At 71.5% G+C, this 50,467-nt stretch carries 50 protein-coding genes and 1 pseudogene; 30 read left to right on the top strand and 21 right to left on the bottom strand.

What is annotated here, in order from left to right:
- Nucleotides 1-184: 184 nt before the first annotated feature.
- Nucleotides 185-1,021 carry an alpha/beta fold hydrolase gene (locus ACH4LD_RS41170; RefSeq protein WP_398059258.1) on the bottom strand — a complete coding sequence of 279 codons (837 nt, stop codon included), beginning with the start codon at nucleotides 1,019-1,021 and terminating at the stop codon, nucleotides 185-187.
- 123 nt (nucleotides 1,022-1,144) lie between these two features.
- The gene (locus ACH4LD_RS41165) at nucleotides 1,145-2,164 is read right to left on the bottom strand and encodes an alcohol dehydrogenase catalytic domain-containing protein (protein ID WP_398059259.1); all 1,020 of its coding nucleotides are present in this window, start codon (nucleotides 2,162-2,164) and stop codon (nucleotides 1,145-1,147) included.
- 637 nt (nucleotides 2,165-2,801) lie between these two features.
- On the opposite strand from ACH4LD_RS41165, the gene ACH4LD_RS41160 reads away from it, so the two are divergent.
- Nucleotides 2,802-3,371: a TetR/AcrR family transcriptional regulator gene (locus tag ACH4LD_RS41160; RefSeq protein WP_398059260.1), complete on the top strand. Its 570-nt coding sequence runs from the start codon at nucleotides 2,802-2,804 to the stop codon at nucleotides 3,369-3,371.
- Nucleotides 3,372-3,633: 262 nt separating this feature from the next.
- Here the strand turns inward: ACH4LD_RS41160 and ACH4LD_RS41155 are convergent, their stop codons facing one another.
- Nucleotides 3,634-4,206 carry a TetR/AcrR family transcriptional regulator gene (locus ACH4LD_RS41155; protein ID WP_398059261.1) on the bottom strand — a complete coding sequence of 191 codons (573 nt, stop codon included), beginning with the start codon at nucleotides 4,204-4,206 and terminating at the stop codon, nucleotides 3,634-3,636.
- A gap of 166 nt (nucleotides 4,207-4,372) precedes the next feature.
- Between ACH4LD_RS41155 and ACH4LD_RS41150 the strand changes: the two genes are divergently transcribed.
- The 13 genes from ACH4LD_RS41150 (at nucleotide 4,373) to ACH4LD_RS41090 (ending at nucleotide 16,886) form a co-directional block, all read left to right on the top strand.
- A complete protein-coding gene (locus ACH4LD_RS41150; protein ID WP_398059262.1) occupies nucleotides 4,373-4,873 on the top strand; it encodes a cupin domain-containing protein in 501 nt (166 codons plus the stop codon).
- A 146-nt stretch (nucleotides 4,874-5,019) separates the two neighbouring features.
- Nucleotides 5,020-5,454, top strand: a complete 435-nt coding sequence (locus tag ACH4LD_RS41145) for a universal stress protein (protein WP_398059263.1) — start codon at nucleotides 5,020-5,022, stop codon at nucleotides 5,452-5,454.
- A 115-nt stretch (nucleotides 5,455-5,569) separates the two neighbouring features.
- Nucleotides 5,570-6,019 carry an SsgA family sporulation/cell division regulator gene (locus ACH4LD_RS41140; protein WP_398059264.1) on the top strand — a complete coding sequence of 150 codons (450 nt, stop codon included), beginning with the start codon at nucleotides 5,570-5,572 and terminating at the stop codon, nucleotides 6,017-6,019.
- Nucleotides 6,020-6,186: 167 nt separating this feature from the next.
- Nucleotides 6,187-6,702 carry a BlaI/MecI/CopY family transcriptional regulator gene (locus ACH4LD_RS41135; RefSeq protein ID WP_398059298.1) on the top strand — a complete coding sequence of 172 codons (516 nt, stop codon included), beginning with the start codon at nucleotides 6,187-6,189 and terminating at the stop codon, nucleotides 6,700-6,702.
- Nucleotides 6,703-6,940: 238 nt separating this feature from the next.
- On the top strand, nucleotides 6,941-7,807 hold the full coding sequence (locus ACH4LD_RS41130) for an alpha/beta fold hydrolase (RefSeq protein ID WP_398059265.1): 867 nt from the start codon (nucleotides 6,941-6,943) through the stop codon (nucleotides 7,805-7,807).
- 162 nt (nucleotides 7,808-7,969) lie between these two features.
- On the top strand, nucleotides 7,970-8,671 hold the full coding sequence (locus ACH4LD_RS41125) for an SDR family oxidoreductase (RefSeq protein WP_398059266.1): 702 nt from the start codon (nucleotides 7,970-7,972) through the stop codon (nucleotides 8,669-8,671).
- Nucleotides 8,672-8,806: 135 nt separating this feature from the next.
- Nucleotides 8,807-10,096 (top strand): FAD-binding oxidoreductase, encoded by a 1,290-nt coding sequence (locus ACH4LD_RS41120; protein ID WP_398059267.1) that lies wholly within the window; start codon nucleotides 8,807-8,809, stop codon nucleotides 10,094-10,096.
- A gap of 154 nt (nucleotides 10,097-10,250) precedes the next feature.
- On the top strand, nucleotides 10,251-11,099 hold the full coding sequence (locus tag ACH4LD_RS41115; protein WP_398059268.1) for an alpha/beta fold hydrolase: 849 nt from the start codon (nucleotides 10,251-10,253) through the stop codon (nucleotides 11,097-11,099).
- 220 nt (nucleotides 11,100-11,319) lie between these two features.
- Nucleotides 11,320-12,660 (top strand): MFS transporter, encoded by a 1,341-nt coding sequence (locus ACH4LD_RS41110; protein ID WP_398059269.1) that lies wholly within the window; start codon nucleotides 11,320-11,322, stop codon nucleotides 12,658-12,660.
- 63 nt (nucleotides 12,661-12,723) lie between these two features.
- Complete coding sequence (locus ACH4LD_RS41105; RefSeq protein WP_398059270.1) at nucleotides 12,724-13,305, top strand: TetR/AcrR family transcriptional regulator; 582 nt, start codon at nucleotides 12,724-12,726, stop codon at nucleotides 13,303-13,305.
- A gap of 143 nt (nucleotides 13,306-13,448) precedes the next feature.
- On the top strand, nucleotides 13,449-14,135 hold the full coding sequence (locus ACH4LD_RS41100; protein ID WP_398059271.1) for a hypothetical protein: 687 nt from the start codon (nucleotides 13,449-13,451) through the stop codon (nucleotides 14,133-14,135).
- 290 nt (nucleotides 14,136-14,425) lie between these two features.
- On the top strand, nucleotides 14,426-15,043 hold the full coding sequence (locus ACH4LD_RS41095; RefSeq protein ID WP_398059272.1) for a TetR/AcrR family transcriptional regulator: 618 nt from the start codon (nucleotides 14,426-14,428) through the stop codon (nucleotides 15,041-15,043).
- Nucleotides 15,044-15,422: 379 nt separating this feature from the next.
- On the top strand, nucleotides 15,423-16,886 hold the full coding sequence (locus ACH4LD_RS41090; RefSeq protein WP_398059273.1) for a dihydrolipoyl dehydrogenase family protein: 1,464 nt from the start codon (nucleotides 15,423-15,425) through the stop codon (nucleotides 16,884-16,886).
- A gap of 144 nt (nucleotides 16,887-17,030) precedes the next feature.
- Here the strand turns inward: ACH4LD_RS41090 and msrA are convergent, their stop codons facing one another.
- On the bottom strand, nucleotides 17,031-17,546 hold the full coding sequence (gene msrA, locus ACH4LD_RS41085) for a peptide-methionine (S)-S-oxide reductase MsrA (protein WP_132792078.1): 516 nt from the start codon (nucleotides 17,544-17,546) through the stop codon (nucleotides 17,031-17,033).
- A gap of 258 nt (nucleotides 17,547-17,804) precedes the next feature.
- Between msrA and ACH4LD_RS41080 the strand changes: the two genes are divergently transcribed.
- The gene (locus ACH4LD_RS41080) at nucleotides 17,805-18,857 is read left to right on the top strand and encodes an alpha/beta fold hydrolase (RefSeq protein WP_398059274.1); all 1,053 of its coding nucleotides are present in this window, start codon (nucleotides 17,805-17,807) and stop codon (nucleotides 18,855-18,857) included.
- Between the two features lie 172 nt (nucleotides 18,858-19,029).
- Here the strand turns inward: ACH4LD_RS41080 and ACH4LD_RS41075 are convergent, their stop codons facing one another.
- The 3 genes from ACH4LD_RS41075 to wrbA are packed head-to-tail and all read right to left on the bottom strand — an operon-like array spanning nucleotide 19,030 to nucleotide 20,396.
- The gene (locus ACH4LD_RS41075) at nucleotides 19,030-19,401 is read right to left on the bottom strand and encodes an SgcJ/EcaC family oxidoreductase (RefSeq protein ID WP_398059275.1); all 372 of its coding nucleotides are present in this window, start codon (nucleotides 19,399-19,401) and stop codon (nucleotides 19,030-19,032) included.
- Nucleotides 19,402-19,453: 52 nt separating this feature from the next.
- Nucleotides 19,454-19,756 carry a muconolactone Delta-isomerase family protein gene (locus tag ACH4LD_RS41070; protein WP_398059276.1) on the bottom strand — a complete coding sequence of 101 codons (303 nt, stop codon included), beginning with the start codon at nucleotides 19,754-19,756 and terminating at the stop codon, nucleotides 19,454-19,456.
- Between the two features lie 28 nt (nucleotides 19,757-19,784).
- On the bottom strand, nucleotides 19,785-20,396 hold the full coding sequence (wrbA, locus tag ACH4LD_RS41065) for an NAD(P)H:quinone oxidoreductase type IV (protein ID WP_132792090.1): 612 nt from the start codon (nucleotides 20,394-20,396) through the stop codon (nucleotides 19,785-19,787).
- A 240-nt stretch (nucleotides 20,397-20,636) separates the two neighbouring features.
- On the opposite strand from wrbA, the gene ACH4LD_RS41060 reads away from it, so the two are divergent.
- The 3 genes from ACH4LD_RS41060 to ACH4LD_RS41050 all read left to right on the top strand — a co-directional run bounded on the left by ACH4LD_RS41060 (nucleotide 20,637) and on the right by ACH4LD_RS41050 (nucleotide 23,931).
- Nucleotides 20,637-21,134: a hypothetical protein gene (locus ACH4LD_RS41060; protein WP_398059277.1), complete on the top strand. Its 498-nt coding sequence runs from the start codon at nucleotides 20,637-20,639 to the stop codon at nucleotides 21,132-21,134.
- 102 nt (nucleotides 21,135-21,236) lie between these two features.
- The gene (locus tag ACH4LD_RS41055) at nucleotides 21,237-21,989 is read left to right on the top strand and encodes a TetR/AcrR family transcriptional regulator (protein WP_132792096.1); all 753 of its coding nucleotides are present in this window, start codon (nucleotides 21,237-21,239) and stop codon (nucleotides 21,987-21,989) included.
- Between the two features lie 418 nt (nucleotides 21,990-22,407).
- Nucleotides 22,408-23,931, top strand: coding sequence for a phage/plasmid primase, P4 family (locus tag ACH4LD_RS41050; RefSeq protein WP_398059278.1), 1,524 nt, complete (start codon nucleotides 22,408-22,410; stop codon nucleotides 23,929-23,931).
- A 31-nt stretch (nucleotides 23,932-23,962) separates the two neighbouring features.
- On the opposite strand, the gene ACH4LD_RS41045 is transcribed toward ACH4LD_RS41050, so the two are convergent.
- Entirely contained in the window at nucleotides 23,963-24,877 is a 915-nt protein-coding gene (locus ACH4LD_RS41045) for a LysR family transcriptional regulator (RefSeq protein WP_398059279.1), read from the bottom strand.
- A 234-nt stretch (nucleotides 24,878-25,111) separates the two neighbouring features.
- Between ACH4LD_RS41045 and ACH4LD_RS41040 the strand changes: the two genes are divergently transcribed.
- Entirely contained in the window at nucleotides 25,112-25,825 is a 714-nt protein-coding gene (locus ACH4LD_RS41040; protein ID WP_398059280.1) for an SDR family NAD(P)-dependent oxidoreductase, read from the top strand.
- A 186-nt stretch (nucleotides 25,826-26,011) separates the two neighbouring features.
- Here ACH4LD_RS41040 and ACH4LD_RS41035 read toward each other — a convergent pair whose 3' ends face one another.
- On the bottom strand, nucleotides 26,012-26,563 hold the full coding sequence (locus tag ACH4LD_RS41035) for a CGNR zinc finger domain-containing protein (RefSeq protein ID WP_398059281.1): 552 nt from the start codon (nucleotides 26,561-26,563) through the stop codon (nucleotides 26,012-26,014).
- 184 nt (nucleotides 26,564-26,747) lie between these two features.
- On the opposite strand from ACH4LD_RS41035, the gene ACH4LD_RS41030 reads away from it, so the two are divergent.
- Entirely contained in the window at nucleotides 26,748-27,377 is a 630-nt protein-coding gene (locus tag ACH4LD_RS41030) for a TetR/AcrR family transcriptional regulator (RefSeq protein ID WP_398059282.1), read from the top strand.
- 203 nt (nucleotides 27,378-27,580) lie between these two features.
- Here the strand turns inward: ACH4LD_RS41030 and ACH4LD_RS41025 are convergent, their stop codons facing one another.
- On the bottom strand, nucleotides 27,581-28,153 hold the full coding sequence (locus tag ACH4LD_RS41025) for an ester cyclase (protein WP_132792114.1): 573 nt from the start codon (nucleotides 28,151-28,153) through the stop codon (nucleotides 27,581-27,583).
- A 252-nt stretch (nucleotides 28,154-28,405) separates the two neighbouring features.
- Between ACH4LD_RS41025 and ACH4LD_RS41020 the strand changes: the two genes are divergently transcribed.
- Entirely contained in the window at nucleotides 28,406-31,378 is a 2,973-nt protein-coding gene (locus ACH4LD_RS41020) for a GH92 family glycosyl hydrolase (protein ID WP_398059299.1), read from the top strand.
- A 191-nt stretch (nucleotides 31,379-31,569) separates the two neighbouring features.
- Here ACH4LD_RS41020 and ACH4LD_RS41015 read toward each other — a convergent pair whose 3' ends face one another.
- A complete protein-coding gene (locus ACH4LD_RS41015) occupies nucleotides 31,570-32,265 on the bottom strand; it encodes a type 1 glutamine amidotransferase domain-containing protein (protein WP_398059283.1) in 696 nt (231 codons plus the stop codon).
- A 393-nt stretch (nucleotides 32,266-32,658) separates the two neighbouring features.
- Here ACH4LD_RS41015 and ACH4LD_RS41010 point away from each other — a divergent pair, with 393 nt between their 5' ends.
- Complete coding sequence (locus ACH4LD_RS41010; RefSeq protein ID WP_398059284.1) at nucleotides 32,659-33,771, top strand: aminotransferase class V-fold PLP-dependent enzyme; 1,113 nt, start codon at nucleotides 32,659-32,661, stop codon at nucleotides 33,769-33,771.
- A gap of 189 nt (nucleotides 33,772-33,960) precedes the next feature.
- Here the strand turns inward: ACH4LD_RS41010 and ACH4LD_RS41005 are convergent, their stop codons facing one another.
- Nucleotides 33,961-35,118 (bottom strand): YbfB/YjiJ family MFS transporter, encoded by a 1,158-nt coding sequence (locus tag ACH4LD_RS41005; protein ID WP_398059300.1) that lies wholly within the window; start codon nucleotides 35,116-35,118, stop codon nucleotides 33,961-33,963.
- Between the two features lie 331 nt (nucleotides 35,119-35,449).
- On the bottom strand, nucleotides 35,450-35,644 hold the full coding sequence (locus tag ACH4LD_RS41000; RefSeq protein WP_132792128.1) for a hypothetical protein: 195 nt from the start codon (nucleotides 35,642-35,644) through the stop codon (nucleotides 35,450-35,452).
- Between the two features lie 148 nt (nucleotides 35,645-35,792).
- On the opposite strand from ACH4LD_RS41000, the gene ACH4LD_RS40995 reads away from it, so the two are divergent.
- The 3 genes from ACH4LD_RS40995 (at nucleotide 35,793) to ACH4LD_RS40985 (ending at nucleotide 37,227) form a co-directional block, all read left to right on the top strand.
- Nucleotides 35,793-36,503, top strand: a complete 711-nt coding sequence (locus ACH4LD_RS40995) for a hypothetical protein (RefSeq protein WP_398059285.1) — start codon at nucleotides 35,793-35,795, stop codon at nucleotides 36,501-36,503.
- A 168-nt stretch (nucleotides 36,504-36,671) separates the two neighbouring features.
- Nucleotides 36,672-36,932: a hypothetical protein gene (locus ACH4LD_RS40990; RefSeq protein ID WP_398059286.1), complete on the top strand. Its 261-nt coding sequence runs from the start codon at nucleotides 36,672-36,674 to the stop codon at nucleotides 36,930-36,932.
- An 88-nt stretch (nucleotides 36,933-37,020) separates the two neighbouring features.
- On the top strand, nucleotides 37,021-37,227 hold the full coding sequence (locus ACH4LD_RS40985) for an acetyl-CoA synthetase (protein WP_398059287.1): 207 nt from the start codon (nucleotides 37,021-37,023) through the stop codon (nucleotides 37,225-37,227).
- 46 nt (nucleotides 37,228-37,273) lie between these two features.
- Here ACH4LD_RS40985 and ACH4LD_RS40980 read toward each other — a convergent pair whose 3' ends face one another.
- Both ACH4LD_RS40980 and ACH4LD_RS40975 read right to left on the bottom strand, forming a co-directional pair.
- Nucleotides 37,274-39,913, bottom strand: coding sequence for a glycosyl hydrolase (locus ACH4LD_RS40980; RefSeq protein ID WP_398059288.1), 2,640 nt, complete (start codon nucleotides 39,911-39,913; stop codon nucleotides 37,274-37,276).
- Between the two features lie 290 nt (nucleotides 39,914-40,203).
- Nucleotides 40,204-41,616, bottom strand: a complete 1,413-nt coding sequence (locus tag ACH4LD_RS40975) for a DHA2 family efflux MFS transporter permease subunit (RefSeq protein WP_398059301.1) — start codon at nucleotides 41,614-41,616, stop codon at nucleotides 40,204-40,206.
- Nucleotides 41,617-41,770: 154 nt separating this feature from the next.
- On the opposite strand from ACH4LD_RS40975, the gene ACH4LD_RS40970 reads away from it, so the two are divergent.
- A complete protein-coding gene (locus tag ACH4LD_RS40970; protein ID WP_398059289.1) occupies nucleotides 41,771-42,202 on the top strand; it encodes a MarR family winged helix-turn-helix transcriptional regulator in 432 nt (143 codons plus the stop codon).
- A 103-nt stretch (nucleotides 42,203-42,305) separates the two neighbouring features.
- Here the strand turns inward: ACH4LD_RS40970 and ACH4LD_RS40965 are convergent, their stop codons facing one another.
- Nucleotides 42,306-43,061 (bottom strand): helix-turn-helix domain-containing protein, encoded by a 756-nt coding sequence (locus ACH4LD_RS40965; RefSeq protein WP_398059290.1) that lies wholly within the window; start codon nucleotides 43,059-43,061, stop codon nucleotides 42,306-42,308.
- A 232-nt stretch (nucleotides 43,062-43,293) separates the two neighbouring features.
- Between ACH4LD_RS40965 and ACH4LD_RS40960 the strand changes: the two genes are divergently transcribed.
- Both ACH4LD_RS40960 and ACH4LD_RS40955 read left to right on the top strand, forming a co-directional pair.
- Nucleotides 43,294-43,959 (top strand): DUF4097 family beta strand repeat-containing protein, encoded by a 666-nt coding sequence (locus tag ACH4LD_RS40960; protein ID WP_398059291.1) that lies wholly within the window; start codon nucleotides 43,294-43,296, stop codon nucleotides 43,957-43,959.
- Nucleotides 43,960-44,201: 242 nt separating this feature from the next.
- Complete coding sequence (locus ACH4LD_RS40955) at nucleotides 44,202-44,675, top strand: hypothetical protein (protein ID WP_398059292.1); 474 nt, start codon at nucleotides 44,202-44,204, stop codon at nucleotides 44,673-44,675.
- Between the two features lie 122 nt (nucleotides 44,676-44,797).
- Here the strand turns inward: ACH4LD_RS40955 and ACH4LD_RS40950 are convergent, their stop codons facing one another.
- Both ACH4LD_RS40950 and ACH4LD_RS40945 read right to left on the bottom strand, forming a co-directional pair.
- A complete protein-coding gene (locus tag ACH4LD_RS40950) occupies nucleotides 44,798-45,328 on the bottom strand; it encodes a DinB family protein (RefSeq protein ID WP_398059293.1) in 531 nt (176 codons plus the stop codon).
- Nucleotides 45,329-45,553: 225 nt separating this feature from the next.
- Nucleotides 45,554-46,111 (bottom strand): hypothetical protein, encoded by a 558-nt coding sequence (locus ACH4LD_RS40945; RefSeq protein WP_398057842.1) that lies wholly within the window; start codon nucleotides 46,109-46,111, stop codon nucleotides 45,554-45,556.
- Nucleotides 46,112-46,598: 487 nt separating this feature from the next.
- Between ACH4LD_RS40945 and ACH4LD_RS40940 the strand changes: the two genes are divergently transcribed.
- Nucleotides 46,599-47,279: a hypothetical protein gene (locus tag ACH4LD_RS40940; protein WP_398059294.1), complete on the top strand. Its 681-nt coding sequence runs from the start codon at nucleotides 46,599-46,601 to the stop codon at nucleotides 47,277-47,279.
- Nucleotides 47,280-47,306: 27 nt separating this feature from the next.
- Here the strand turns inward: ACH4LD_RS40940 and map are convergent, their stop codons facing one another.
- The gene (map, locus tag ACH4LD_RS40935; RefSeq protein ID WP_398059295.1) at nucleotides 47,307-48,074 is read right to left on the bottom strand and encodes a type I methionyl aminopeptidase; all 768 of its coding nucleotides are present in this window, start codon (nucleotides 48,072-48,074) and stop codon (nucleotides 47,307-47,309) included.
- 73 nt (nucleotides 48,075-48,147) lie between these two features.
- Nucleotides 48,148-48,951 carry an alpha/beta fold hydrolase gene (locus ACH4LD_RS40930; protein WP_398059296.1) on the bottom strand — a complete coding sequence of 268 codons (804 nt, stop codon included), beginning with the start codon at nucleotides 48,949-48,951 and terminating at the stop codon, nucleotides 48,148-48,150.
- 160 nt (nucleotides 48,952-49,111) lie between these two features.
- Here ACH4LD_RS40930 and ACH4LD_RS40925 point away from each other — a divergent pair, with 160 nt between their 5' ends.
- Nucleotides 49,112-50,002, top strand: a complete 891-nt coding sequence (locus ACH4LD_RS40925; protein WP_398059297.1) for a helix-turn-helix domain-containing protein — start codon at nucleotides 49,112-49,114, stop codon at nucleotides 50,000-50,002.
- 162 nt (nucleotides 50,003-50,164) lie between these two features.
- Here ACH4LD_RS40925 and ACH4LD_RS40920 read toward each other — a convergent pair.
- Nucleotides 50,165-50,467, bottom strand: a pseudogene (locus ACH4LD_RS40920) (hypothetical protein); the annotation flags it as partial.

Raw genomic sequence — 50,467 nt, 5'->3', positions numbered from 1 at the left:
CCCGCCGCCCGCGGGCCCCGCGGGGCCGGCCGGGCGGCGCCCGGGGGGGCCCGGGGGGGCCCCCCCCCCCGGGGGGGGCGGGGGGCCCCCCCGGGGGGGGGGGGGGGGGGCCCCCCCCCCCCCGCGGGGGCGGGGCCGGCGCGACGCACGGCAGGGCGGGCCAGGCGCGTCGCGGCAGTGCGGCTCAGGCGGACAGGAAGCGGTTGATCTCGTGGGCGAAGTCGTCGGGGTGCTGGAAGAGGAAACCGTGCCCGGCGTCGCTGTAGAGGACCACCTTGGCGTGGGGGAGCTTCTGCGACATCGCGTAGGTGGCGTAGGCGTGGATCATGACGTCGTGGGCGCCGTTGGCGACCAGGACCGGCAGGGTCAGTTCCTCCTGCCGGTGCCAGTAGCCCTTGAAGGAGCCGATGGCACCGAGCTGGCCGCGCACCGCCTCCGGGCCGACGACCGCCCCGGAGTCCTTCAGCCGGTGCTCCAGACGCTGGAGGGACGCCCGGCCCGCGGCCGTCGCCTCCTCCGTCTCCGGGTAGAACAGGGCGAGGAAGTCCTCGGCCACGTTCACCGGCTTCGCCATGATCTGCCGGATGCGGTCCGAGGGCGGCGGCAGGTCCGGCACACCGCCCGCCGAGCTGCCCGCCACCACCAGGTGACGGACGATCTCCGGGGCCGCCAGCGCCACGCCCTGGGCGACCATGCCGCCCATGGACCAGCCCAGGACGTCGATGTCGGTCAGGCCGAGCGCCTGGATGAAGGAGAGCGAGCCCTCCACCATGTCCTCGATGGAGGCCGGCGCGTCGCCGGTGGACAGGTTGATGCCCCGGTTGTCGAAGACGATGACCTCCCGTTCGGCGGCCAGCGGCTCCAGGAAGGCGGGGTCCCAGTGGTCGATCGTGCCACGGAACCGCATGTGCATCACCAGCGGACGGCCGCCCGCCCGGCCGAACCTGCGGTAGGCGAAACGCTCTCCCGAAGGTGCTTCGACGTAACGGGTCTCGGCCGCATCGGCCACATAAGCAGACATGCTCAGGACTCCTGTTCAGAGGTTCAGGTGTTCAGGTGCAGGTGTTGAGGTGTTCAGGAAAGACGACGCCCCTGTTGGGGGCACCCTTCAAACCGGGGCGAGGCGCAAGCGCGTACGCCGCCGTCAGATGCCGATGACCATGCGGAATCGTGCCTCGCCGCTCAGCATCCGGTCGTAGGCCGCCTGCACGTCGGTCAGCGGTGTGTGCTCCACCATCGGCGCCACGTCGTGTGCCTGGGCGAAGGCAAGGTTCTGCTCGTTCTCCGCCGAGGTTCCGGTGAGGGAACCGGACACCTGCACGGCGTCGAAGATCAGTTGGCGCGGCGCGACACGCACCGGCTCCGGCGACACCCCCACCAGGACCAGCCGGCCCCGGCGGGCCAGGCCGGCCAGCAGCGGGCTCACGTCCCCGCCCGCCGCCGTGCCCAGCACCATCCGGGCACCCCCGAGCTTGGTCAGCTCCTCGGCGGCGTCCGAGGCCCTGCTGTCGACGTAGTGGTGCGCGCCGAGCCCGAGGGCCAGTTCCTCCTTGTCGGCCCCGCGCGCGATCGCGACCACGCGCAGCGCCAGGGCACGCGCGTACTGCAGGGCCAGGTGCCCCAGGCCGCCGATGCCCTGCACGGCCACAAGATCACCGGCCACCAGGCCGCCCGGCTGCCGGACGTTGTCGACCAGGGCGTTGTACACGGTGAACCCCGCGCACAGCAGCGGCGCCACCCGGGCGGCGCTCATCTCCTCCGGCACGGCCACCAGGCCGGTCTGCCGGGCGTACATGTACTCGGCGTAGCCGCCGTCGACATGCACACCCGTGTACGGCTGGTCGGTGCAGCCGACGAAGTCGCCCAGCCGGCACGCCGCGCACACCCCGCAGTGCCCGCCGAGGAAGCCCACACCCACCCGGTCGCCCACGCTCCACCCCGTGACGCCCTCACCCAGGGCGTCGATGCGGCCGACGGCCTCGTGTCCGGGCACCCGGCCGGTCTCCCCCTCGTCATGCGGATGCACGACGATCGAGTCGCTGTGGCAGATGCCGCACGCCTCCACCCGGATGCGCACCTGGCCCCGACCCGGCGGGATCAGCTCCCGCTCGGTGGGACGCAGGCTCCCGTCGGGGGCGACCTCGACTGCGCGATACGTGACCATGAGCGACTCCATGTAGGGAAAGCGAGTGTGCGCGGAAGGCGCATGGTCCGTGTGTGTCCCACGGCCATCGGTCCCAGCATCGTGGGCGGTAGTGGAATGTTTGTGGCCCCACTCTTGACCGCCGGGCGGGCGGGACGGCGCGGCCGACGCGGAGGGGCTGACTTGACTTTCCCAAGACGACCGGACACATTCATGGCGGGAGGGTAAAGGACCAGACCACGAGACCGTCCGGAGCGGGGAGCGCGGCCCAGGACGAAGGGGGAGGAGACATGTCCGGTGACACGTCGGCGTGTCCCGCCCCACCACTCCCCGTCGCTCCGGCCGCAGCCGGCCGGACCTCCTGGCGGAAGCCGTACGACGCACAGCCGGCGGTAGCCGAGCGCCATGCCCCGTGGCGCCCCGCTGAACCGTTGCGCCACACCCACCGGCGCCGGCCACACCCTGACTGTCACGAGGACGCCCGCCGGTTCGGCGCCCGTCGCCGGTGCGGTGACCGGTGACGTCGGACCAGGTGTGTCGCGTGCACGCCCATGACGGTGTCTCACGGCACCGCCGCCGGGCCTGCCGCGACCGCCGCCCAGTCCCCTGCTTCGCGGGCGCCAGCCGTCCCGCCACGTACCGCCGAGGAGCGGAGAACATGCCACAGGTCAGTGTCCGGGAACGACTGGTCGACAACGCCGAGGACGTCTTCCGCCGCAAGGGGTTCACCGGTGCGAGCATTCAGGACGTCACCGAGGCGGCAGGTGTGCCGAAGGGGTCCTTCTACAACCACTTCAGCAGCAAACAGGACCTCGCCGTGGAGATCGTCCTGCGCTACGCGCGTGCCACCGACCACTCGGGCCTGGAAGGTCACGGCCCCGCACTGGAGCGTCTGCGGAGCTACCTGACCGCGCAGGTCGAACGTATCCGCGGCTCCGGAGTCGAGTACGGATGTCTGCTCGGCACGTTGGCCAGTGACGGTGTCAACGCCGGCGAGAAGGTCCGGGAGGCGGTCCGGGAGGCCCTGGACGGCTGGACCGATGCGATGACCGCCACGATCGCGGAGGGTCAGGCGTCAGGCGAGATCACCACTGCCTGGTCGGCCGCCGCCCTGGCCGCCTTCCTGCTCGACCTTTTCGAGGGCGCCGCGCTGCGGGCCAAGACCTCGGCCGATCACGCGCACATGGCCGAGGAGATGAGCATCGCACTGGAAGCGCTGCGCCCCTGACGGCCGGGAGGGCGCCGGTGCGTTCCTGGGGCGGGGCCACCGGGTGGCCCCCCTCGCACGTGAACCGCACACGGGACGACGACACGCGCTCGTACCGGGGAACACGGTACGGCGACGTGTGCGCGGCGAGACGCAAGTGGGAACGGGGACGAACGGCGGGGCCGATCGCGCCGTTTCCCGGGAGGAACCACCCGCGTGACCGGAAGGATCGCCCCCGCTCAACCGGAAGAGATCGCCCTGCTCGACAGGGAGAACGCGGCTGTCACGCCTTGATGGCGTTGAGGGCAAGGTTGAGGGAGCGCATGGCCGCGTCCCCGTCCCTGGTGGCCTTGCCGCGCAGGCCCGCGCCCTCGAATGCGTCGATGAGGAAGGCGGCGAGGTCACTCGCGGGTTCCTGGGAGGTGATCTCCCCCGACCGCTGACCCTCCTCGATCACCGGGGTCAGTACACCGACCCACGCGGCGAGGCTGCGGCGAACGACCGTCCCGACCTCGTCGCCGACCGTGGGTCCCTCGCTCGCCATGGTCATCAGCAGGCATCCGTACTCGACGCCGGTGGAATGGGTACGCGAGTCCTGGGCGGCGAAGTGTGCGCGCAGCCGGTCCATCGCGGAGAGGCTGTCCGTGGCGAGCATGCTCACATCCGTGCCGCGGCTGTAGCGGCGGACGATCTCGGCGGCGAGTTCCTGCTTGCTCTTGAAGTGGTTGTAGAAGGACCCCTTCGGCACACCCGCGGCATTGGTGATGTCCGCGACGCTGGCGCCATTGAAGCCCTGACGACGGAACACGGTCTCCGCGTGTTCGATCAGCTTTCCTCTGACGCTCACCTGAGGCATGGCATCAATATGGCCGGTCTGCTTGGGATTGTCAAAAACCTGAAGTGCCCGCGCGGGCGCTCTGGAACATGCCGATTCGGCATGAGGCGATGACACATCCGTCTTGGACGGTCCGCTCCGCTCTCTGCTCGAATGTGACCCGAACTGAGCGGAAGCGAGGAGAGCAGTGACTTCCCTGTCCGGCAACATCACATCCCCCGTCCTGACGGACCCCGACACCCAGGAGGCGGTACGGTTCCTGGGCGGTCTCGTGCGGATGCGGGCGCGGGCCGCCGACACCGCGGGCGCCTACGCGCTGCTGGAGCACACCGGTGAACGCGGCTACATGTCGCCGCTGCACCTGCACGAGTCGGACGAGGAGACGTTTCTCGTACTCGACGGCACGCTGCGGGTGGAGGTCGGCAACGAGGTGCGGAGCGTCGGGGCGGGCGCGCTCGCTCTGCTGCCGCGCGGGCTGGCGCACGGCTTCGTCGTCACCTCCCCGACGGCCCGCTTCCTGACGCTGCACACCCCGGGCGGAGGTTTCGACGCGTTCGTGGCGGACGTGGGTGTGCCGTTCGACGGGACCGTGCCGCCGGAGGCCGGCCCGGGCCCCGACCCGGAGGAGCTGACCCGGCTCGCCGCCTCGCACGGCATCCAGATCGTCGGTCCGCCGCTGCTGCCCTGAGACATCGTCGCCGGTCGGGCGCCGTCGGCGTTGACTTATAAGACGACCAGTCATATTGTGACGGTCGAGGTCGACCCGCCCTCCTCGCCGTACCGTCACCACACCGCCCGGCTCCGGCCGCGGCGGTCGCAGAGAGGAAGAACGCCGTGTTCGAACGCATCCTGGTGGCCATCGATCCGAGTGCCGCCCGGAAGACGGCACTCCTGATGGCCGGCGAGCTGGCCCGCCCGGCGAACGCGACAGTCCACGTGCTGCACGTCGTGCCGTCCATGGTCGCCGGCGACACCGTCGTGAAGCTGGAGGGGGAAGACCAGGGAGAGGCCATCCTGGAGGAGGCCCTGGCCAGCCTCCGCGGCCTCGGTGTGGAGGCGGAGGGACACCTGGCGCACAGCCTGACGAACCAGGTGCCCTCCGTCATCTCCGCCGCGGCCGAGGACTTCAAGGCGGACCTGCTGGTCGTCACCCCCCACCACCGTGGATCGGTCGCGGCCTTCTTCACCCCCCGGGTCAGTGACGCCGTCGCACACGCCAGCGGGATCGCCGTTCTGCTGGCTCCCGAGGTGACGCTTCCCAGCCAGTAGGACCGAACGGTTCCCGTCGCTGCGTCGCAGCAGACGCCGGATCCGCCCGAGTCCGACAGCGGCCGGGGCGGGTCCGGCGGGGGCCGGAGTCATCGACACAAAGGACGCCGGGCGCATGACTGACAGACTCGACCGCAGCAACGACACTCGGCAGCCGCTCTCGGAGCTGCGCACCCGCCTCCACTTCCTGTCGGCCCCACCGGAGGACAGCACAGTCGAATGCGCCTTCCGGTACGGTGCCGACGATCCACTCGCCGTGCGCCTTGAGCTGCATGTGTCCGCGGACGCCCCGGTCACCTGGGTGGTGGGGCGCGACGTCCTCAGCGCCGGCGTCAAGGGCCTCAGCGGGGACGGCGACTTCAAGGCCTGGCCCTCGCGCGCGCGGTCCGCCACTCCCCTGCTGTACCTGAGACTGGAACGCCCCCAGGGCAGGGCGACCTTCGCGGCCGACCTGAGCGAGGTGCACCGGTGGCTGGAGCACACCTATGAACTCGTGCCCGCCGGTGCCGAGAACGCCCTGCTGGACTGGGACAGCCTCACCGGGCTCCCCCTCCCACCCGCCTGACGGGTGTGCCGGTCCCGCACCCGGCACGTATCACCCGTGGCGGTCGCACATCTCCCCGGCACTCGTCTCATGTGGGCATTCTGAGTACGATGCGCAGGTCATCCACATGCAAGGGAGTGAAGGCTGTGCCCACCAAGTCAGCCGCCGCCACGGTCCGGTCGCGGTACATGGAGCAGGCCGCGTCCGACCTAGAGGACAACCGCCGGCAGCAGAAGGAACTGCAACGTCAGCTCGATGCTCTGCGTCAGGAGGAGCAACTGCTCCTGGACATCCTCAACCTCGCGGAGCACTCCACGACGGTGCCGGAGCAGGCCCGGGGCACCGAGCCGGGGACGGCGGGCACGGACGCGAAGGAGAAGTCCACGTCGCGTCCCCGCGCGGTCAGGGCCGCCGGGCGCGGGCCCGCGCGCAAGGCCAAGGCACCCGGGGGACGCGCCGCGCGGCGCCCCCTCCTCGGAGACCTCCTGCTGGACCTGCTCAAGAACCATGACGAGCCGCGCCCGGCCAAGGAGCTGCGCGAAGAGCTGATCGAGACACACCCCGACCGGGTTCCCACCCCCCAGGTCGTGCGCAACACCCTGGAGGGGCTGGTCGCGAAGGGTCTCATCCAGCGCCACAAGCAGGACCGGTCGGTCATGTACACCCCGATCGCATCGGACGGTGCCGTTCCGGGCGGGCACTGACGCGTCCGCGGAACCGGTGGAGCGGCCGAGGCGCCCTTCGTCGTCGGCCGCCGGCCACCGTCGTCTCGCACCCGTCCTGCCCTACAGGAGCGGCGGGCCGGCACGCCCGCTCCCCGCCGTCAAGCGAGAGATCGCCCGCGCTCCCCCGCCCTCTGCCGCCGCGTACGGTCAAATGGCTGATGGCCGGCGCCGGAGACCGCGTCACACTCGACGTCGTCCCTGTGCTCACCACATTCCCGTGAGCACTTCACCGGCGCGGGAGCCCCACATGTACATCGAGACGCCGAACCGCAAGGTCGCAGCGGCCAACGGCATCACCTACGCCTACCGCCGGTGCGGTCCCGGGGGCGCACGGCCTCCGCTGCTCCTTCTCCAGCACTTCCGTGGCACGCTGGACAGCTGGGATCCGGCTCTGGTGGACGCGCTGGCGGCGGAACGCGACGTCATCGCCTTCGACAACGCCGGCGTCGGTCTGAGCACCGGCACCACTGCCCGCACCATCCGGGACACCGCCCTCGACACCCTGGACTTCCTCCAGGCCCTCGGCCTACGGCAGGTGGACGTGCTCGGGTTCTCCATGGGCGGCTACACCGCGCAGGAACTGGCCCTGCTCCAGCCGGCCGCCGTCCGTCGACTCGTGCTCGCCGCGACCGCCCCGCGTGGCGCCCCGGGCATCCACGGACTGCGGGACGACGTCCTCGCGCACGTCGACGTCGACCGGCTGGGCGCCCAGGACTATCTGTACACGTTCTTCAACCACACCGAGTCCAGCCAGCGCAGCGGCCTGGAGTTCTTCGGGCGCTACATAGAGCGGGAGCACGACCGGGACCTGCCGGTCAGCGCGGAGGGCCGCGAAGCCCAGTACGAGGCGATGCTCGAATGGGGCGTACCCGATCCGGACGCGTTGCACCGGCTCGGCGCGATCGGGCAGCCCGCGCTCGTCGCGGGCGGTGACAGCGATCTGGTCGTCCCGCCATCCGCGCTCCAGCTGCTCGGGACATCGCTGCCGGACGCCCGCGTCCACGTGTACCCGGACTCCGGACACGGCTTCCTGTTCCAGTACCACGAGGAGTTCGCACCGGAGGTCCTGGACTTCCTGCGCTGAGGCGCCGCGCGCACACATCGAAATACGTATGCGCAACTTGACGAAACCGGCTAGCACATGTCTCATGACGTGTGCGTCGTCCCTACGTGTCAGTTTCAAACATGTGCCACCACGAAGGTCGGTCGGATTCCGGGGACGACGGGTTCTCCTGAGGAGCTGGACATGACATCGCTCGAAAACGCAGTGGTCCTCGTCACCGGCGGCGGCCGCGGGCTGGGGCGCGCGCTGGTCGAAGAGGTGCTGGCGCGTGGCGCGGCCAAGGTGTACGCCACGGCACGGGACCCCCGCTCGGTGACCAACCCGGACGTCGTACCGCTGGCACTGGAGGTCACCGATCCCGCGTCGGTGGCCGCGGCGGCCGAGCAGGCCAAGGACGTCACCGTACTCGTCAACAACGCGGGCGTCTCGGTGCAGGCGTCGTTCCTCACCTCGCCGGTCGAGGACATCCGGCGCGAGTTCGAGACGAACTTCTACGGCCCCTTGCAGGTCACCCGCGCCTTCGTGCCGGTCATCGAGGCCAACGGGGGCGGCCACGTCCTCAACGTCCACTCCGTCCTCTCCTGGATCGGGGTCGCCGGTTCCTACAGCGCGTCCAAGGCGGCCCTGTGGTCGCAGACGAACTCCCTGCGGCTGGAGCTGAAGCCGCGCGGCATCGGTGTGACGGGTCTGCACGTCGGGTACGTCGACACCGACATGGCGGCGGACGTCGACGCGCCCAAGTCCAGCCCGAAGGATGTCGCCGCGCTCGCCATCGGCGGAGTCGAGTCCGGGGCGTACGAGGTGCTCGCCGACGACCTGTCGCGACGCGTCAAGGCGGGCCTGGCCGCGGACATCGAGACCCTGTACCCGCAACTCGTGAAGTGACGCCCGCGGGCCGTCGGACCCCCGGGGGCGGCCTTCGCCGACGCGTCGGCAGCGGCCGCTGACGTGCCGAGCTCCTTCGTCGGCCCGACCGCCGTCCCCTCTCCCGCATCCCAGCCGCCCAGTGAGGCTTCCGCCATGCTCGACATCATCCGTCCCGGCGACCCGCGCTACGCGGATCTGCGGCACGTCTACACCGCCACCGGCGCCCCGGCGGCGGTGGTGCGACCGCGGTCGACCGCAGAGGTTGCGGAGGCACTGGCCCATGGCCGCGACGCTGAGGGTCCCTTGTCCATCCGCAGCGGTGGGCACGGGATCAGCAGCATTTCCACCAATCAGCACGGCACCGTCATCGATCTGAGCGGGCTCGCCACGATCGAGCGGGTCAGCCCCGACAGCGATCTCGTCCGCATCGGTCCGGGCGCCCGCTGGGGGGAGGTCGCCGCGGCGCTCTACCCGTGGGGACTGGCCATCAGTTCGGGCGACTCCGGGGACGTCGGCGTCGGCGGCCTGGCGACCGCCGGCGGCATCGGACTGATGGGCCGGGCGCACGGACTGACCATCGACCGCGTCACAGCGGTGGAGCTCGTCACCGCGGACGGCAGCGTCCTGGCACTGGACAGTGAGCGGCACCCGGATCTCTTCTGGGCCGTGCGCGGGGCCGGTGCCAACCTGGGCATCGTCACCTCCCTGGAGTTCCGTGCCTCGCGCACACCTGTGGTCGCCCGGGCGACACTCCAGTACCGCGTGGACCGCCTCGCGCCCTTCCTGCGGGCCTGGGGAGAGACGGTGGAGGCCGCCCCCCGGGAGATCTCCGCCTTCCTCTATCTCATGGGTGGCGGGTTCGCCCTGGCGACCGTGGTCCACGCCGGGGACGATCCGGCCGTGGCCGGACGGGACCTGACCCCCTTCCTGAGTGTCGCGCCGCTGGTCGGGCGCCGCGCGGAACTCCTGCCGTACGCCGCCGTGGTGGCCGCGACAGGGGCTCCCCACCGGGGACAGCAGGGCGGTCGCACCCATAGCGGCCTGGCCGTCCACCTCGACGGAGAACTCAGCGAGCGGCTCGAAGGGCTGGCCCGTGCCGGGTTCGGCGAGCTGCTGCAGATCCGTTCCGTGGGCGGTGCTGTCAACGACGTGCCGGCCGACGCCACGGCCTACGCCCACCGGCACCAGAACTTCTCGATCACGGCCGTGGCGCCGTACGCGTCCCGGGATTTCGACGAGGCCTGGGCGGCGGTGCACCCTTCGCTCGACGGTCTGTACCTCAGCTTCGAGTCGGCGTTCACCCCGGAACGGCTTGCCGAGGCGTTCCCCGGCACGACCCTCCAACGGCTCCGCGGCATCAAGGGGCGGATCGATCCCGACAACGTGTTCCACCAGAACTTCCCCGTGGCCGGCGTCCCGGCCGACGACAGTGCGGGGGTGTGATCTCCGGAGGGATGCGGGCGGCGGACGACGCCGAGCTCGCCACCCCATTGGATTGTGCACAACTTAATTGCGCGCTAGGTTCTTACCCGTCGCCCGGGCGGACCGCCCGGGGGAGCGACTTCCGTCGCACGCCCACTGCCCGAGGAGAGTCACCATGGGCCTGAAGACCGCCTTCCGCCCCACCCGCAAGCGCATCGCCGTGCTGGGCGCCATCGCCGGAGTCTCGGCCCTCACGCTGGCGATGACGACTCCTGCCAGCGCGGCCAAGGCCGAGCACCGTGCGGCGGGCAAGAAGCCCACGATCGTCCTGGTCCACGGCGCCTTCGCGGACGCCTCCAGCTGGAACGGCGTCGTCAAGCGGCTCCAGCACGAGGGCTATCCGGTGGTGGCACCCGCCGATCCCCTGCGCGGACTGGCCGACGACGCCGCCTACGTCCGCAGCGTCCTGGCAAGCGTCAAGGGACCGGTCGTACTCGTCGGCCACTCCTACGGCGGTGCCGTGATCAGCGAGGCCGCGACCGGCGACCCCCAGGTCAAGGCGCTGGTCTACATCGCCGCCTTCCTCCCCGACAAGGGCGAGAGCGCGCTGGAGCTGTCCGACAAGTTCCCCGGCAGCACACTCGGCGAGAACCTCAACCCCGTCACCTTCCCCCTCCCGGGCGGCGGCACCGGCACCGACCTGTACATCAAGGCCGACAAGTTCCACGACCAGTTCGCCGCCGACGTACCCGAGCCGACCACCGACCTCATGGCCGCCACCCAGCGCCCCATCGCCGCGAACGCCCTGGAGGAGAGGGCCACCGAGCCCGCCTGGAAGACCATCCCCTCCTACGACCTGGTCACCACCGGCGACAAGAACATCCCGCCGGCCGCCCAGCGCTTCATGGCCGAGCGCGCCCACGCCCGCACCGTCGAGATCGACGCCTCCCACGCCGTCTCCGTCTCCCGCCCGGCCGCGGTCACCCACCTGATCGAACAGGCCGCCCGCAGCACCACCCGCTGACCGCGCACAGCCCGGCCGCATGAGCCCCTGACCTCGGCCGTCCGCCCGCACAGGCCCCGCTGGGAAACCGCCCGGCGGGGCTTCGGGCTGTCCGGACTTCCTCGCCCGGCACGCGGTACGGCACGTCTTTGCGACATGTCTCACGATCCCGTGCGCCCATGCATCAGACAGATCTGTCTAGTATGGAGTCGGTTCATCTACCAGACCGAGAGTGAGAGCCATGAGAAGCACGACGCAGCGACCCGCCACCGAGGGCACCTCGGTCAGGCGGTTCCCCACGCACGGAGCCCCGCGCCGCAGGGGCCTCGGGCCCATCGCCTCCCTCGGGCTGCTGTCCTCGATCCTCGTGTCGCTGCTGGCCTCGTCCAGCGCGCCGACCCCCCTCTACGCGCTCTACCAGGCACGCTGGGGGTTCTCGCCCATCACCGTCACCGTCGTCTTCGGCGTCTACGCGGTGGCCGTGCTGGTCGCGCTCCTGGTCTTCGGGAAGATCTCCGACCACGTGGGCCGGCGGCCGGTGCTGTTCGTGGCCCTGGTCGGGCAGACGGCGGCCATGGCCACGTTCATCACCGCCGGCGGGGTGGACGCGCTGCTGGTCGCGCGCGTCGTCCAGGGACTGAGCACCGGGGCGGCGGTCGGCGCGCTCGGTGCCGCGATGCTCGACCTCGACGCGCGCCGGGGCGGTTTCCTCAACTCCTTCGCGCCCACGATCGGGACCGCGAGCGGCGCCCTGGTCTCCGGGCTGATCGTGCAGTACCTGCCTGCCCCGACCCACCTCGTCTACTACGTGCTCCTCGGTGTGTTCGTCCTCCAGGCGCTGGCCGTGACCGGCTTGAACGAGACGGTCAGCCGCAAGCCGGGCGCGTTGGCCAGCATGGCTCCCGAGTTCAAGCTGCCCAGGTCCGCCCGCGCGTCGGTGGCCATCGCCGCGCCGGTGATGTTCGCGGTGTGGGCCTTGACCGGCCTGTACGGCGCACTCGGGCCGGCCCTCGCCCGGACCCTGGTGCACTCCACCTCCGTGGTGTGGGGAGGGCTGCCCCTGTTCGTGCTCGCCGGCTCGGCCGGTCTGGCCGTCGTCCTGCTGCGGGGGACGGCGACGCGGAGCGTCATGCTGATCGGCATCGGCTCGCTGGTCGCCGGCGTGGTGATCACCCTGGTGTCCATCGCCTCGGGAACCGGCGGCACCCCTTCCGTGATCGGGTTCTTCATCGGCGGCGCTGTATCCGGTTTCGGCTTCGGCAGCGGGTTCCAGGGGGGCATCAGACTGGTCATGCCTCGCGTGGAGCCGCACGAGCGAGCCGGGGTGCTGTCCCTTCTGTACGTCGTGTGCTACCTGGGGCTGGGTGTGCCGGCGGTGATCGGCGGGGTCCTGGTCGTGCACGGCGGCGGCCTGGTGCCCACCTCCCGGGAGTACGGCATCGCCGTCATCGTGCTGGCCCTCGCGGCGCTGACCGCTCTGGTGCTCAACGGCCGCCGGGCGGAGCGCGTGGCAGTCGTACGCCCGGAAGCCGGCTGCGCCTCCGAGGCGGCACGTCTGGCACAGAGCACCTCCCAGGGGTGAGACAGGCGGGTGAGACAGGCGCCCGCGCTACAATAGACAGGTCTGTCTGAGAGGGTGGTGGCCATGGCGGCCAGAAGCGCGACCAAGGTGTCCGCGCGTGAGCGCTTGCTCGAAGCGGCTGACGAGCTCTTCTACCAGCAGGGCGTGCAAACAGTCGGCATCGACCGGGTCATCGAGCACGCCGGTGTGGCGAAGGCGTCCCTCTACAACACCTTCGGCAGCAAGGAAGGGCTTGTCTGCGCCTACCTGGACCAGCGCTTCGAGCGCGCGCGGAACCGGGTCACCCGGACCCTGACACGTTTCCGCACCCCCCGTGAGCAGATCCTCGGTGTGTTCGACGCGCTGGGCGAGGCGTTCACCGACCCCGGGTACAACGGGTGCGCGTTCGTCCGGGCCAGCGCCGAGACGGCCGAGGACAGTGCCATCCGCCGCACCGCCGAGAACTACCGGTCCTGGGTGCGTGAGCTGTTCACCGAACTGGCCGCCACGTGCGGGTACGCCGAGCCGGAGGAGCTGGCCCGACAGCTCCAGTTGCTCTACGACGGTGCGGGTCAGGCGGCGCGGATGGATCGTGATCCCTCCGCCGCCACGACCGCCCGCGGTGCGGCGGCGGCCCTGCTCGACGCGGCGCCGCTCGCTCGCTGAGGTGGCGTCACCCGCCGTTCTCCGAGTGACGTTCCCCTACGAGCCCGGCCGCCACCTGGGCCGAGGGGCCACCGGTGTACGGTCGGACGGCCGGAAGGGCGCGGCGGGAGGCCGAGAGGACCGAGGGGACGGGGGCGGGCGGGATGACGAGGTTGCCGCGGTCGGGCGCGTCCGTGCCGGCGTCGCGCGGGTCCCTGCGGCGGCAGCGGGTGGCCGAACTGCGGGCGCAGGGCCGGTACGGTCCCGAGCTGCGCGAGGTTCTTCCCTCCTTCGTCGGCCTCGCCCTGGGACTGCTGGCTCTGGTGCTGCTGGCCGGTCGCCTCAGCCGCGCGTTCGGGGCCGCCGGCCTGCTGCTCTGCGCCGTCCTGTGCATGGCGGCCACCAGGGTGGGCCTGCGCCTGCGCAGGAGGTTCCTCCGCCGGCGCGGCGGCCGCTACACCGCCCAGGAGCTGGCCCGGCTGGACGACCGGGGACTGGTGGAAGCCACCACGCGCATGCTGGAGCGCGACGGCTGGCGGGTGGCCGATCTGACGCTGCGCAAGGGGGACACGCGCCTGTACGCCCGGGACCGCAGGGGTCGTGCGCTCGACGTCAGGTTCCGTCCCGTCGCGCCGTCCGACGAGGACGCCCCCGTGCCCGAGACCATACGGGAGACGGTCCGGTCCGGGGCCGAGCGGCCCGGCCGGCTCATCGTCCACCGCGGTGGCTTCAGCCGCGCCGAGGTGCGCTGGGCCTCCCGGCAGCAGACCGACGTCCACCTCGTCGACGCCCGCCGGCTGCGCCGCTGGGCGGCCGGGACACCGCTGGACAGCCTGCGACGCCGCCGCTGACGGACCGGCGCCGACAGACCGCCACTGACAGGTCCCCACTGACACACCGCCACAGACCCCACTGACAAACCGCCACTGACAGCCGCGCGCTACGGGATCACCGGCGGCCGGTCGCCCGGGGGCCACCCGCGCCGGAGCAGACTGCGCCGACCGGGCCTGCGGCCTGAACCCCGGCCCGCGCAAGCCGGCCCGGACATCGCGCGCCGCGGCCGAGCCCACGCCCCCACGCCGAAACTCGTCGGCCCGCGGAGGCGAACCCCCTTATAGTCGATCGGTCGTATACTGGTGCCATGGGACGGACAAGTGACGCCAGGAAGAAGATCCTTGAGGCTGCGCAGTCACTCATCGAGGTGCGCGGCTACTCGGCGCTGGGCGTGGCCGAGATCTGCAAGGCGGCCGAGGTGCCCAAGGGCAGTTTCTACTACTTCTTCGAGTCCAAGGAAGCCCTCGCGCTCGCCGTGATCGACGAGCACTGGGCCGCCGAGCGGCGCGACTGGACCCGCATCCTGCAGAGCGACACGGAGCCGCTCCAGCGGCTGCGGCAGCTCTTCGAGGCGACCGAGGCCGAGCACCGGGCCGGCCGGGAGTACCGCGGATCGATCGCGGGCTGCATGCTCGGCAACCTCTCCCTGGAGCTGTGCAACCAGAGCGAGGCCGTACGCGACCGGCTCCAGGAGATCTTCGAGGACCAGGTCGACATGATCGAGGCGGTCGTCACCGAGGCCCAGAGCCGTGGGGAGGTCTCCGTCGGCGACACCCGCGAATCGGCCCGGGCCGTGGTCGCGCAGCTGGAGGGCCAGGTGCTGTTCGCCAAGCTCTACAACACCACCGCACCGCTCGGCGCGCTCTGGGCCAACTGCCTGGCGCTGCTGAACGCCCGGCCGGCCTCCGTCCCGGCCGCGTCCTGACGGAAGGGCGGGACCGGCAGTCCTGATGCGACGGCGGCCCCTGGTCCCAAGTGGCCGGGGGCCGCCGTCGTACGTCCGGGGAACCTCGCGCCGGGCCGCCGGGAGACGCGCACCAGCCGCTCCGCGCATGCCACGGCGTCATCACGGTGAGCCGATGCGACCGACGAAACCAGGGCATAGGGTGTGAATCACCTGTCCGCCCGTGTCCCGGTCGACAGCCCGGCGAGGAGACGTCGCATGGTCAGGATGGCGCCGTCCGCGCCCGCACGCGCACGTCACCCCTCGAACGCCCCGCCTCCTGACACAACGCCCCGCCTCCTGACAGCCGAGCGCGCCTCCGGTAAGGGCCGGGAGACACACCCAAGCCTCAGGAGCAGTGATGAACGATGTCTCCCGCGCCTACGACGTCATCGTCATCGGGGCCGGCCCGGCCGGTGAGAACGCGGCCGACCGCACCCGTGCCGCCGGGCTGAGCACAGTCATCGTCGAACACGAACTGCTCGGCGGTGAGTGCTCGTTCTGGGCCTGCGAGCCCAGCAAGGCGCTGCTGCGACCGGTGATCGCCCGGGCCGATGCCCGCCGCGTCCCCGGATTCCGCCACGCGGCGGACGGGCCACTGGACGTTCCCGCGGTGCTCGCGCACCGTGACACGATGGCCGAGCACTGGAAGGACGACGACCAGGTCGACTGGCTGGACTCGGTCCACGTGGACCTGATCCGCGGTCACGGCCGGCTCACCGGCGAGAAGCGGGTGGCTGTGGAGACGCCCGAGGGCGAGACGGTCCGCCTCACCGCCCGGCACGCCGTCGTCATCGCCACCGGCACCGGCGCGGCCCTCCCCGACCTGCCCGGACTCGACTCGGTACGTCCGTGGACCAGCCGTGAGGCGACGAGCTCCGCCGAGGTGCCCGGCCGGCTCCTGGTGGTGGGCGGAGGTGTCGTGGCCGTGGAGATGGCCACCGCCTGGCAGGCCCTCGGCTCGCAGGTGACCATGCTGGTCCGCAGTGAGGCCGGGCTGCTTCCCCGGATGGAACCGTTCGCCGGTGAGTCGGTGGCGGAGGGTCTGCGCGAGGCGGGGGTCGACGTGCGCCTCGGGGCCTCGGTGATCTCCGTGACGCGCCAGGAGCCCGCGGTCGGCGGGGTCAGGGTCGATCTGAAGGACGGGACCGAGTTGACCGCGGACGAGATCCTGTTCGCCATCGGCCGGACCCCGCAGACGGCGAAGCTCGGGCTGGAGACCGTAGGACTGACGCCCGGCGACTGGCTGAGGGTGGACGACACCTGCCGGGTGACCGCCGTCCCCGATGGCTGGCTCTACGCCGTGGGTGATGTCAACCACCGCGCGTTGATGACTCACCAGGGCAAGTACCAGGCCCGGATCGCGGGCGCTGTCATCGGCGCACGCGCGCGGGGCGAGAGCCTCGACGAGACCAAGTGGGGTGCTCACACGACGACCGCGGACCTCCTGGCCGTTCCGCAAGTCGTCTTCACGGACCCGGAGGTCGCGTCCGTGGGCCTCACCACACGCGAGGCCGCGCGCGTCGGACGCCGGGTGGAGGTCGTGGACCACGACATCGGGCTGGTCGCGGGTGCGCGCCAGTACGCCGAGGGCTACCGAGGCAGAGCCCGCATGCTGCTCGACGAGGAGACGGGCGTCGTACTGGGCGTCACCTTCGTCGGCCCCGGCGTCGGAGAACTCCTGTACTCGGCGACCGTCGCGGTGACGGCCGAGGTGACCGTCGACCGGCTCTGGCACGCCGTGCCGGCCTTCCCGACGATCAGCGAGGTCTGGCTCAGGCTGCTCGAAACCCACCGCCACCGGGGCCGCGCGGAACCGTGCTGAACGCCCTCCCCGCCGCCCGCGCCGAGGCGGGCCCGGCCGACGCGCGGCTGGACGGACACGCGAAACGGCCGCGGGGCGGGCCCTCGTGGGCTCACCCCGCGGCCGTACCACGTGGGAAGGCGGCTCACCGCCCTGTGGCGGCGGTCAGACCTCCGCGCGCTTCGGCAGCCGCCAGTTCGGGCGCGGGAAGTGGCAGGTGTAGCCGTCCGGGTAACGCTGGAGGTAGTCCTGGTGCTCCGGCTCGGCCTCCCAGAACGGACCGGCCGGTACGACCTCGGTCACCACCGGCCCCGGCCACAGTCCCGACGCCTCGACATCGGCGATGGTGTCGAGCGCGACGCGCCGCTGCTCCTCGTCGAGGTAGAAGATGGCGGAACGGTAACTGGCCCCGATGTCGTTGCCCTGCCGGTTCTTCGTGGTCGGGTCGTGGATCTGGAAGAAGTACTCCAGGATCGTGCGGTAGTCGGTGACGGCCGGATCGAAAGTGATCTCGATCGACTCGGCGTGGTTCCCGTGCCTACGGTAAGTGGGGTGGGGCAGGTCGTCGTCGCCGCTGTAACCGACCCGGGTACGGGTCACACCGGGGAGTTTGCGGATCAGTTCCTGCATGCCCCAGAAGCAGCCGCCGGCGAGCAGCGCCCTTTCCTCGACGTCGGTCATCAGTTCTCACCCTTCCCCTCCCCCGGCGACCGGAGGAGATACAGGCCCCACTATGACGCAGATTTCGTCACCTGTCAAGCAGGTGACACCTTGGTTGCACGCCCGGCGGTCGGCGCGGCACACCTCTCACTTCGTAACCCGTTTGACTGGTGACTCAGGGCGTGAGACAGTCACTTCGCCCCGCTCCCGGCGACCGCCTCGCAGCGGGAGTTCCCCAGCGGAGACCGTCACGCCGGACCCACCACCCCGGAGGCTCACATGATCAGCAGGCGCACCTTCAACAAGGCCGTGGGCCTGGGAACGGGCGCGGCCGCCGTCTCGCTGACCCAGGGCATCCCGAGCGCCTCCGCCGCCCCGCGCCCCACCCCCGCGCCGACCGTCCCGGAAGTGACCCCCGGCACCCACACCTCGTTCGCGAGGCTGAAGCAGGTCAGGGCGGGTGTGCTCAACGTCGGCTACGCCGAGGCGGGCCCCGCGCACGGCCCTGTCGTCATCTGTCTGCACGGCTGGCCCTACGACATCCACAGCTTCGTCGACGTCGCCCCGCTGCTGGCGGCGCAGGGGTACCGGGTGGTCGTCCCGTATCTCCGCGGCCACGGCACGACGGCCTTCCTGTCCTCCCGCACGGTCCGCAACGCGCAGCAGTCGGCGGTCGCCCTCGACATCATCGCCCTGATGGACGCCCTCAAGATCGAGCAGGCCCTCCTCGCCGGCTTCGACTGGGGCTCCCGCACCGCCGACATCATGGCGGCCCTGTGGCCTGAGCGCGTCAAGGGGCTGGTGTCGGTGAGCGGGTACCTCGTCACCGACGTCGAGGCCCAGAAGAAACCGCTGCCCCCTGCGGCCGAGCACACCTGGTGGTACCAGTACTACTTCTCCACCGAGCGGGGCCGCCTCGCCATGGAGGACGAGCGGAACAGGCACGACCTGTGCCGGTTCGTCTGGCAGACGGTCTCCCCGACCTGGCAGTTCGACGACGCCACCTTCGAACGCACCGCCACGGCGTTCCAGAACCCCGACTACGCGGCCATCGTGATCCACAACTACCGCTGGCGGCTCGGCCTCGCCGACGGAGAACGGCGCTACGACCGCTATGAGCGCCTCCTCGCCGCGCGACCCGTGATCGAGGTGCCCACCATCACCCTCGACGCCGAGCGCGACCCGTTCACGCCTCCCGGCAACGGCGCTTCGTACCGCGACCGCTTCACCGGCGCCTACGAGCACCGCACGCTGTACGGCATCGGCCACAACCTGCCGCAGGAGGCGCCCTCCGCCTTCGCCCAGGCCGTCGTGGACGTCGACCACTTCTGAGGAGAGCCCCTGCTGCCGGGGTGTCGGTTCGATGCGCCCGGCGGCAGGTGAGGAGCGGTCGTCCGAGCACACCCCCCGAGTGCGAGGACGGCCGCTCCGTCGTGTCGCGGACCCCACCTCCGCCTCCGGGGGTCCGGCCGCGGCCGCGCCGGCGAATCCGGCGCGGACCGCGTCAGCCGAGCTTGGTCACCTGGTAGTGGGAGATGTACCAGCGGTCGGCCACCCGCTTGAGCACGACGCTGAGAGTGACGTGGATGTCGGGCCGGTCGGTGAAGCGGAAGTCGACGTCGAGATACCCGAGCAGGACGTCGTCCGCGAGGCTCCGCGTCTCCAGCACCCGGTACTCGGCCGTCAGCCCGATCGGCTGGGAGTCGTAGTACGTGAAGACCCCCGGCCGGCCGACGCTGTAGGGATGGAGCCCCTGGAAGACGGCGTCCTCGGTGAAGAGTGCCGCTACCTTCTCCGGCTCGTGCGCGTCGACCGCGCTCTTCCACTGGTCCACGACGCCACGCAGGACGGCTTCTTGTGCTGCTGTGCCGCTCATCGGCTTTCTCCTCTTGCTGGAGGGGCGGGCCATGGGTCCGCACCCCTGTGGGTCAGGCGGTGGGGCCGGTGGCGCCCGGGTCGTTCGGGTGCGGCTGCAGGGCGGTGATCTCGGCGGTCATCCACGGCCACAGGGGCAGTGTGCCGAGCACGTTCTGACGCAGGTCGGCCTCGTCGTCCGCGCGCCACACCCCGATGCTGCGCAGCTCGCCCACCGGGCGCCACAGCCGGAACAGGTGTCCGGTGCCGGCCAGTTCCCCGGCCCGGACGGACTCGGCGGCGCGTCGCCGGTCGACCTCGGCGGGCTCGGTCCCTTCGGGCACGGTCGTGGTGAGCACGACCAGGAACTCCTTCATCGTCGTTCGGCCTCTCTCGTCCGGGGGGTCAGGCGGCGGCCTTGAGGGCGGTGGCGATCTTCACGACCCGCTCGGCCTGGATGCCGGCGGCGAGACGGGTGACCTCACCGACGGGCTTGGTGCCCTGTCCGTCGGCGTGCGAGGTGCCGTAGGGGTTGCCGTCGACGAACTTCTGCGGGTCGGTGAAGCCCGGCGTGACCGCGATGCCGCCGAAGTGGTGGACGGAGTTGTACAGCGCGAGCAGGGTGGACTCGTGGCCGGCGTGGTCCGTGGCGGTGGAGACGAAACCGCTGTAGACCTTGTTCGCGAGCTTGCCCTCGGCCCAGAGGCCGCCGAGCGTGTCGATGAACTGCTTCAGCTGCGAGGAGACGTTGCCGAAGCGGGTCGGCGTGCCGAAGAGGACGGCGTCGGCCCACTCGATGTCCGCCGGGGTGGCCTCGGGGATGTCGGCGATGGCCGCGTGGTGGGCGGCCCAGGCCGGGTTGGAGTCGATGGCGGCCCGGGGGGCCAGCTCGGCCACCTTCAGCAGCCGCACCTCGGCGCCCGCCTTGACACCGGCGTCGTGCAGCTCCTTGGCGATCTCCGTGATCGTGCCGGTGGACGAGTAGAAGACGATGGCGAGCTTGATCGGAGTGGACACGGGATTTCTCCATCTCGGGGGGACTGCGCCGACCTGTTGAGTCGACCGGTCACCTAAGCTAGACGACCGGTCTACTTCCGTCAAACAGCGCAACGGCCGGGATCTCCCGTGCCGGTCACATGTGAGGCCCCGCTCGACAGGTGTGAGCGTGCGCGAGACGCTGACACCTGACACCTCCGCATGTGCACTCGGTCGTGGGTAGCATGCGCATCACCACCCACAACGAGGGAGTGAACGGTTGTGACCAGCCAGTCCACCGCCACCCTCCGGTCGCGGTACGTCGAACAGGCCGCGTCGGATCTGGAGGAGAACCGCCGACGACAGCGGGAGCTGGTCCAGAGCATCAAGATGCTGAAGCGGGAGGAAGCCCTCCTCGCCGACATCCTGGCGCTGGCCGAGCGGCACGTGGGCGACGTCGGCGAACCGTCGGCCCTCCCCGAGCAGGCACAGGGGGAACCCACGGTCCGGCAGGTCGGGCCGGCCAAGACCCGGCACGGCGCGGGAAGGAAGGCGCGGGGAAGGTCGCGTCAGCCTCTGCTCACGGACATCCTGCTGGACCTGCTCCGCGCGCAGGACCGGCCGCGTCTCGCGAAGGAACTGCGGGACGAACTCCTCGCCGAGCACCCCGACCGGACTCCGACCCCGCAGGTCGTGCGCAACACGCTGGAATCGCTCGTGGCCAAGGGCCGCGTCCGTCGTCACAAGAACGAGCGATCGGTGACGTACACCGTCGCGTGAGGGACGCGGCGTCAAGGGCCGCGCGGGCGGGGCGAGTCGGCCCGAGGCGCGCCGCACCACTGGTCCGGATCACTGGTTCGGGCACTTTGATATCGTCGCGTCATGACTGCTCCGGACACGGTCGACGGGGACACCTCGACGGTGACGCTGCGCCGCAGGATCGTCCTTGCCGCTGCCGACGTGCTGGAGAAGGAGGGCCTGGACGCCGTGTCCACGCGGGCCGTCGCGGCGCGTGCCGGCGTGTTCCCGCCGACGATCTTCCGGCTCTTCGGGGACAAGCGCGGTCTGCTGGAGGCGGTGGGCGAGTACGGTTTCGAGACCTACCTGCTGGCCAAGAGCCGTCTGCCCGGGAGCGACGACCCGGTCCAGGACCTGCGCCACGCCTGGGACCTGCACATCGGCTTCGGAATGCGGCAACCGGGCTTCTACGTGCTGGTGTTCGGGCGGTCCCGGCCCGGTCACCTGTCGCGTGCCGGCCGGAAGGCCGTCGCGGAGCTGCAGCACATGATGACCCGCGTGGCGGCGGCCGGACGGCTGCGCATGAGTGTGGAACGCGCGGCGGCCGTGATGCACGCCGCGGGCGTGGGCGTGGTCTCGACGATCATCAACGCCCCGCCGGAGTCGCGGGACCTGGAGGCCGTCGACACGACGCGCGACATGGTCTTCGCCGCCGTCACCACTCCCCCCGCGGCCGATCCGGGGCACGGCGGAGCGGGGGGCGGCACGGCCGGTCCAGCCATGGCCCTGCGCGCCGCGCTGGCACAGGAGAACGCCTCTGCTCTGCGGCCCGCGGAGCAGGCCCTGTTGCTGGACTGGCTCAACCGCCTGGCCGACGAGAAGCCGGGCAGCGCCTGAGGAAGGTCCCCGGGCCCGCGGGCGTACGGCCAGGGGAGCGGACGCGGTCGCCACGGGGCGGCGCCGGGCGAGAAGACCTCCTTCACCAGCGGAATCCCGGTTCTCTCCCGTCACTCCCCCGGCCGGGCGCCGCCCGGCATCGGGCGCGTGGTCGCTTCAGTCGCTGTCCAGCGGGCCGGACGCATCCGACCTGCTGATTTCGGTGGCATGTGCTGCACCCCGTCCGGGTCCGTATTCGCTAGGCTGTGCCCATTGTTCAGTCGCTTCAGTCGCTTCAGTCGCTGATTGGGGGGCGAATGCCTGCGGACCCGCAGCCTTCGTGCAGTCGCTCGCGGCGCCCCCGCACCGGATCATGCATCGTTCGTGTGTGTCTCGCCACCGGTGGCATGCGGACGTGGTACGCGGGTGGAGGGTGTTCGTGATCTCCTCCGGGAACGAGGCACTGTTCGAGTTCGGCCCCGAGGCTGTGGCCGCGCGGACGCGGGGCCAGGACACCGTGGTGCCCGTTCCGGCCCAGGCCTATCCCCGGCGGGTGCCGGTGGACGGGGTGTCGGCGGCCGGACTGCTGCCGGACACGCTCTCGGACCGCGGCAACGCCAAGCTGTTCGTGAGGTTGTACGCGAGCGACTTCCGGCACGTGCCGGGTATCGGCTGGTACCGGTGGAACGTCACCCACTGGCAGATGGACGAGGACGACACGGTCCTGTGGGCCGCCGGTGATCTCGCGGAGCACATCGCGATACAGGATCCCCGGGGTGTCTTCACCAGCAGTGCGTTGCAGCAGCACCGTCGCCGCGCACTGTCCACCACCGGTATCAACGCGATGCTGACGCAGGCGAAGTCCGCGCCCGGCATGGTGCTGAACGCGGCGCTCCTGGACGCCGACCCGTACGCCCTGTGCACGCCCGACGGCATCGTGGACCTGAGGACCTCCCTCCTGAAGTGCCCCGACCCCGGCAAGGACTTCCACTCCCGGTCCACCAGCGTGGGCCCGGAGCACCGGCCGACCCCGCGCTGGGACCGCTTCCTGACCGACACCTTCGGTGACGACGCCGAGGGACGGGAGATGATCTGGTACCTGCAGTTGCTCCTGGGGTATTCCGTCACCGGGGACGTCGGCGGGCAGGTACTGCCGTTCCTCTTCGGGTCCGGCAAGAACGGCAAGTCGGTGCTGCTCGACGTGCTGATGAAGCTCCTGGGTGACTACGCCGACGCCGCACCGCCGGGCTTCCTGATGTCACGGCCGTACGAGGGGCACCCCACGGATCTCGCGGAGTTGCACGGCCGACGGGTCGTCGTCTGTTCCGAGGTGAAGCCCGGCGACCGGTTCGACGAGGCACGTGTGAAGCTGCTGACGGGCGGGGACCGGATCAAGGCACGCCGGATGCGGCAGGACTTCTTCAGTTTCCAGCCGACGCACAAGTTGTGGTTGCTGGGCAACCACCGGCCGGAGGTGGGCACCGGCGGGTTCGCCTTCTGGCGGAGGATGCGGCTGATCCCCTTCGAGCGTGTGGTCGCCGACGACCACAAGATCGACAATCTGGCGGACATCCTGGTCACCGAGGAGGGTCCGGGCATCCTCGGCTGGCTGATCGACGGTGCCCGCCGCTATCTGGCCGGTGACCGGGACCTGGCCGGCCCGGAGCGTGTCCGCATCGCCACCACCGCCTACGCGGAGACGGAGGACCACACGGGCCGGTTCTACGACGAGTGCTGTGTCCTGGCTCCTGATCTCCGCGCCGAGCAGACCACTCTCTACGCCGCCTACAAGGCCTGGTGCCGGAACGAAGGGGCGCCGGCCATGTCCTCGCGGGCGTTCGCCGCGCGCACGCGCGAGTTGGTCGGACTCGCCTCTCCGAAGGAGATGATCCTGTCCAACCAGCGCAAGCACTACCCGGGCATCGGACTGCTCACCGAGGCGGGGCGGGGCGGCCCCCCGTGAGCTGCCGGGCGGGAGGGGGCCGAGGCGGCGGTCACCGTCGGTGCGGGTCGTCGTCGGGGAGCCATACGTCCGAGTCGTCGAGGCCGAGGTCGCCGACTCCCTCCGTGAGGGCGTCCACGGTGCTGAGCACGGCCGCGCGTTGCTCGTCGCGGCGCCACACCAGGGACCACGTCCAGTAGACCTTCGGTCCGGAGACGGGGCGCGCGACCAGATCGGGGGGCAGTGATGTCAGCTGTGCCTTGGGGCTGTTGAGGATCGGGCGGCGCGCACGGCGTACGTGGTCGAAGAAGCCCGGACCGGTGATGCCACCGTCGGAGATGCGCACCGCACGGGCTCCGGTGTCCCGGGCCAGCCGCTCGGCGTAGACGTTCCAGGACGACCATGTCGTGACGTCGGTGTCCGTCAGGACGAGGAGGTCGCGGGCGCGGATGTCGTCCGTCCGGCGGTCCGCGGAGACCGCGTACAGGCGGTCGGCGCCGATGAGCCGGGCGTTGAGCCCGCGTTCTTCCAGGTCCTGGCGGCGGACCCAGCACACCGCGAGGTCGAGGCTGCCGTCCGCGACCCGCGCGGCCTGGGTGTGCGAGGGCGCGATCCAGGCGTCGACGTGCACCCGGGCCACGGCCGAGGTCCGGGCGGTCAGGTCCGGCGGCAGCCAGTTGACGTAGCCGATCCGGACGGATTCCGAGCCGGCGATCCTGGCGGCGCGGTTGCGGAGGTCGTCCGCGCGCTCCAGCAGGTCACGTGCGAGCGGGAGGAGTGCCGCACCGGCGGCCGTGAGGGCGACCGAGCGGCGGTCGCGGTCGAAGAGCCGTATGCCGAGGTCGCGTTCCAACGCCTTGATCTGCTGGGACAGCGACGGACCGGCTATCAGCAGCCGGTCCGCGGCACGCCCGAAGTTGAGGTCCTCGGCCACCGCTACGAAGTACCGCAACTGACGCAACTCCATGAGGCCATGCTACGGAGCGGCGGTCGGCGGGACAGCCCCGGGTGCCCCGCGTGACGTGTTGGCTCCCAGCTGGTAGGCAGAGACTCCTACCGCAGGTCAGAGGGGGTGCGGCGAGGAAATGAGCGTGGTGCGGGGCGGAATTTGGTAGACCGGTCGTCTGGTTGTGCACAGCGACCGGCCGACAGGGGCCGGTCGGGACCACCACCGTCACACCGCATGTGAAGAAGGCAGTCAATGAGCAACTCCGGCAAGAAGGTCGCCGTCATCACCGGTGCTTCCCAGGGCATCGGCGCGGGCCTGGTCGAGGCGTACCGCGAGCGCGGTCACGCCGTGGTCGCCACCTCGCGGACCATCGCCGCCTCGGACGACCCGGACCTCGTCACCGTGCAGGGCGACATCGCCGACCCCGCCACGGCCGAGCGCGTCGCCGCCGCCGCGATCGAGCGGTTCGGCCGCATCGACACCCTCGTCAACAACGCCGGCATCTTCGTCGCCAAGCCGTTCACCGAGTACACCCAGCAGGACTACGACGCGGTCACCGGCGTCAACCTGAGCGGGTTCTTCCGCATCACCCAGCTCTCGGTCGAGCAGATGCTCCGTCAGGGCGGCGGCCATGTCGTCCAGATCACCACCAGCCTGGTCGACCACGCGCTCTCCGCGGTGCCCTCGGTGCTGGCCTCCCTGACCAAGGGCGGCCTCCAGTCCGCCACCAAGGCCCTGGCCGTCGAGTACGCGACCCGGGGCGTCCGCAGCAACGCCGTCTCGCTGGGCATCGTCAAGACCCCGATGCACTCCGAGGAGTACTTCGAGACGTTCGCCGCCCTGCACCCGGTCGGGCGGATGGGCGAGATCAGCGACGTCGTCGACGCGGTCCTCTACCTGGACGACGCCCCGTTCGTCACGGGCGAGGTGCTGCACGTCGACGGCGGCCAGAGCGCCGGCCACTGACACCGGGCCCGGCGGCCACCGGACACCGGTCCGACGCCGCCGCACATGGACGGGCGGCTGGTCACGGGTGTGATCAGCGGCCTGTTCGGCTGTTCCAGGAGGTGCCGTCCGAGAGGGGGCGACGGCGCGTCCGAGTGCGGGTGGGCGAACGGCCGCGTCTCCCGGACCACCCGGGTCCGCGGGGGGTCAGCTCGCCCGGCTGTGCCGGCGGGCCCGGTAGGCGGCGGCCTTGACCCGGTTGCCGCAGGTCTTCATGGAGCACCACTCCCGCCGGGGGCCACGCGAGCGGTCGATGTAGACCTGGGTGCACTCCGGGCGGGAGCACTCGCGCAGCAGTGCGCCCTCCCCTCCGCCCAGGATCTCCACCGTCTCCCGGGCGAGGACCACCAGGGCCTGCGAGACGGAGCCCAGGCGGCGGCGCGTGCTGTCGGCGGCGAGCTGCACCCTGACGGGCAGTCCGGCCGCCTGCCGGTTCACCTCGGCGAGCGCCGCGGCCGGCAGCGGTTCGCCCGCCAGGTGGGCCGCGACCAGGGCGTAGATGGCCTCACGCAGATCAACGGCGGTCGCGAGGTCGGCCTCGTCGGCACCGGGCGCCTCGTCGAGCATCCCGGACTCCACGAACCAGTCGTCGAGCGCCTCGGGACGTGCGAGCATCTCCGTCGGTGTCTCGTTACGGCGTGCACGCAGCGTTCCGACGAAGTCGAGGAAGAGCGTCCCGCAGGGAAATGCATGAGTCACGTCACCATTTTGGACGGTGACGAGGGAAAATGCAAAGGTCCCTGATCGCACGCTCACACCCCGCGTCGGCTCCCGCACGCCCCGGCCGGCACGGACGTCACGGTATCGGATCAGGCACCGCGCGACCCCGGCCGCCGACACCGACCCCGGATGAGGCTGTGATCACGGCGGCTACGATGACCGTATGCCTGCCAAACGCCCTTATGTCTCCCCCCTGCGGCAACAGGCTGCCGCCCGCACCCGCGCGGAGATCCTGCGGTGCGCCACCGGCCTGTTCGCCGAACGCGGTTACGGCAGGGTCACCGTCGTGGACATCGCCTCGGCGAGCGGGGTCTCCGCCAAGACGATCTTCGCCAGCGTGGGCAGCAAGGGCGACATCCTGAACGAGATCGTCGACCAGGGCGTGGTCGCTTCGGACTACGAGAAGACCATGGGGCAGGTCCTCACTCTGCGGGCGCCGGAAGCCGTCCTGGAGGCATTGGCCCGGGGCACACGGGCCGGCAACGAGGGACAGTTCCAGGTGCACGAGGCGATCCGGGCGGCCCTGCCCGTCCACGAGAACGGCGAGGCCCTGTGGGAACGGGCGACCTCCGCCTACCGGGAGGCCCTGCGGACGGCCGCTCGTCACCTGCACACCCTGACACCGGCGCCCGACCGTCCCGTGGAGGAGACGGCGGATCTCCTCTGGTTCTGGTTCGGTCCGACCGGCTGGCGCACCCTGGTGATCGAGAACGGCTGGTCCTGGGAGCGGGCCGAGGCATTTCTGCTGGACACGGCCCTCGCGACCCTGCTCCGCCGCACATCCGTGCCGTAGCCGGTGCGCACGTGTCCGGCCGAGCGGGGCAGGCCGTTGTGCGCGTGGACGCTCAGGACGGCCACGACCGCCTCCGGCGAGGTGCGGGCCGACTCCCCCTGCCGCTCAACCCCCTGTCCTCCGGTCGGTGTGATGCCGTCTCACCACACACGTGTCGGTCTCCTCCAGCCGGTGCGGTGCACCGAGCCGAGAACACATATGGTTCACACGGTGGTGTCGTGCGGCAGCGTCCCGGCGGCCTGGGCCGCTCGCGCCGTGACCTCGGAGGCGGCTCGTGCGGCCCGGCCGGTCACCCGCCAGGACAGCATGCGCATCCCGGCGGCCGGTCCGGGGGGAAAGACGCCGAGCTGGCCGAGCATCGTGATGTCGTCCCGCACGGCTTCGTGCCGGACGACCTTGCCGTCACGCAGGTCCAGTACGTGGATCTGCTCGAAGTCGATCTCCCGTCCGGTCGGCGGCACGACCTGGTCGACCGCCTGCTCCTTGAAGAGAACGAAGGCGCCGGTGTGACGGCCACGCATGCGCAGCCGCACCCACGCCCGGGAGTCACCGGTGATGATGTCGCCGACGGGCAGCCGGAGGTCGCTGAACGCGTACCGCATCCACGCGCTGGAGGCGAGCACTCCTGCGGGACCGGGGATCCGGCACGCCGGAGGAGACACCGCGGCTTCGCGGTTGTGGAACTCGTCGTGGACGACGTCGGCGGCCAGCGCCGGGTCACCGGTCTCCAGGACCTTGAACAGCGCGTGCCCGAGGTCGGAGGCGTGCATGGCCATGGGTCTTGCCTTCCCTCTGCGATGGGCGGACGGACGCCCGAGGGGCCCCCGTCCAATTCGGGTTACACACTACCTATTGAATAGGCAGTACAAGGCGTCGCCGGAGCGGGGCCGGGGGTGCCGGTCCCGGTACACGAGGCTCACACCGGGTGTCCCCGCACCGCTCACATCCCGTGCGGTGTCCTGCTATGACATCCCGGTGTGATCAAGACTTTCGTGAAGCGTCTCGTCATAGGCGGCCTGGCGGCGGCGATGACGGGCACCGTGACCGTCGCCGCCCCCGCGGCCGCGGCGGTGCCACCCGCACGGGTGACCGACCCCGCGAGCTACGTGGACCCGTTGATCGGCTCGTCGGGAGGCGGCAACACGTACCCCGGGGCTGTCCGGCCGTTCGGCATGATCTCCTGGAGTCCGACCAACACGGCGGGTGATCAGACGAACGCCGCGGGCGCCAACGGGTACGCGTACGACACCCCGCGCGTCCGCGGCTTCGGCCTCACCCACGTCAACGGCGCGGGCTGCCACCCCGGAGCCGCGGGCGACATCCCGATCATGCCCTTCGTCGGCGCCGTCACGTCCTCCCCCACCGCCGACGTCAGGGACGAGATCTACGCCTCCGGCTTCAGCCACGACAACGAGAAAGCCGAACCGGGTCGCTACACCGTGAAGCTCGACTCGGGCGCAACGGCGGACCTCGCGGTCACCACCCGCGCGGGCGTCGGCGAGTTCACCTTCCCCCGGGGCCCCGAGGCCAACCTGCTGTTCCGTGTCTCCAACTCCCTCAACGGCAGCGAGGACGCGGAGATCCACATCGACCCCGCCCACCGCACCGTGACGGGCTCCGTACTGACCGGCGCGTTCTGCGGCCGCCGCGCCAACGGCGGCACCAACAACCGCAAGAGCTACTACCGGCTGCACTTCGTGGCCACCTTCGACCGCGCCTTCACGAGCAACGGCACGTGGGTCGACAGCGACCTGCGCCCCGGAAGCACCTCCGCCGAAGGCGGCGAGGGCTACGCCACCGGAGCGGACCGCGCCGGCCGCGGATCCGGCGGCTACGTCGGCTTCGACACCTCCTCCGACGCCGACGTGCGCATGCGGGTGGGCATCTCCTACACCAGCCTCGCCGCCGCCGAGAAGAACCTCACCCGTGAGGTCGGCGCGCACGACGACGTCGTCTCCGTCGCCGCGGACGCCCGCCGCGACTGGAACCGTCAGCTGCGCTCGATCGAGGTGTCCGGCGGCGCCGACGACACCCGTACCGCCTTCTACACGGCGCTGTACCACGCCTTCCTCGAACCCGACGTCACCAACGACGTCGACGGCACCTACCCCGGCGCCGACCTGAAGACCCACCGGCTGGCGCACGGCCAGCACGCCCAGTACGGGAACTTCTCCGGCTGGGACGAGTACCGTGCGCGCACCCAGCTGCTCGCACTGCTCAAGCCGAAGGTCGCCGGTGACTTCGCCCAGTCCCTGTACAACCTGGCCCGGCAGAACGGCGGTGTCTGGGACCGCTGGGTGCACGTGAACGGCCCCACCCACGTGATGACCGGCGATCCCTCGGCCCCCGTCCTGGCGGGCTTCTACTCCCTCGGCGTCCGCAACTTCGACGTCCGCGGCGCCTTCGACTCGCTCGTGCGCCAGGCGACCGTCCCGCACCCCGACGGCCTGTCGGACAAGGGGTGCCCCGGGCAGTGCGAGGGCCAGCGCCCGAACCTCGCCGAGTACCTGCGCCTGGGCTACGCGCCCCAGGACGTCTGCCACTGCTGGGGCGGCGCGGCGGAGACCCTGGAGGACTCCGCCGCCGACTTCGCCCTCGCGGACTGGGCGAGGCGACTGGGCCGCACCGCGGACCACGAGTCCCTGATCCCGCGGGCGAGCTGGTGGCGCAACACCTTCAACCCCTCGGCCGGCGCCGACGGCGGCTACCAGCAGGCGCGCAAGGCCGACGGCACCTGGCAGTGGCCGTTCTCGCCGACCTCGGACACCGGGTTCGCCCAGGGGTCCAGCGCCACGTACACCTGGATGGTGCAGCACGACGTCTCCGGCCTGGCCGAGGCCATGGGCGGCAAGCAGCGGGCGGCCGAGCGGCTCGACGCGTTCTTCCACCGCGCCGACGGTTCCTGGGCGACCGGGGGCGACGCGTCGCGCTACGACCCGACGAACGAGCCGGGTATCCACACACCGTGGCTCTACAACGCCCTGGGTCAGCCGTGGAAGACGCAGGAGACCGTCCGGGCGATGGCCTCGCGTGTCTACGGAACCGGCCCCAAGGGCCTTCCGGGCAACGACGACCTCGGCACGATGTCGGCCTGGTACGTGTTCGCCTCGCTCGGCATGTACCCGCAGACCCCGAGCCGCGCCGAGATGCTGCTGTCGAGCCCGGTGTTCCCGAAGGCCCGCATCAAGCGGGACGGCGGCGCCACCATCACCGTCACCGCCCCGCAGGCCTCCGCCGAGAACATCTACGTGCGGGGCGTCCGGGTGGACGGCCGCCCGCAGACCAGGTCCTGGCTGGCGGAGTCGGTGCTCGACCGCGGGGGCGACGTCGTGGTGGACGTGGGTCCCACGCCGAACACCTCATGGGGCACCCGCCCGGGTGACCTGCCGGTGGACCACGTACCCGCCGCCGGGACCCCGGTGCCCAACCTGCCCGCCCCGTGCACCGTTTCGGGATCCTCCTGCGCGCAGGACCTGAGCGGCCAGTACGACACCGACGGTGTGTCCACCGCGGACGCCAAGCAGCAGGGGAACCTGGACGGCAAGGGCTGGAGCTTCCCGGCCGACCAGTTGCCGGCGCCCGGACTCACCTCGGTCGGCGGGCACGACTACCGCATCCCCGAGACCTCGGGCACGGCCGGGAACTTCCTCGGCCTGCGCGGCCAGCGGACGTACCTGACACCCGGCCGTTACTCCGCGCTCGACCTGCTCGTCACCGCCGTGAACGGTGACCAGCACGCCGACGTCACCATCCGGTACACCGACGGCACCACCTCCACGGTGCCGCTCGCCGTCACCGACTGGGCCGGTACGACACCCCACTTCGGTGAGGACACGGCGCTGACGGCGACCACCCGGTACCACGTCAACGGGACGGCGGACGGGCGGACCGTGCGGATCTGGCACGTGGCCCTGCCCGTCGACCCGAAGCGGACGGCGGAGTCGGTGTCCTCGACGGCGGTGAGCAACGTGAAGGTCTTCGCCCTGAGCGGCCGGGCCTGACCCCCGGGCCCCGGACGGCTTCCAGCACGGCTGCCCGTCCGGGGCGTCACCCGGCCCTGTGGACCGGTGGGCCGGCGGTCGGTCGGTAGGCGGTCGGCCGGCGGTCGGTACGCCGACACGGGCCGTCCGGCCCCGAGAAACGTGTGTCGCGACGTGTGCCCGTCGGCGACGTCAGGTACGCACTGGCACCCTCACTTGAGGAGTTCCAGCAACCGGTCCGCCAGCACCGCCGCCGAGTGCGGGTTCTGACCGGTGATGAGGTTGCGGTCCTCCACCATGTACGGCTCCCACATCGGGCCGCGGCTGAACTCCACGCCCACCTTGTCCTTCAGCTCGTCCTCCAGCAGCCACGGCGCCCTGGAGGCCAGTCCCACGGCCTCCTCCTCGTCATTGGTGAAACCCGTGACCCGGTAACCCTTGAAGGGCGACTCACCGCCGATCCTGGTGGACAGCAGCGCGGCGGGCGCGTGGCAGACGATCGCGAGCGGCTTGCCCGAAGCCAGCTGCGCGGTCAGCAGCCGGCCGGCGTCGGCGTCGTACGCCAGATCCGACATCGGGCCGTGGCCACCGGGCAGGTACACCGCGTCGTAGTCCTCCAGGCGGACGTCCGACAGCTTCAGCGGCCGGCGCATCTCCTCCGCGGAGCGGATGATCGCCTCCAGCTCCAGGGCCCCGTCCTCGCCACCGGCCATGGACGGACGCAGGCTCATCATGTCGACATTCGGGGTCACACCCCCCGGCGTCGCCACCACGACCTCGTGACCGGCTTGCGTGATCGCCTGGTAGGGCATCGCGAATTCCTCGGCCCAGTAGCCGGTCGCGTACCGGGAACCGTCCTTGAGCACCCAGTACGTCGCCCCGCTCACGATGAACAGCACCTTGGCCATCAGCGCGTCTCCTCTTCGTCGGCGATCTTTGTCCTGTCGGAGGACGCGAGCCTCTTCAGCCTAGGTACGACTCCGTCCGGGCGCACGCGGACGATGCACGGCCGTCGCAGGCCGCCCTGGTGCGGTCGAACCGACGACACCTTCGGTCACCTGCTTGACGGCTGAAGCCCCCCACGAGTGAGGGACGGGTCGTTCCGTCACAGCGGATCCCGCCGCGCGCGCGGACCGGCACCCCGGGAGGGCCGGCGCGGTGCGAGCCGCGTACCGTGCCAGGCGGGCGGGTGGCCGCACGGGTGGCGGTGGGCGGCGAGCAGGCGGTCCACCGCACGCGCACGGCCCCCACCCGCCGCGCCCACCGCACCGCACCGCCACCGGCCCGGAAGGACGAGCCCCGTGCTCACGTCGTACGCCGCCCACTTCGACACGCCCGCCGGGTACCTCGACTTCGCGCGCTTCGGACCGCCGTCGCGGCAGGCCGTGGCCGCGAGCGCGCGAGCCCTGGAGGAGTCCGCCACCGCCGACCACACCACCGTGGACGTCCTGATGCGTGCGGAAGAGGCCGCGCGGGACACGGCCGCCCGCCTCGCGGGCACCGACGCCCGGCACACCGTGCTGCTCCCGAACACGTCCACCGGCCTGTTCCACGCCGCTCTCGGCCTCCGGGAAGGCGTGGTCCTCGCGCCGCGCACCGACTTCCCCGCCAACCACTATCCCTGGCACCGCACCGCGCGGCTGGGCCGGGCCTCACCACGCTGGCTCGACCCGGCGCCCGGCTCCGGTGTCACCCCCGACCTGGTCCGCGCCGCGCTGAACGATGACGTGGTCGCCCTGTCCGTCAGCGCCGTGGACTTCCGTACCGGCTTCCGCGCCGACCTCGCGGCGCTGCGCGAGGCGATCGGGCCGGACCGGTTGCTGATCGTGGACGCCATCCAGGCATTCGGCGTGGCCGCGATGCCCTGGGACGCGGCCGACGTCATGGTCACGGGCGGCCAGAAATGGCTGCGCGCGGGATGGGCCACCGGTTTCGCCACGCTGTCGGACCGGGCGCTGGAACGCCTGGAGCCGGTCCTCACCGGATGGACGGGCGTCGAGGACGCCGGCCTCTTCGACGGAACGGCGCACCCGCCGGCCCCGGACGCCCGACGCTGGTCGATCACCCATCTCAGTCCGGTGACGGCCGCCGCGTTCGCGTCCGCGCTCGCCCTCGTCGAGCGGCACACCGTAGCGGCGATCGAGTCCGCGATCGCCGCGCGGATCGCCGAACTCGGCGACACCGTCCAGCGGTACGGGGGCCGTGTCCTCTCCCCCGCCGATCCGGCGCGGCGAGCGGGCATCCTCTCCTTCACCGTGCCGGGGCACGAACCGTCCCTCGTGGCGAAGGCGTTGCGCGCCGAGGGGATCACTCCCACGGTGCGCACCGACTCGCTCAGACTCTCCCCGCACGCCTCGACGCCACCCGAGGTGTCCGACCGGGTCGCCGCCGCGCTGTCGTCACTGCGGAACTGAGACCACCGGCGGACCACGGCATGTCGCGCCCGGCCGGCCCGCGGTCTCCGGCCACTGGATCGGGCCCGGGTGCGTCGGGTGGTGGCCGCCCGGTCGCGCCACAGGGGGCGGCGGGAGTCTGTCAGCCGGACCGGAGGGACGGCGCGACCGTGGCGGAGGCGGTACGGCCGGCCCGCCGCGCACGGTGTTTCACCGGTCCGTTCGGGGCTCGGCGGTCTCCCCGGGCTCCGCGCCCGGCACGGCGTTCGGTGCCGGCAGGGTGTGCGGGAACCCGGTACGGAGCGCGGACGCGCTCAGCGCTGAGGCCAGCACGACGGCGGCGGCCAGGAGCAGGGCCTGGTGGTAGCCGTGGTGGAGCAGGGGCGTCGCCACCAGGGGGCCGAGGATCTGCCCGACGGAGTACCCGGCGGTCAGCAGGGCCACGGCACGGGGGAACCGCAGCTGCGTACCGGCCGCCAGCGCCAGTGTGCTCACGCCGATGAAGGTGGAGCCGAACAGCACCGCGGAGATCAGCGCGGGCGCCACTCCCCCCACCAGCGCGGGCAGCGCGATGCCCACGGCCTGGACAGCGAGCGCGGCCAGCAGCAGGTCCGGCCTGGACCAGCGGCGTCCCAGTCCGGCCCACACGGCGGAGGAGGGGACGGCCGCCAGACCCACCACCACCCAGGCACCGCCGCCGATCCAGCCGGGGGACGACTGGTTGATCGCGGCGACCAGGAAGGTGCCGGCGATGATGTAGCCGATCCCTTCCAGCGTGTAGGACACGAACAGCGCGCCGAACCAGCGGTGGGTGCGCGGCCCGGCCGCCCCCGGCCCCGGAGCCGACGCCCCGGAGGCCGGCCGGGCGTCGGGCTCCGGACGCAGGCCCCACGCGGCGAGCGTGAGCGCCGCGGCCAGCGCCGCGGAGGCCCACCACGCGGCCCGCCAGGTGCCGGCCGTGCGCAGCGCGAGGACGAGCAGGCCCGAGAGGGCGATACCGGCCCCGACCCCGCCGAAGGCCCAGCCGGGCAGGTGGGGCGGGTGGTCGCGCAGATGGCCCAGCAGGGAACCGACGGCGATCACGAAGATCATCGCGCTGCAGAAGCCCGCACCGAGACGGAGCAGCAGCCAGGCGACGCCGTCGCGGGTCAGCGGCATCCCCGCCAGGGTGGCCACCAGCGCGAGCAGACAGCCACGCAGCACCACCCGGGAACGCACCAGCCGCGGGGCGCAGGTACCGGCGAGCGCGCCGGCCAGATATCCCCCGTAGTTCACGGTCGCCAGGTTGGCACCCGCTCCGGCCGACAGTCCGGCCTGGGCCTGCATCAGCGGGAGGACGGGGGTGTAGACGAAGCGGCCGACGCCCATCCCGGCCGCGAGCGCGGCGGCGGCCTGGAGGACGTGCACCCACGGCGAACGGAGCGGGCCTCCCCGGGCCGAGGTCTCGACCGGCAAGGAGCCGGTGACCAGCCGCCGGCCGGCACCGGGAGCCATCGACACGTTGTTCCGCCTGCTTCCCATGCGGACCAGGCTGCGCCCGCTGCCCGGCGGAATCCAGGACCGGTTTCCTCCCAGCTGAGAACCCCGGCCTCCCAGAGGCCGTGACACATGTCAGCGGGGAAGGTGTCCGCACATGTGCCGGTGGCCGTGTGTGGGGGATGTCACTGAGCGGCATCACGCGAGCAGTGACGTGTGTGTCTCACAGCCCCAGGTCCAGCGCGAGGCACGAGAAGTGGTTCCAGGCGCCCTCGGGGTTGTAGGAGGCGGCCGCCGAACCGTTCGGCTCCGCCTCCTTCTCCTCGACCATCTCATGGAAATGGATACGCTCGGGCAGCTTGCCGAAGCGGGCGTGACGTGCCGCTGCCGCCGCGTCCGTCGCAGACTCAGTTCCCACGGTGACTTCCTTTCCTCGTCGCGGGCCGGTTCACCGGGTTTCGATGACGCAAGCCTGCACCTGCACGCGTAACCTGTCAATATGGTGACGCGGAACCGGATCGTGTGCGGCGGTGACCGCCCCGTGTGAGACGCGCGAGAATCAGGCCATGGTCATGGCAAGGCGCTGGTACGCCTCTTCTCCCGTGGTGGACGGTCTGCCGTTGCTGGCGGAGCCGGAGTTCTGGGCCGCTCATCTGGTGGACCTGTACGACGGAGCGCTGGTGGAGTCCTTCGGCGTCGACCCGGCGGACGTCGAGGGCATGCTGGAGCGCTTGTGCGACAGGTCCGCCTGGCCGATGTTCCGGATCCCGCTCACGGGCGGGCACAGCATCCTCGTGCACTACAACAGCGGGGAGGAGTACACGTCCACCGACTGCTTCATCGTCCATCCCGACTGGTGGACCGACGGCCTGGTCCTCGCCAGTACGGACGAGGACCGCATCGGCCCCGGCCTGTGCTGGCCGGAGCTGGCCGCGCTGATCGACGCCCCGGGGGACGGGGAAGGAGTGACCGATCCGCACGCCCGGCTCCTCCTGTTGCTGCCCGCCCTGGGCGACACGGACGTCCCGGCCGAGGCCGTCACCCTGGTGCGGCGGGCGCTGATCGCCCAGGGCGCCCCCGACGACTGCGAGGTCCTGGCCCGTCACCTCCTGCAAGGACACCCCATGTGGGGAGCCGCCGCCTGGTCGTACGACGAGGACGAGCGCGCCTGGATCTGCGCGGGGGAACACAGTCCTCGCGGGACGCCACTGGGTGATCACCTCCCGGACGCACAGCGCACGGCCCTGGAGCACTGCCTCACGCCGGCGGGCGGCTGATCCGGTCAGGCGGCGCCGGCTTCCGCCGCCGCCCCGGGCCAGGGAACGCTCGGGCGCCTCGGCCTTCGGGAACTTCTCGCGAGTCCGCCGCTTCCTCCGTGGCGGCGGGGCATGCTGGGAGTCGGGGCAGGCGCTGGGAGGTACGGGGATGCGGTGCCGGTCCGCGGGATGGATGGTCGCCGGGGTGGTCGTCCTGGCCGCCTGCGGTACGTCGCCCGGTGGTGGAGCAGCCGGAGGGGCGTCCGGGAACCGCTCGACGGAGCCGCCGAGCAGTACGCCGACGAACAGGACGCCGGCGGACAGTACGCCGACGAACACGATGCCGCCGACCAGTACTCCGGCGGACAGCCCCGCTCCCGCCGCCTCGTCCTCGGCCTCCAGCGCCGGCTGCGTCGCGGGACGGACGGAGGTCGGCGTCGCGCCGGGTGATCCGCCGCGGCGGCGGTTGTGTGTGCGGCCCGGGACCCTGGTGTCCCTGGTGCTCCAACCGCGCGCGGATGACGAGCGGTGGACGGCCGTGCGGAGTTCCGCGCCGGCCCTCGTCCTGGTGTCCGGATGGCGCGTGGATGCCGACGGCACCGCGTACGCCACGCTGCGGACCGCGGGCGCGCGGGGCGGCGGCGCAAGGGTCACCGCGTCGGCCGAGGCGCCGGACGTGGCGGGAGCGGCGCGGGTCGGGTTCGTCCTCGACATGACGGTCACCCCGTACGCGCGGGAGGGGTGACCCCGGACGACCGGGGGTCACCCCTCCCTTCACCACGCGGTGTGCGTCAGCCGAGGTCGCGCACCTTGATGGTGTGGATGCCGCGGCCGTGGGTGGCCGCGTACAGGCTGCTGCCGTCGGGGCCCAGCTTCAGCTGGAGCACGGCGACGGCCGGGAGGCTGCCGACCCGCTGCCACTTGGTGCGGCCGGGCGCGCGGTAGACGACGCCCAGGTCGGTGGCGACGGCGAGGCCGCCGTTCGGCGTGACGATCGCGGAGTTGGTCGGCACGTCGGGCAGGTTCGCCGAGATGTCCTTCCAGGTGGTGCCCGCGTCGGTGGACTCGAAGACGTGGCCGACGCCGGCGCCGGGGCCCTCGGTCCAGTGCCGGGAGAAGCCGTTGACGGCGAGGAAGACGTGGTCGGCGTTCTTCGGGTCGACGGCGAAGCCGCTGAGGTAGCGGTTGGGCACGGTCCCGTCCACGGGCAGGGCGATGTCGTGCCATCCGGTCCCGTCCGCGTTGCCGACGGAGATGCCGCGGGCGAAACCCTGGTTGTTGCAGGGGCCGCACCAGGCCGCGTACACCTTGCCGCCCGAGGCCGCGACGGCGGTCGCCGTGCGGCCGGCCCCGAGGTCGTACACGCTCTTCCATTCGTCGCCGCTGCGGATGGCGTAGCCGTGGGTCTGCACCCAGATGTGCCGGCCGCCGGCGATCCACGTCGCGCTGTTCTTCGTGTCGGCCGCGAGCGGGGCGATGAAGCGGGCCTCACCGGTCGCGTTGTCGGCCGGGGCGACGTTGTACGAGGTGGCCTTGGCCGGGTCGGTGGTCCAGCTGCCGTCGTTGACCGCGCAGTTCCGGGTCACCTGGATGGCGAGGTAGACGTACTCCTCCGCGATGTCGCAGCCGTTGGCCGGGTCGGTCAGCGTGTCGCCGCCGTCGCCGCCGAAGTCGGAGCCCATGACCTTGTCGTCACCGCGCAGGATGGACTGGCCGTTGTCCTGGAGGCCGCCGGTGACCGAGACGCCGCCGTGGTCGAGGTCCCTGCCGACGCCGACCGAGTAGTACTGGAGGGTGTCGATGGTGCCGTCGTTGAGGGAGGTCCAGTCGGTGGCGTGGCCGGAGGCGTCCTGGGAGCCGTCGACCGGGCGCTTGTAGACGCCGCCGTCGTTGCCGACGTACACGAAGCTCTTGCCGTGGTAGCGGCCGATCGCGACGCCGTGCTGGTCGGAGTGGGTGGTCTGGTGGCAGTCGCCGGTCTGCTCGGCCGGGTCGATGCTCCAGCAGGGGAAGGTGAAGTTCCAGTACGGTCCCACGGTCGACCAGGTGCCGCCGCCGTCCTTGGTCTCGTAGACCTCCTCCAGGCCCGCGTAGACATGCTCCGGGTCGCTCGGGTCGACGGTGAGGAACTGGTTGTACCACGCCTGCACGCCCGGCATGTAACCGGCGGTGGTCAGCGCGGAGCCGGAGGCCGCCAGCCCCTTGTAGTCGGCGATCTTCGTCCAGGGGCCGGCCGGGGAGCCGGACCTGGAGACGAAGACGCCCTCCAGGCCGCTGTCCGGGTTGGTGTTGAGCTGCTCCGGCGACTGGTCGACGGCGTAGTAGCGCGAGCCGTCGGCGGACCGGGCGAAGGTGACGTTGCCGACGTCGTCCGGGTCGGTCGGCAGGTCGCCGAAACCGCTGGTGATACGGGTCCAGGTGCCGTTGACCCTGGTGTAGAAGCCGTTGTAGTCGTCACCGCTGCGCCAGCCGACCGCGAGCACGACCTTGCTCGGGTCCTTCGGGTCGATCGCGATGTCGTTGGCGATGTTCTTGTACGCGGCGTCGGGGTCGTCGTCCTTCGAACCGCCCGGCAGGTAGTCGGGGTTGGGCGCGTACTCCAGTTTCCAGGCGCCCTTCAGCGTCTTCGTGGAGTGGCTCCACACGCCGGCGCTGGTCGCCGCCCACACCTTCCCGCCGCCGAAGCGCAGCTCGTGGATGGTGGTGGACTCCAGCTCGTCGCCGCCGACCCGGCCGCGGGCGGAGAAGGTGCCGTCGTGCGGGTCGGACAGGACGTAGACGCCGCTGCCCAGGTAGGCATCGGCATTGGTGGTCGCCTCGCCGGTGCCCAGCCACAGCCGCCCGGTGCCGTCGAGCGCGAGCGCGCCGGTGGACTGGGACGGCAGCTTGTCACTGATCGGCTTCCAGTGCCCGCCGCCCCGCTCGGACCGCCAGACACCGCCGCCCGCGCTGCCCGCGTACACGTACCCGGCGTCGTCGGCGGCGATCGCGGCCATCCGGCCGGTCACCTTGCCCGCTCCGCCACTGGAGTTGGAGTCGATGTCCCGGTAGCGGGGGTCGTCGGAGTCGTACGGCAGGCCGGTGACGTGCCGCCACCTTCCGCCGGTGCCGGGCAGATGGGTGAGACCGCTCCAGGCGGCGCCGTACGCGCCGGGGGCGACGATGCCGGGCGAGGTGCGGGCCTCGGCGTACTGGTCCGCCCCCTCGGCTATCTCGTCCGCCTCGTTGCCGTCATCGTCCTCGGCCTTCGCCGCAGGGTTGAGGGCCCCCGTGGACGCGTCGCGATCGGCGGCGATCCGGGCGAGGGTGCGCGCTCCGAAGGGCTTCTTGCTCTTGCCGGACGCGGCGCCAGCGGGTGTCGCGACGAGTGCGGCGGATGCGGTGATGGCGCAGATCGTGAGCCATCGTCTCTTACGGGTCGGTGCTGACACCAAGTCCTCCCAGAACGGGTGGTCGTACAGCCGTCGAGGAGAACCCGACCACCGGGGACGGGAGGTGTCCGTCACTTGGAGAAGCTTTTGACCAGAACCTGCCACTGACCCCGGCACCCGTCAGCGAAGGCGCGGCGCGGCTCGTAGGACGTGTGGTCAGCAGGCCACCGGGCACCGGTGGTTCGTTCCACTGGCCCGCCCGGCCTTCGCGCAGGTGACACAGCCGCCGCCAACGGCATCCGGGACCTCGATCGCGGCAGCGGCGCCGCCCGGGCTGCCGTGGCCTGGGATCAGGAGCCGACCCGGTCGCGTCGACGTCGGCGGACAGCGGGCCGGTCGGTGTCGGTTCCGGTCCCGTTGCCGCTGCCGCGGGCGGCGGCGCGGGCGGGGCCGTCGGGCAGGGTGAAGGTGAAGACCGCCGTCGCCGCCGCGATCGCGGCGAGGGTGAGGTACGCGTGCTGGTACGCGGTGACGGGTGGCGCCGCGCCGGTGTGCGGCGGCGTGCCGAGGACGAGGGCCGTGGTCACCGCGGCCGGCGCGAGCGCGCCGCCGGTCTGGCGTACGACGGTGTTCAGCATGGTGGCCTGCGCGAGGTCCGCCCGGTCGACGGTGGCCAGGGAGGCGACCGTGGTCGGTATGAAGAAGCAGCCGATGGCGGCCCCGAACAGGAACATGTATCCCCGGAAGGTCCACAGGCCGGTGTCCGCGTCGCAGGTGGCGAGGAGGACCAGTACCGCGCTGACACCGGTCATGCCGCAGCCGACGATCAGGCGCGGACCGACCCTGACGTACAGGACGCCGACGATCTGCACGGTCAGCAGGACGCCGAACGCCTCGGGGAAGGTGGTCAGTCCCGACTCCAGCGCCGTACGGCCCTGGGCCTGCTGGAGGAAGAGAGGGCTCAGGTACAGGGCGCCCATGATGGGCACGAGGCCGACCAGATTGATCAGGTTGGTGTCGCGGAAGAGCCGGTCGGTGAACAGCCTCAGCCGCAGCAGGGGGTGAGCGGTGCGCAGTTCGACGGTGACGGCGGTGGCCAGCAGCACCGCGCCGAGGACGAGGGAGACGATCACGGCGGCGGAGGTCCAGCCGCGGTTGGGCCCCTCGCTGACGCCGAACATCACGGTGCCCAGCGCCCCCGCGCTCAGCAGCAGGCCGGGCAGGTCGAAGCGGCCCGGCCGGCCGCCGCGGTCGCCGGCCAGGAAGAGCGTGCCGAACAGTACGGCCGGCAGGCCGACCGGCAGATTGACGTAGAAGACCCACCGCCAGGACAGGTGGTCCACCAGCAGCCCGCCCAGCACGGGGGCCGCGGCCGGGGCGATCTGCTGCGGAATGATCATGTAGCGGGAGATGCGCACCTGCTCGGCCGAGCTGAAGGTGCCGAACAGCAGCGCGGTGGAGGCCGGGAAGAGGACACCGGCCGACACCCCCTGTACGGCGCGGTAGGCGACGAGCTGGCCGAGTCCCGCCGCCGCCCCGCACAGCAGCGACGAGCCGAGGAAACCGGCCAGGGCGGTCAGCAGGACGCGTTTGGCGCCGAACCGTTCGACCAGCCAGGCCGAGGCCGGTATGGCCATGGCCAGGCAGACCGGATAGACGACGACCACCCCGTCCAGCGCGGCGGTGGTCAGCCGGAACTGACGGGCGATCGAGGGCAGTGCCACCGTCGTGATCGCTCCGTCGGCGATCGCGATGAACGTCACGCTGACGCACACGACGGGGACGACCAGACGCTGGCTGATGCGGGCGGGCAGGGCGGACAGCACGGAGTGACGTCGGCGCATATGCTGAGCATACGCACTATGTGCTTACTCAGCATATGGCTTCCATACTGCGGGACAGGGGAGACTGGGCACCATGGCAGTGCAGGGCAGCAGCGACATCCTGATCGACGAGCTCTACGAGACGACGCACCGGCTACGGCAGTTCGTGGAGGCCCGGCTGAGGGAGAAGGGGGCCTCCGTGGCCCGGCTGCGCGCCATGCGCATGATGGCCCAGGCCCAGAAGCCGCTGCGGATGCGGGACCTGAGCGAGATGGCGGGCATCGCGGCCCGTACCGCCACCACGATCGTGGACAGCCTTGAGCGCGACGGCCTCGTGGAACGGGTGCGCCACCCGCAGGACCGGCGCGCCTTCCTGCTACGGCTCACCGACGAGGGGCTGCGCTGCCACCGCGAGGCGGAGGAGGTCGACCGCCTCGCCCTCGCCGAGGCGACCGCCGCCCTGGACGCGGACGACCGCGCACGACTGCGGGCGCTGCTGGGGCGCATCCGCGACCACACGGTCTGAGGGCGACGGCCCGACCACGCATGGCCGTACCGCCGGTCACATCGGCCTACGACCTGGGCGCGTCGCCGTACCGCCCACCCGCGTCGCCGTACCTCTTCGTCGGCTATTCCTGGTGTGGGCCGGGGCGGGCGGTGTCGTTCGGGGTGGTCGCGGGTTTCGTGTGGAGGACTTCGCGGGCCTGCTCGGCGGCGCGGGTGATGCTTTCGCTGATGAAGTCGAGAAAGCGGGCGATGTTCTCCAGGCGGGTGGCTGCGGGGGTGTGAGGCCCGAGCACGGTGACGCCTCGGCGTGCGGTTTCGACGAGCTGGTCGTTGGCGCGGGCGCTGGCGATCGTCGCCTGGTAGAAGAGTTCGTCGTCGACGACGTAGCGGTCGCGGCGGCGTTCGTCGCGTTCCCGGCGGACCAGGCTCTGCCCCTCCAGGAACATGATCGCCTTGGAGATGGACGCCGGGCTGACCTGGAGGCGCTGGGCGAGTTCGGACGCGGTGAGGCTGCCCGCGTCGGTGGTGAACAGGCAGGTCAGCACCCGGGCCGTCATCTTGGGCAGCCCTGAGGCCATGAGGACGGTGGTGAGCGTCTCCTCGTACTCGGCCACGGCCTCGGCGTCGCGTCCGTGCGGCTGGGGGGCCGACCGCGGGCCCCGGGAGGAGGCGGGCCTGCGCCGGCGTGCGCGGCGTTCGGTGGCGCGGTGGGCCAGGTCGGCGCGGTAGGCGTTGGGGCCGCCGTTGCGCATCACCTCACGGGTGACCGTGGAGGTCGGACGGCCGACGCGCCGGGCGATCTCGGCGTAGGCGAGGCCGTCGGCCAGCCCCAGCGCGATCTGCTGGCGTTCCTGCTGGGTGAGCCTGCCTCCCGGCAACGGGGCCTCCTCGGGGATCCTTCACGGCGGTTACCGGCTCCACCATAGCGTTCACCGCTCACTCATTGCAATGGAGCGCTGATTGACGTTGCGTTACCTGTATGCTCATTGCAACATTCTGATGCCTGGGCCTGGGTAAACGCAGATTCGACGCAACAAGCATGTTGTCGCGATATGGAAAGCAACGTAGCGTTTCCAGCGTCGGAAACAACAACGAACACGGGAGAGCCCGATGCAGAAGTTCGACACCCCCGCCCCGGTGGCCGCCGTCATCGACATCCCCGCCGGGCGCGTCCAGCTCATCGCCTCGGACCGCGCCGACACCACCGTCGAGGTTCTGCCCGCCGACCCGTCCAAGGGCCGCGACACCAAGGCCGCCGAGCAGACCACCGTCACCTACGCCGACGGGGTCCTGCGGATCACCGCCCCGGCCGGCGGCAACCAGCTCTTCGGTCCCTCCGGCTCCGTGGAGGTCACCGTCCAGCTCCCCGTCGGCTCCGGCATCGAGGGCAAGGCCGCCGGCGCCGAGCTCCGGGGAGTCGGACGCCTCGGCGAGGTCGCCTTCGACGGCGCGTACCGCCGGATCAAGGTCGACGAGGCCGCGAGCGTCCGGCTCACCGCGGTCGACGGCGACGTGGAGGTCGGCCGGCTGAACGGTTCAGCGGACATCAGCACTGCGAGGGGCGACATCCGGATCGGTGAGGCCGCGCGCGGGACGGTCGTGCTCCGCACCCAGTCCGGCGACATCTCGGTCGCCGCCGCCGGCGGTGTCTCGGCGACCCTGGACGCCGAGACCGGGCGGGGCCGCGTACACAACGCCCTCAGGAACGACGGCACCGCCGCGCTCGCCATCCGCGCCACCACCTCCCACGGTGACATCTCCGCCCGCAGCCTCTGAAGGAGCGGGGCCAGGACCGGCCGAGCGGCCCACGCCCGACGGTCCCGGTGTCCCCGGGGGTGCGCCACGACGGCCACTCCCGGGCGCCGGGATGTGACCGCTCGACCGGATGCCGGTGCTCGGACAGTTCACGGCGTACAAGTGTGTGGCCGGGCGGGCGAAGTCCCGGTCGGTGATGCCCACCGGCTGGTTACCCTGACCGACGACGGACACCGTCGAACGGCCTGCTCGGAGGGGTGAAGGTGGAGGACCCGCAGGTCACCTTCCGCTTGGAGAGGGGGGTAACCGGGTTTCGCGGCCGGAGTGAACCGCCCCTGCCGAGTACTGACCCCAAGGCATGCCGTGCCGCCTGCCATGCGGCGGCGCGGGCCGCGGGCGGGCAGGTCGAGGACTTCAGGGAGCAGGAGTACCCGCGGAACTTCCACAGCGCCACGATCGGCGACCGGGACGGCACGTACATCGCGCTGTTCCACGCTCACCACCCGCTGATCGCCTTCGCCGGCGACCGGCGCCACTGGTACACCGACGAGTTCCAGGAACCTCCCACTTGGGCCACCGTCCTCATCGAGGTCGGCTTCGTCGTCTTGAGCGCAGCACAGCTCCTGGCACCACTGACGGAGTCGGACACCTCCGCTCTGTCTCCGACGGAGTGGGACCAGATCAAGCACTGGCGGCCGGCGACCCTGGGCGCGACACTCTTCAACTCATGGGACTGACGGCCAGCCCGTGTACGTCCCCAGGGTTGCCACCAGGCCACCCTGACCGCTGAGTTCGACGGGACGGCTCGCGGTCGCCGCGCGGCGGATGCGGCGTGTGGGTCGGGAAGTCGGCCGGAGTGCTAGGTCGTCAGGACCAGCCAGCGGCGGCCGTCGATGAGTTCTCGGGCTGCGTCGAGGTGGCCGGCGTGGCACGCGGTTTCGGTGATGACGTGCAGCAGGACGTCGCGCAGGGTGTGCAGGTGCGGTTCGCCGAACAGGTCGTGGGGCCACCAGGCCGGTCCGGCGCCGGCAGAGGTGGCGGTGATCACGGCATCGGCGAGTTCCGTCTCCTGCCGGTACCGGTCGAGCACGTCCACGGCCGAGACCCCCGGGGGCACGTTCCAGGCTTCGTCGCCGCTGGTGAGACCACGGATGACCGCCTCGTCCCCGGCGACGACGGCGCGGAACCAGAACCGCTCCACATCCAGCGCGAGGTGCTGAACCAGTCCCAGGCAGTGCCATCCGGAGGGCAGCACGGACCGTCGCAGATCCTTCGCGTCGAGCCCGTCGAGGATGCCGAGAACGTGTCGCCGCTGTCCGTCCAGGACCCGGAGAAGTGCCCTGACCTCAGCGTCCGGAGTTGTTTCGCTCGAATTTTCGGTCACGGCCACCCAGGATCGCGTAATCTCCGCGGCCGTGCGGGGAGTTCCCCGAAGTCGCCTTCCACTGCGAGAGAGCCGGGAGCGACAGGACGCGTCTGCCGGCGGAAGCGCAGCGCATGGCGGTCGACCTCAGTTGCCTCTGTTCCGGTGACGTGCGGAACCTCGGGGGCGCCGTTCGAGGTTCCGCACGCCGGGTCGGCGACGGGCCCGGGGATCATCCGTCGGCGGGGCCTGTCACGGCCGGCTCTTGGCCCGGGCGTGGCGTGCGATGCTCGCCGCGTACAGCGGTGTCTCGCGCCGGCAGTGGTCACCGGAGGCGGCCTGCCGTGCGGCGGCGGCCTCCTCGAAGGTGGTGCCGTTCTTCTCGATGAAGTCCATGAACTCCTGGGTGGGGTGGCTGGTGACCTGGTTGGTGTAGGTGAGGGTGCCGTCGCCGTTGTCCTTGACCGACAGGTCCCAGATCACCTGGACGGTCGTCCAGCCGTTCGGGGTGAGCACGTCGGAGAGGGACACCATGTGGCAGTGGTGCTTCTCGGCGATCTCGGCGACGTAGTGCTGGATCACCAGCCCGGTGCCGATCATCTCGACGTTGATCGACATCGGCCTGCCGTCGTCGGTCGTGGTGTAACCCGCCGCCTTGTGATCGGGCGGGGCACACCGCTGGTACTCCTTGTCCGGCAGGTTCAGCAGCCAGTCCGCGATGTCGATCGCGTCCCAGGGCGCGTCGACCGGCGCGTGCTCGGTCGAGGTGGACAGCACCAGATCGGACAGGACCTTCTTGGAGTCGCTCATTGCTTTCCTCCCATCAGCACCGTGAGCGGGTGGTCGCCCCGCGGGGCGGGGTAGCGGGCAACGGGTCGAGTCGGGCCGTGCCCGGTCGCGAGGATCGGCTGCGGACCAGCCGTGATGCCCTCCAGTCTGGTCAGCGGTGGCGCAGGGCGCTGTCGAGCGGACTCAACAGCCACCCGTGGGCCGGACCGGAGGCAGGCTGTGGGGTTTCCCCCACACTCCGGCCCCCGGGAGGCGAGGGGGCCGGCACTCTGGTTCCCGGGAGCACCTGCCCGGCCGGCCGGGACCGAGATCCCGTCCGCGTCCGTGTGGTGTCGACGGGGCATCGGCGCCAGGAGTTCTTCCGTCACTCACTCCCTCGCCCCGTGATCTGCCGTAGCGGCCGAGAGCGGCTCCGCCCGGGCCCGTAGCCTTTGCCAGTCGCCCGACCCAGTGGCACTTGACCGTGGCCCGTCACCTGGCAGCAGCCGACCGTTGATACGGTCCCGCCATGGCTACAGCAGAAGGATCCATGGCCGGAGCGGAAGGCTCAGCGAGCGGCCCGGTTTCCGCAGCCGATGTCGAACGTGCCGTCCGCTTGGCGCTCGCCACTCTGCGTGGGGCCGAGGGACGGGACTGGAGTGTCAAGGCCGGTTCCCTGGAGTGGGATTGCTGGGAGACCGTCGAGCACCTCGCCGACGACCTGTTCTCCTACGCCGCCCAACTCAGCCCGGCGAGCCCGCCGTTGGGCACCCATGTCCCCTTCGCGTGGAGCCGTAGGAGACCGGGCGGCCCGGCGAACGCCGTCCTCGCGGACCGCGAGGCCGGTACGGCCGGTCTGCTGCACGTGCTGGACGCCAGTGGCGGCTTGCTGACCGCGGTCGTCCGCACCGCACCGCCCACGGCGCGGGCGCACCACGTCTTCGGCGCCGCCGACCCCGAAGGCTTCGCCGCGATGGGCATCGTCGAGGTCCTGGTGCACACCCACGACGTCGCCGAGGGCCTGGGACTGGAGTGGACGCCGCCCGCCGACCTGTGCGACCGCGTGCTGGTCCGGCTCTTCCCCGACGCCCCGGCCGACACCGACCGGTGGCCGACCCTCCTGTGGGCGACCGGTCGTTCAGAGCTTCCGGGCCGGCCGCGCCTGACCACGTGGCGCTGGTACGGCACACCTCGCGTCGAGGCTGAGTAGCGCGCCGGCGTCCCGCTCCCGGGGGCGTCAGGGCAGGGTCAGGACGCGGGGGCCCTGGTCGGTGATGGCGACGGTGTGCTCGAAGTGGGCGGCCCTGCTGCCGTCGGTCGTGCGCAGGGTCCAGCCGTCACCATCGGTGCGGTACGTGTTCCGCCCGCCGGCCATGAGCATGGGTTCGATGGCGAGGACCAGGCCGTGACGGAGGGGGAAGCCGCGGCCGGGGCGGCCGCGGTTGGGGACATGGGGGTCTTCGTGCATGCTGCGGCCGATGCCGTGGCCGCCGAAGTCGGCGGGCATGCCGCAGCCCGCCTTGCGGGCGACGGTGTCGATGGCGTGGGAGATGTCGCCGATGCGACCGCCCACCTGGGCCGCGGCGATCCCGGCGTCGAGGGCTTGCCGGGTGGCGTCGATCAGGTCGAGGTCGCCGGGGCGCGGCGTTCCGACGGTGAAGCTGATGGCCGCGTCGCCCGTCCAGCCGTCGAGTTCGGCGCCGCAGTCGATGCTCACCAGGTCGCCGTCGCGCAGCCGGTAGCCGGTGGGGATGCCGTGCGACACGGCGTCGTTGACGGACGTGCAGATCACGGCCGGGAAGGCGACCGGGGCGAAGGACGGCCGGTATCCGAGGAACGGCGAGCCGGCTCCGGCCTCGGCCAGGACCGACCGGGCCACTTCGTCCAGTTCCCGCAGGGACACCCCCACGTCGGCCACCTTCTGGACCGCGGCCAGGGCGTGGGCCACCACACGCCCGGCTTCCCGCATCGCGTCCAATGCGGCGTCGGTCTTGATCTCCACCATGTGTTCGTCTCCCCGGAGCACGTCGACCCAATACTTATACCGGTATTAGTATCACGGTCCTGCTGCCGGGTCCTCATCGCCGTGACGGGATGGCGGCGCCGTGGGTGGCCGTGAGGAAGTCGGCCAGGGCGCGTGCGATCGCCTCGGGGGCTTCCAGGGGGAGGAGGTGTCCGGCGCCGGGGACGGTGGTCAGGGTCGCGTGCGGGACGTGGGGCAGCAGGCATGCGCGCAGCACAGCAAGTGGCTCCACCTTGTCGTGCTCGCCGGCCAGCACCGCCACGGGGACTTGGATGCGGCGGGCCTGTTCGGTGATGTCCTGCGCGATCCCCCGCAACGGCCACTCCGTGCGGGCCTCCGGGGAGGCGGCGAGGCTGTCCCGCACGATCGCGTCCCGTACCGGCGCCGGCACGGGTACGGCGGTCAGGACGTGGTCCAGGGCGTGGCCGACGGACTCGGGCGAGTCGTAGGCGTGGGACAGCCCCTGGCGGTACTCCTCGGTCACGGCCGGAGCCGGCCGAGCCGGAGCGGGCGCGATCAGGACCGCGCCGATCAGGTCGGCCGGACGGCGGGCCGCGACCAGTTGGCCGACCTTGCCGCCCATGGAGTGACCGACGAGGACGAAGGGTCCCGTCACGCATTCCTCGACCACGCGGACGAGGTCGTCGGCGAGCTGGTCGAGGTGGTACGGCCCCGGCAGGTGCCGGGAGGCGCCCCAGCCGCGCTGGTCGAAGCGGACCGTCGCCTGCTGGGGCGGCAGGCGGCGGACGACCTCGTCCCAAGTGCCGGCCGAGCCTCCCCAGTAGTGGGCGAACACCAGCGTGGGGCCGCCGTGCCCGCCCTCGATCCGGGCCTCCAGACAGCCGCCCGCCACGGCCACGGTATTTGTAGTATTCGGCACTTGTCCGTCTCCTCGTTGTCGCGGCAGGCGGTGACTCCCGGGGGCACTCGCCCGGCCGGGCTGTGCACCTGCCGTCAGGTACGGGGACGACGCTATGCCGGTGGAGCACTTCCTTCTGGTGGAAAGAGACTGACCTGTTGTGGAAAACGGACACCTCGCCGTGCGGCAGTTGCGCTACCTTCCCGCCGTCGGGGCCACCCACGGCGTGGAGGTGCTCAGCTTCGCCGCCCTGCGACAGACCGACACCGACCGTCGGCGGACCCGGTTGCAGCGCCCCGACTTCCACGTCCTCGCCCTGATCACCGGCGGACGCGGCGCGCACGAAGCGGACTTCCGCCCCTACGAGCTGCGCGAAGGCGACGTCGTGTGGATCAGGCCCGGTGTCGTGCATCGATGGAGCGACGTCGAACGTGTCGAAGGCCCCTTGATCCTGTTCCAGCCGGGCTTCCTGCCCGATCCCGGTCTCGAATCCATGGGGGGCTCCTCTCCCGTCTGCTGGCCCCTGCCGCCGGACGCCCGCGCGCTCGCGGAGCAGGCCGCCGGCCACCTTCGGCGTGAGCAGCACGCGGCCGTGCGAACGCCGCGTCTGGCGTCCTCCGCGCTGCTCTCCCATCTGCTGGCGGCACTGCTGCTGCGGGTACTGCCCACGACGTCCCCACCGGCCTCCCCGGACGCGCCCCGGAGCCGGCGGCTGGAGGTCTTCCATGCCTACCGCGCCGCGGTCGAGGAGCACTTCGCCCACTGGCACCACGTGTCCGACTACGCCCACGCACTCGGCTACGACCCCAGGACGCTCACCCGGGCGACCCGTACCGCCACCGGAACCGGCGCCAAGACGTTCCTCGACCAGCGCATCCTGCTCGAAGCGAAACGGCTGCTCGCCCACACCGGTCTGTCCGTCGGCGGCTGCGCACACCGCCTCGGTTTCCGGGACGCCGGCAACTTCACCACCTTCTTCCGGCGCCAGACCGGCCTGGCCCCCACCGCTTGGACGGCCGCCCTCCGCTCCGGCCGCCCCGACAGCGGGTGACCGGGCCCAGGGCCTGTCGCGGATGTGGATCTTGGTCGTGGATGATCACACTCTGCGGCGTGAGGACCTGACGGACAGTCAGTGGTCCTGGCTGGAGCCGTTGCCGCCGCGGGGCGATCGGGTCGATGAGCGGCCGCGGGCGTGAGAGGCAGCCCGGGGAAATCACTTCACTACAACGTTGTCCCCGGCCGAAGTCGACGGCCCGGTGGTGGTGTTGCCGTAGTACGCCCAGCGCCACGTGCCCGTCCTGGACGCCTTCACGGTCGTCCTGAGATCACCCGAGCCGTTCGCGTACACCTTCTTCACCGTGGTGTAGGAGGTGGCTCCGGTGGGCTTGAACTGCAGGCTCACCAGACGGCCCCCGTAGGACGCGTACTTCCTGGTCTCCCAGTTGGCTCGCGTGACCTTCCCGGTCACAGTGATGGTGCGGCCCCTGGTCACCGGCTCGGGTGAGGCGTTCACGGT

It is taken from the genome of Streptomyces sp. NPDC017676, assembly GCF_044329325.1.
Taxonomy (GTDB): Bacteria; Actinomycetota; Actinomycetes; order Streptomycetales; family Streptomycetaceae; genus Streptomyces.
Note: the sequence above shows the minus strand (reverse complement) of the source record. Positions and strands in the feature narration are given on the sequence as shown.

Excerpts from the sequence above, each read along its gene's own strand:
- ACH4LD_RS41170 (WP_398059258.1), bottom strand. The coding sequence starts at position 1,021 with ATGTCTGCTTATGTGGCCGATGCGGCCGAGACCCGTTACGTCGAAGCA.
- ACH4LD_RS41165 (WP_398059259.1), bottom strand. The coding sequence starts at position 2,164 with ATGGTCACGTATCGCGCAGTCGAGGTCGCCCCCGACGGGAGCCTGCGT.
- ACH4LD_RS41160 (WP_398059260.1), top strand. The coding sequence starts at position 2,802 with ATGCCACAGGTCAGTGTCCGGGAACGACTGGTCGACAACGCCGAGGAC.
- ACH4LD_RS41155 (WP_398059261.1), bottom strand. The coding sequence starts at position 4,206 with ATGCCTCAGGTGAGCGTCAGAGGAAAGCTGATCGAACACGCGGAGACC.
- ACH4LD_RS41140 (WP_398059264.1), top strand. The coding sequence starts at position 5,570 with ATGACTGACAGACTCGACCGCAGCAACGACACTCGGCAGCCGCTCTCG.
- ACH4LD_RS41135 (WP_398059298.1), top strand. The coding sequence starts at position 6,187 with ATGGAGCAGGCCGCGTCCGACCTAGAGGACAACCGCCGGCAGCAGAAG.
- ACH4LD_RS41125 (WP_398059266.1), top strand. The coding sequence starts at position 7,970 with ATGACATCGCTCGAAAACGCAGTGGTCCTCGTCACCGGCGGCGGCCGC.
- ACH4LD_RS41120 (WP_398059267.1), top strand. The coding sequence starts at position 8,807 with ATGCTCGACATCATCCGTCCCGGCGACCCGCGCTACGCGGATCTGCGG.
- ACH4LD_RS41115 (WP_398059268.1), top strand. The coding sequence starts at position 10,251 with ATGGGCCTGAAGACCGCCTTCCGCCCCACCCGCAAGCGCATCGCCGTG.
- ACH4LD_RS41110 (WP_398059269.1), top strand. The coding sequence starts at position 11,320 with ATGAGAAGCACGACGCAGCGACCCGCCACCGAGGGCACCTCGGTCAGG.
- ACH4LD_RS41105 (WP_398059270.1), top strand. The coding sequence starts at position 12,724 with ATGGCGGCCAGAAGCGCGACCAAGGTGTCCGCGCGTGAGCGCTTGCTC.
- ACH4LD_RS41100 (WP_398059271.1), top strand. The coding sequence starts at position 13,449 with ATGACGAGGTTGCCGCGGTCGGGCGCGTCCGTGCCGGCGTCGCGCGGG.
- ACH4LD_RS41095 (WP_398059272.1), top strand. The coding sequence starts at position 14,426 with ATGGGACGGACAAGTGACGCCAGGAAGAAGATCCTTGAGGCTGCGCAG.
- ACH4LD_RS41090 (WP_398059273.1), top strand. The coding sequence starts at position 15,423 with ATGAACGATGTCTCCCGCGCCTACGACGTCATCGTCATCGGGGCCGGC.
- msrA (WP_132792078.1), bottom strand. The coding sequence starts at position 17,546 with ATGACCGACGTCGAGGAAAGGGCGCTGCTCGCCGGCGGCTGCTTCTGG.
- ACH4LD_RS41080 (WP_398059274.1), top strand. The coding sequence starts at position 17,805 with ATGATCAGCAGGCGCACCTTCAACAAGGCCGTGGGCCTGGGAACGGGC.
- ACH4LD_RS41075 (WP_398059275.1), bottom strand. The coding sequence starts at position 19,401 with ATGAGCGGCACAGCAGCACAAGAAGCCGTCCTGCGTGGCGTCGTGGAC.
- ACH4LD_RS41070 (WP_398059276.1), bottom strand. The coding sequence starts at position 19,756 with ATGAAGGAGTTCCTGGTCGTGCTCACCACGACCGTGCCCGAAGGGACC.
- ACH4LD_RS41055 (WP_132792096.1), top strand. The coding sequence starts at position 21,237 with ATGACTGCTCCGGACACGGTCGACGGGGACACCTCGACGGTGACGCTG.
- ACH4LD_RS41045 (WP_398059279.1), bottom strand. The coding sequence starts at position 24,877 with ATGGAGTTGCGTCAGTTGCGGTACTTCGTAGCGGTGGCCGAGGACCTC.
- ACH4LD_RS41040 (WP_398059280.1), top strand. The coding sequence starts at position 25,112 with ATGAGCAACTCCGGCAAGAAGGTCGCCGTCATCACCGGTGCTTCCCAG.
- ACH4LD_RS41030 (WP_398059282.1), top strand. The coding sequence starts at position 26,748 with ATGCCTGCCAAACGCCCTTATGTCTCCCCCCTGCGGCAACAGGCTGCC.
- ACH4LD_RS41025 (WP_132792114.1), bottom strand. The coding sequence starts at position 28,153 with ATGGCCATGCACGCCTCCGACCTCGGGCACGCGCTGTTCAAGGTCCTG.
- ACH4LD_RS41020 (WP_398059299.1), top strand. The coding sequence starts at position 28,406 with ATGACGGGCACCGTGACCGTCGCCGCCCCCGCGGCCGCGGCGGTGCCA.
- ACH4LD_RS41015 (WP_398059283.1), bottom strand. The coding sequence starts at position 32,265 with ATGGCCAAGGTGCTGTTCATCGTGAGCGGGGCGACGTACTGGGTGCTC.
- ACH4LD_RS41005 (WP_398059300.1), bottom strand. The coding sequence starts at position 35,118 with ATGGGCGTCGGCCGCTTCGTCTACACCCCCGTCCTCCCGCTGATGCAG.
- ACH4LD_RS40995 (WP_398059285.1), top strand. The coding sequence starts at position 35,793 with ATGGTCATGGCAAGGCGCTGGTACGCCTCTTCTCCCGTGGTGGACGGT.
- ACH4LD_RS40990 (WP_398059286.1), top strand. The coding sequence starts at position 36,672 with ATGGATGGTCGCCGGGGTGGTCGTCCTGGCCGCCTGCGGTACGTCGCC.
- ACH4LD_RS40970 (WP_398059289.1), top strand. The coding sequence starts at position 41,771 with ATGGCAGTGCAGGGCAGCAGCGACATCCTGATCGACGAGCTCTACGAG.
- ACH4LD_RS40960 (WP_398059291.1), top strand. The coding sequence starts at position 43,294 with ATGCAGAAGTTCGACACCCCCGCCCCGGTGGCCGCCGTCATCGACATC.
- ACH4LD_RS40945 (WP_398057842.1), bottom strand. The coding sequence starts at position 46,111 with ATGAGCGACTCCAAGAAGGTCCTGTCCGATCTGGTGCTGTCCACCTCG.
- ACH4LD_RS40940 (WP_398059294.1), top strand. The coding sequence starts at position 46,599 with ATGGCTACAGCAGAAGGATCCATGGCCGGAGCGGAAGGCTCAGCGAGC.
- map (WP_398059295.1), bottom strand. The coding sequence starts at position 48,074 with ATGGTGGAGATCAAGACCGACGCCGCATTGGACGCGATGCGGGAAGCC.